The following is a 55416-nucleotide window of genomic DNA, read 5'->3' on the forward strand; positions in this document are numbered from 1 at the left end:
TGGCCGCCGAGATCGGCAGCCGCAACGTGACCGTCAACTGCGTCGCGCCGGGCTTTATCGACACCGACATGACCAAGGCGCTGTCCGAAGAGCAGCATGCTTCGCTCAAGACCCAGATCCCGCTGGGCCGCCTGGGGCAGCCCGAGGATATCGCCAATGCGGTCGCCTTCCTGGCCGGTCCGCAAGCCGCCTACATCACTGGCACCACCCTGCATGTGAACGGCGGGATGTACATGAATTGATGGTTTTCCGGCGGTGTTTTTCGGCAAAGAAGCCGGAAGAAGCTGCCGGAAGTCGTAGTTTTCCGAACCAATCGGGCGCGATTCTTGCAAAGCTTGGCAGGCAGCATTTCTGTTGTCCCAAACCTGCTAAAATGCGCCCACTTTTTGTCGAACTTCCCTGGAGGGTTACATGGACAATATCGAACAACGCGTCAAGAAAATCGTGGCAGAACAGCTTGGCGTGGCCGAGGCAGACATCAAGAACGAATCGTCGTTCGTGAACGATCTCGGTGCGGACTCGCTGGACACGGTTGAACTCGTGATGGCGTTGGAAGATGAATTCGGCATGGAAATTCCTGATGAGGAAGCCGAAAAGATCACGACCGTGCAACAGGCTATCGACTACGCCACCGCGCACGTCAAGGCCTAAGCCCGTCGTCTCTGCATTCCGAGCCACAGAAGGCAGGTGGGCGGGCCGTTGCGGCCGCGCCTCGCTGTTTTCTGTGGCTTTCGTCTGTTCGAAGAAGCAGAATGGAATGAGCTTCGCCGCGCCGCCCGCTGGGCCGGCGGCGGGCAACTCCGCATTCCGTTCCCGTTTCACGCACCCGTAGGAAAACATAGTGAGCCGTCGTCGCGTCGTCGTCACTGGGCTTGGCCTTGTGTCTCCGGTCGGAAACACGGTTGCCGAAGGCTGGGCCAACCTGGTAGCCGGCAAGTCCGGCATCGCCACCATCACCAAATTCGATCACTCCGCGCTGTCCGTGCACTTCGCCGGCGAGGTCAAGGGTTTCAATGCCGAGGACTACATCCCGGCCAAGGAAGCCCGCAATATGGATACGTTTATCCATTACGGCATCGCGGCCGGGACCCAGGCGCTGAAAGACAGCGGCCTGGAAGTGACCGAAGCCAATGCCGAGCGCATCGGCGTGCTGGTCGGCTCGGGCATCGGCGGCCTGCCGATGATCGAAGATACCCATGCCGTGCTGAGCGAGCGCGGTCCGCGCCGGATCTCGCCGTTCTTCGTGCCCGGTTCGATCATCAACATGATCGCTGGCCACCTGTCGATCATTCACGGCATCAAGGGCCCGAACCTGGCCGCCGTGACCGCGTGCACCACCGGCCTGCACAGCATTGGCCTGGCCGCGCGCCTGATCCAGGCCGGCGATGCCGACGCCATGCTGGCGGGCGGTGCCGAATCGACCGTGTCGCCGCTGGGCATCGGCGGTTTCGCCGCCGCGCGCGCGCTGTCGACGCGCAACGACGACCCGGCAGCGGCTTCGCGTCCGTGGGACAAGGACCGTGACGGCTTCGTGCTGGGCGAGGGCGCGGGCGTGATGATGCTGGAAGAGTACGAGTCGGCCAAGGCGCGCGGCGCCCGCATCTATGCCGAGCTGATCGGCTTCGGCATGAGCGGCGACGCCTACCACATGACCGCGCCGAACATGGACGGCCCGCGCCGCTGCATGGTCAATGCGCTCAAGGATGCCGGCATCAACACCGACCAGGTGCACTACCTGAACGCGCACGGCACCTCGACGCCGCTGGGCGACAAGAACGAGTCCGATGCGATCAAGGCTGCATTCGCCGACCAGGCCTACAAGATGGTGGTGAACTCGACCAAGTCGATGACCGGCCATCTGCTGGGTGGCGCCGGCGGCCTGGAATCGGTCTTCACCGTGCTGGCGCTGCACCACCAGGTCTCGCCGCCGACGATCAACCTCGACAACCAGGACCCCGAGTGCGACCTGGACTACGTGGCCAACACGGCGCGCGAGATGAAGATCGAGGTGGCGGTGAAGAACAACTTCGGTTTCGGCGGCACCAACGGCACGCTTGTTTTCCGCCGCGCCTGATCCGTGGTTGAGGCGGGCCCTCACTGGGCTGCGCCATGGCAGGGTCCACCCGCCGGGGTGGGCCCTGTTCGTGTTTTGCGCCGGCGAATTGCTGGCGCTCGCGCTGCTGGCGCGGACGCTGGCCGATGCCATCGCCGGCAGCCAGGCCGGATTCCTGTGGTGGCACCTTGCCGCGGGCGTGGGCCTCGCAGTGGCCGCCGTGGCGACACTGCGCGCGTGGCCGGCATGGTGGCGCGGCTTGCGCTGGGTCTGTACGGCCGTGCAGGACGCCGACGCCGAAGGACCCCTGCGCATCTGGCTGGAAGCGCCCGGCGGTGCGCGGCGCGAGGCCGTCGTGCGGCAGTGCTGGCAGATCGGAGGCGCCACGGTGGTGTGCCTCGCCCCCGGTGACGCCACCATGCCCGGCGTCATTCTTCTCCCCTGGCAGGCGGCCGGCCCCGAGCTGGCGCGGTGGCTGCAACGGTCCGCGCGAGTTGCACTGCGGGTGCAACCTGATGCCCGGAAAGGGAACGATTTTGTTAGCTTGCGGTCACAGGATGCGCGTTGCTTCACCGGGCGGGCTGAGAATCGTAGGTAAAATACAACGTTTGTCGTGACGACCAAACCAAGAGATACACTGCAGGTGAGCCATACGTGAGCGAACGCGAAGCCGATCAGCTCCTAGTTGAACGCGTCCAGCAGGGCGACAAGCGGGCCTTTGAACTTCTGGTGACCAAATACCATCGGAAGATCATTCGCCTGATTTCGCGCCTGGTCAGGGATCCCGCCGAAGTCGAGGATGTGGCGCAGGATGCCTTCATCAAGGCATACCGCGCCTTGCCCCAGTTCCGCGGCGAGTCGGCCTTCTACACGTGGCTGTACCGGATTGCCGTCAACACCGCCAAGAACTACCTGGCCACCCAGGGCCGCCGCCCGGAAGCGTCCAGCGATATCGATGCGGAAGAGGCTGAAACTTTTGCGGACGGTGAACAACTAAGGGATATCAATACGCCGGAGTCGATGCTCCACACGCGGCAAGTCGCCGAGACGGTGAACCGCGCGATGGAAGCACTTCCGGAAGAATTGCGGACCGCCATCACGCTGCGCGAGATCGAGGGCCTCAGCTACGAGGAAATCGCCGAAGCGATGGGATGCCCGATCGGCACGGTGCGCTCGCGGATCTTCCGGGCGCGCGAGGCGATTGCCGAAAGATTGCGCCCGCTGCTGGGAACGGCAGAGGGCAAGCGGTGGTAAGTGGCGGTCCAGGTTGTAGAGAACAATGTCGTGCGGCCAGCGTTGCAGCCTATTCCTGCATCGATAAGCGACAGCAGTAACGGGATTATCGGTGTTCAATGGAATGTCTTGGGGTGGGAAATGGGTCAGGCTCATAAGCAGTCGGTTCATGTAGTGGAAGCAGCGGAGCAGATCTCCGTATTGATGGATGGCGAACTGGCGCCGCACGAAGTCGATGCCGTGCTGGATCTCGCCAAGAGCGAGGCCGGCCTTTCCGACTGGACCACATACCAGTTGATCGGCGACGCATTGCGTTCCGAAGACCTGACGCAGGCGGGTTCCACCGCCGCTTTCCTCTCGCGTTTCTCCGCGCGCCTGGAAGCCGAGCCGCACGTGCTGGTGCCGGCGGTGGCCCAGGCCGGTGCCCGCCATCGCCTGCTGGTCAGGCCGTCGTGGGTGCGCCGCGTGATGCCCGGCACCGCGATCGCCGCCGCCGTGGCCGCGGTCAGCTGGGTGGTGGTGCCGCAGATGCGCGGCCCGGCCACGGTCGGAACGCCTGACGCCGTGGTGGCGCGTGCCGAGCAGCCGGCCGCCGGCCAGGCCGCTGGCGTCGTCACGGTGGCCGCGGACACGCCGCAGATGATCCGCGACCCGCGCCTGGACGAATACCTGCGTGCGCATCGCACTTCAGTGGCAACGGATGCTTTCGTGCCGACCATGCGCACGGTTGCCAACGGTGCAAACTTCACTCAGGAAAATACGCAGGAATAATGCCGGACATGCATAAAGGAGGGTCGCCCGCCCATGTAGCGGGCGCGCAGAGAATTAGGGCCCTGCGTAGGTCCTTTTTTCTGGCCTTGTGTCTGAGCGCTGCAGCGGCCACCGCGCAGCCTTCGGACAATACGCTGAACCGACGCGACGCCACTGCCTGGCTCAACAAGATCCACAAAGCCGCACAGCGCGAGAACTATGTCGGCACGCTGATCTATCAGCGCGGCAGCGTCATGCACGCCTCGCGTATCCAGCATTACAGCGATCTCGTCAACAACGAATATGAACGGCTGGAAACCCTCGACGGCAAGCCGCGCGAAGTGCTGCGGCAGAACGACGTGGTGCACAGCCTGATCCCCGAAGCCAAGCTGGTGGTGGTCGAGAAGCAGGAAGCCAAGGACCGCTTCCCGGCGCTGCTCGCCACCAACAAGAACGATGTGCTGGACCTGTACGACATGCGCAAGATGCCCGCCGAGCGCGTGGCCGGCATGGAGTGCGAAGTCTTTGCGCTCGAGCCGCACGATGCGGCGCGCTACGCGGTGCGCCTGTGGGCGGAGAAAAACTCCGGCCTGCTGATGCGTGCGCAGACCATTGGCGACGGCGGCAAGGTACTGGAGCAGGTGTCGTTCTCCCAGGTGCAGATCGGCGTGCCTTCGGAAAAGCAGCGCATCCTTGGCGCGATCAAGAATGCCGGCAACTGGAATCACTACGAGGTGACCTACCAGCCCACCAACATCGCCGACGAGGGTTGGACGATCGCGGTGCCGCTCAAGGGCTTCCAGAAGATCCGCGAGGTGCGCCGCCCGCTCGGCGAGCTGCGCGCCCCAGCCCCCGGCAATGCCCGCGGGCAGGTGTTCGAAGTGCTGCAGGTGGTCTACAGCGACGGGCTGACCGGCCTGTCGGTCTTCATTGAGCCGGTTTCCGAGCAGCGTGCGCGCCGCGAAGGCGTGGCCGCGCTCGGCGCGACCCAGGTCGTGGTGCGCCGGGTTGCCGATTTCTGGATCACCGTGGTGGGCGAGGTGCCGGCGAGCACCGTGCGCCAGTTTGCGACGGCCGTAGAGTACCGTCCGCCCAAGACGGTACACTGAGCGTGAGCAGGTGCGGCCGGCGCCCGGATTTCCTCCGGGGCCGGTTCCATGAAACCTGCGCAGGGGTCCCCGCCACGGGATCACATCCAGTCGGTTTTTCTTCTTTTCGCTGAATCCCGGGAGTTGTCGATGATGTTCAGATCTCCAGCCCTGGCGCGGGCCGTGGTCATGGCTGCCATGATGCTGCTCGGCCCGACCGTTGCCGAAGTCAGCCACGCGCAGGCCGCTGCCTCCAATTACAACCTGCCCGACTTCACTGACCTGGTGGAGAAGGCCAGCCCGGCCGTGGTCAATATCCGCACCACCGAACTGGTGCGCCAGCGCGGCGTGCCGGGCGGCGACGACGAGATGGCCGAGTTCTTCCGCCGCTTCTTCGGCGTGCCGATGCCCGGCGCCCCGGCGCCCGGCACCCCGCCGCGCCGCGGCCAGCCGCCGCAGCAGGAAGAGCAGAGCCGCGGCGTGGGTTCGGGCTTCATCATCAGCCAGGATGGCTATGTGATGACCAACGCGCACGTGGTGGCCGACGCCGAAACCATCTACGTGACGCTGCCGGACAAGCGCGAATTCAAGGCCAAGCTGATCGGCTCCGACAAGCGCACCGACGTGGCGCTGCTCAAGGTCGAGGCCAGCGGGCTGCCGCGCCTGCCGCTGGGCGATTCCAACAAGGTCCGCGCCGGCGAGTGGGTGCTGGCGATCGGCTCGCCGTTCGGGCTGGACAACAGCGTGACCGCCGGCATCGTCTCGGCCAAGGGCCGCGACACCGGCGACTACCTGCCGTTCATCCAGACCGACGTGGCGGTCAATCCCGGCAACTCCGGCGGGCCGCTGATCAACCTGCGCGGCGAAGTGATCGGCATCAACTCGCAGATCTACAGCCGCAGCGGCGGCTACATGGGGATTTCGTTCGCGATCCCGATCGACGAAGCCATGCGCGTGTCGGAGCAGCTCAAGTCTTCCGGGCGCGTGACGCGCGGCCGCATTGCCGTGGCGATCGGCGACGTCACCAAGGAAGTTGCCGATTCGCTGGGCCTGGGCCGTGCGCGCGGCGCGCTGGTCGGCAGCGTCGAGCCGGGCGGCCCTGCCGAGAAGGCCGGCATCGAGGCGGGCGATATCATCCTGAAGTTCAACGGCCGCGATATCGAGCGGGCCTCGGACCTGCCGCGCATGGTCGGCGAGACCAAGCCCGGCACGCGCGTGCCGCTGCAGCTGTGGCGCAAGGGCGCGACCCGCGAGGTCAGCATCACCGTGACCGAGCTCGAGCCTGACGGCAAGGCCCGCGCCCGCAGCGGGGCGACGCCGAAGGACGACAGCGCGCCGCAGGCTGGCAAGCCCAACGCGCTGGGCCTGGTGGTCAGCGACCTGCCCGAGGCACGCCTGAAAGAGCTCAAGCTCAAGTCCGGCGTCGAGGTCGAAGTGGCCGACGGTCCGGCCTTGCGTGCCGGCATCCGTCCGGGCGACATCATCCTGCGCCTGGGCGACACCGACGTGACCAACGCGCGCCAGTTCAACGAACTGGTGCGCGGCCTGGACAAGAGCCGGATCGCCGCGGTGTTCGTGCGGCGCGGCGATGCCACCCAGGTGCTGACGCTGCGACCCGGCGCCGCTTCGGCGCGCTGACCTGCCATGGCCGCCACGCCCGCGCTGACGCTGTACGGCCGGGCGTACTGCCATCTTTGCGAAGACATGAAAGTCGCGCTGGAGCCGCTCCTGCGCGATTTTTGTTTTACCCTGCATGAGGTCGATGTCGACGCCGACCCCGCGCTGGAGGCGCGCTTTGGCGAGCTGGTGCCAGTGCTGATGCCCGGCACGCCGGCGGACTTGCCGGCAGACGCGTCGGCGCATGCCGCGCCCCTTTGTCACTATTTCCTCGACGCAGCGGCGACGAGGGTATGGCTTGCCGCACATGGCGCGGCGCGCACCGCCCGCTGAACGCCGCCGGCATCCGCGCCACGCCCCCAGATGACGACCCGGAAGTCATTGAAAATCCGGTAAAATTGCGGATTGGCGCAAAAATTGCACCCCCGAACCCGCGGTACGCCCGCGCACGCCCTGCGGCGCGCGGCGCCGGGCCGCTTCACTGCTTGTTGCCGCCCGGGCTTTCAGCCGGCGCTTCCCTGAACACTAGATGGACCATATCCGTAATTTCTCGATCATTGCCCACATCGACCATGGGAAGTCCACCCTGGCCGACCGGATCATTCAGCTTTGTGGAGGGCTGTCGGATCGGGAGATGGAAGCGCAGGTTCTCGATTCGATGGATATCGAAAAAGAGCGCGGCATCACCATCAAGGCGCAGACCGCCGCGCTGAGCTACAAGGCGCGCGACGGCCAGCTCTATAACCTGAACCTGATCGACACCCCCGGACACGTCGACTTCAGCTATGAAGTCAGCCGCTCGCTGTCCGCCTGCGAAGGCGCGCTGCTGGTGGTCGATGCCTCGCAGGGCGTCGAGGCCCAGACCGTGGCCAACTGCTACACCGCGATCGAGCTGGGCGTGGAAGTGGTGCCGGTGCTGAACAAGATCGACCTGCCGCAGGCCGACCCGGACAACGCGATCCAGGAAATCGAGGACGTCATCGGCATCGACGCGCAGGACGCGACGCCGTGCTCGGCCAAGACCGGCCAGGGCGTGCAGGACGTGATCGAGGCGCTGATCGCCAAGGTGCCGCCGCCCAAGGGCGATGCCGATGCACCGCTGCAGGCGCTGATCATCGACTCGTGGTTCGACAACTACGTCGGCGTGGTGATGCTGGTGCGCGTGGTCAACGGCACGCTGCGCACCAAGGACAAGGTCCTGCTGATGGCGACCGGCTCGCAGCACCTGGTCGAGCAGGTGGGCGTGTTTACGCCCAAGTCGATCCAGCGCGACGCGCTGACCGCCGGGCAGGTGGGCTTTGTCATTGCCGGCATCAAGGAACTGAAGGCCGCCAAGGTGGGCGATACCATCACCACCGTGCAGCGCAAGGCCGAGGCGCCGCTGCCGGGCTTCAAGGAAGTCAAGCCGCAGGTGTTCGCCGGCCTGTACCCGGTCGAAGCCAACCAGTACGAGGCGCTGCGCGAGTCGCTGGAAAAGCTGCGGCTCAACGATGCCTCGCTGATGTTCGAGCCCGAGGTGTCGCAGGCGCTGGGTTTCGGCTTCCGCTGCGGCTTCCTGGGGCTGCTGCACATGGAGATCGTGCAGGAGCGGCTGGAGCGCGAGTTCGACATGGACCTGATCACGACCGCACCGACGGTGGTGTACCAGGTCGAGATGCGCGACGGCACCACGGTGACCGTGGAAAATCCGGCGAAGATGCCGGACCCCAGCAAGATCGAGGCGATCCTGGAACCGATCGTCACCGTCAATCTGTATATGCCGCAGGAGTATGTCGGCTCGGTGATCACGCTGTGCACGCAGAAGCGTGGCACGCAGATCAACATGAGCTACCACGGCAAGCAGGTGCAGCTGACCTACGAGATCCCGATGGCGGAAATCGTGATGGACTTCTTCGATCGGCTGAAGTCGGTGTCGCGCGGCTACGCGTCGATGGATTACGAGTTCAAGGAATATCGTCCGTCCGACGTGGTCAAGGTCGATATCCTGATCAACAGCGACAAGGTCGATGCGCTGTCGGTGATCGTGCATCGCTCCAATTCGCAATACCGCGGGCGCGAAGTCGCGGCCAAGATGCGCGAGATCATTCCGCGCCAGATGTACGACGTGGCGATCCAGGCCGCCATCGGCTCGAATATCATCGCCCGTGAAAACGTCAAGGCGCTGCGCAAGAACGTGCTGGCCAAGTGCTACGGCGGCGATATCTCGCGCAAGAAGAAGCTGCTGGAAAAGCAGAAGGCGGGCAAGAAGCGGATGAAGCAGGTCGGTACCGTCGAAATTCCGCAGGAGGCCTTCCTGGCCATCCTGCAAGTCGACGACAAGTAATTGCCGCGGGCAGGGCAGTGGCAGGGCCACGCCCGGCAGCCTTGCCGGCGTGGTGACAGAACAGGCTGTACCAGGATTTCCAAGAACCAGAAGCCGTCATGAATTTTGCACTGATCCTTTTTGTGCTGGTGGTGATTACGGGCGTGGCATGGGTGGCCGACAAGCTCGTGTTCGAGCGGCAACGCCGCTCTTCGGCGCGGCTTGCGCTGGCCGAGTTCGATTCGCAACAGGGCCGCCTGCAGGGCAGCTTCGGCACGGCGGATGCCGACGCCACGCGCAAGCGCCTGGCCGAGGAAAAACTGCGCCAGCCGTGGTGGCTGGAATATTCGGCCAGTTTCTTCCCGGTGATCCTGGCGGTGTTCGTGCTGCGCTCGTTCGTGGTCGAGCCGTTCAAGATCCCGTCCGGCTCGATGATCCCGACGCTGCTGATCGGCGATTTCATCCTCGTCAACAAGTACGAGTACGGCATCCGCTTGCCGGTGGTGAACAAGAAGATCATGGACATGGGCGAGCCGCAGCGCGGCGACGTGATGGTGTTCCGCTACCCCAAGGACCCGTCGCTCGACTACATCAAGCGCGTGATCGGCGTGCCGGGCGATGTGGTGCAATACGCCAACAAGCGCCTGACCATCAACGGCAAGCCCGCGGAATACACCGCGCTGCCTGACTTCCTGGACGAGGAGCGCCTGGCGTATTCCAGGCATTTCCGCGAAAAGCTCCCGGGCGGCGTCGATCATGGCATCCTGAACGACGCCGACCGGCCGGCCTTTATCGCGGGCGCGGATCCGGATTTTCCGTACCGGGACAACTGCACCTACAATCAACAGGGTGTGACGTGCAAGGTACCTGCAGGTCATTATTTCGTCATGGGAGACAACCGCGACAACAGCCTGGATTCCCGCTACTGGGGTTTCGTGCCGGACCAGAACATCGTCGGCAAGGCCTTCGTGATCTGGATGAACCTGGGCAATTTCGGACGCGTGGGATCGTTCAAGTAAGCATCTCCGCGGCGCAAGAACACTCAACAGAACGAGGGCAGGCGCGATGGGTCGATTTGGGAAGGTGGGGGCAGCAAACCATCCGGCATGGCGCCGGGCGGGCGCCGGCGGGTTTTCCGTGTGGACGCTGCTGGTGGTCGTGGTGTTCGTGGTCGGCGTGGCCTTGCCGGCCCTGCGCGCGATCCCGAGCCTGGTGGAATATTTTTCGGTCAAGCGCGCCGCCGGCTATGCCAAGCAGCGCGCGGCCAATAAACGTGAAGTGGTCGAATTCTTCGAGAAGCAGGCCGCCATCGACCGGATTACCGCGGTCAAGGGCGAAGACCTGCTGATCCGGGAAGACGATAACGGCACCATCCAGTCGGTCGATTTCTCGTACCGCACCGAGGTGCCTGTCTACGGACCCCTGAGCCTGTTGATTACCTATTCAGGAACGCAGCACTGATATGAACCTCGACGCCTTGCAGCAACGACTCGGCTACCGATTCAGCAAGCCCGAATTGCTGCAACAGGCGCTGACGCACCGCAGTCACAGCGCCCAGCACAACGAACGCCTGGAATTCCTCGGCGACTCGGTGCTCAATTGCGCCGTGGCCGACATGCTCTATGGCATGTTCGGCAAGCTCGACGAGGGCGACCTGTCGCGGGTGCGGGCCAACCTGGTCAAGCAGCAGGCGCTCTACGAAATCGCCCAGATGCTGCAGTTGTCCGAGACCCTGCGCCTGGGCGAGGGCGAACTGAAGAGCGGCGGCTTTCGGCGCCCCTCGATCCTGGCCGATGCGCTCGAAGCCATCGTCGGCGCGGTGTTTCTCGACGCCGGCTTCGATGCCGCGCGCGCGCTGATCCGCAAGCTCTATATCCCGATCCTGGAGCAGGTCGATCCGCGCACGCTGGGCAAGGACGCCAAGACGCTGCTGCAGGAATACCTGCAGGGCCACAAGATTGCCCTGCCGCAATATAACGTAATCGCCACACACGGCGCCGCGCACAGCCAGCAGTTTGAAGTCGAGTGCACCGTGCCTAAACTGGAAGTCCGGGTGTTCGGCACCGGCGCGTCGCGGCGCGCCGCCGAGCAGGCGGCCGCCAAGCTGGCGCTGGACGAAGTCCAGAAGCTGGTGCCGCAGCTGCTCAAGCGCAGCCGCGCCGAGCGTACCGGCAAGACCCGCAAGCAACCCCAGCCGCAGGACCCGCAGCTGTCTCTCAGGTTGAAGGAATGACCGAATCTAACCATCCGCAGCAAGACGCGGCGGATACCCCGGCCGCGGCATTCCGCTGCGGCACCGTGGCCATCGTCGGCCGTCCCAACGTGGGCAAGTCCACGCTGATGAACGCGCTGGTCGGCCAGAAGATCAGCATCACCTCGCGCAAGGCACAGACCACGCGGCATCGCATCGTCGGCATCCAGACCACGGATGACGCGCAGTATGTGTTCGTCGACACGCCGGGCTTCCAGACCCGCCACGCCAGCGCGCTGAACCGCTCGCTGAACCGCGCGGTGACCTCGACGCTGTCGTCGGTGGACCTGGTGCTGTTCGTGGTCGAGGCCGGCTACTACGGCGCCGACGACGAGAAGGTGCTGTCGCTGCTGCCGAAGAACACGCCGGTGCTGCTGGTGGCCAACAAGCTCGACCGCATCGGCGAGAACCGCTCGGAAGTGATGATGCCCTTCCTGGAAAAGATGGGGCAGCTGTTCCCGTTCCGCGAAGTGGTGCCGATGTCGGCCAAGACCCGCGACCATATCGCGCGGCTGTTCGACATCATCCGCCCCTACCTGCCGGAAGGCGAGCCGATGTACGACGCCGACGCCATGACCGACCGCAGCGAGCGCTTCCTGGCGTCGGAAATCATCCGCGAGAAGGTGTTCCGCTGGACCGGCGACGAGCTGCCGTACACCAGCACCGTGATCATCGACAAGTTCGAGACCGAAGGCCGCCTGCGCCGCGTCTTTGCCACCATCCTGGTCGAGCGCGATGCGCACAAGGCCATGATCATCGGCAACAAGGGCAGCAAGCTCAAGCAGATCTCCACCGAGGCGCGCCTGGACATGGAAAAGCTGTTCGACGGCAAGGTCTATCTGGAAATGTGGATCAAGGTGAAGAGCGGCTGGGCCGACAACGAAGCCGGCCTGCGGGCGTACGGCTACGAGTGAGCCCGGCAACGATCCCCACGCCCCAGCTGACAGCGAGCCCCCAGCGAGCGCCCCGTGAGCAAGACCGCTGACATCGCGCGCGCGCCGGCGCCCAGGGCCCGGCGCGCCGACCCCGTGGTCGACGAGGCCGCCGAACTGCTCGATAGCAAGGCGCTGCCCGGCATGGCCGACGCCGCCGCGCGCGCGATGATGGATCGCGCCATGCGCATCGTGCCGGCGCGGCCGGAGTCGCGCGTGGCCGAGCAGCCGGGTTTCGTGCTGCACGCCTGGCCGTACCGCGAGACCAGCCTGATCCTGGACGTGTTCACGCGCGACTACGGCCGCATCTCGATGGTGGCCAAGGGCGCCAAGCGCCCGCATTCGGCGCTGCGCGCGGTGCTGCAGCACTTCCATCCGGTCTCGGTGTCATGGAGCGGCCGCGGCGAGGTCAAGACCCTGACCAAGGCCGAGTGGGTCGGCGGCATGCCGCCGCTGGCCGGCGATGCGCTGCTGTCGGCGTTCTACCTGAACGAATTGCTGATGCGCTTCTGCCCGCGCGAAGATGCGCATCCGGTGCTGTTCCGCCATTACCTGTCGACGCTGACGCGGCTGGCCCATGGCGAGCAGGCCGGGCTGGTGCTGCGCAGCTTCGAGCGCGTGCTGCTGCAGGAAACCGGTTTCGCGGTGGCGTTCGACCAGTGCCTGAGCACCGGCGAGCGGGTGCTGCCGGGCCTGGATTATGTCTACCAGCCCGAGCGCGGCGTGCGCCGCGCGCAGCCGAGCGATCCGTCGACATGGCCGGTGGTGTCGGGCCAGACCCTGCTCGACATGGCGCAGGATGACTACAGCCGCGCGCAGACCGCCGCGCAAAGCCGCGCGCTGATGCGTTTCCTGCTGCATTATTATTTGCAAGGCGCGCCGCTGAAGACGCGCCAGATACTGATCGACCTGCAGTATCTCTGACCGACAAGAATCTCCGACCTACTCCTGCACCTGCTCGCATGATCTTCCACGCAAATCCGGGCGTCATCGACCTTGGCGTCAACATCGACCACGTCGCCACGCTGCGCAACGCGCGCGGCACCGTGTACCCCGATCCCATTCGCGCCGCGCTGCTGGCGGAACAGGCCGGCGCCGACCTGATCACGCTGCACCTGCGCGAAGACCGCCGCCACATCCGCGATGCCGACGTGCGCGCGCTGCGCCCGCAACTGGCCACGCGCATGAACCTGGAATGCGCGATCACGCAGGAGATGCTCGACATCGCCTGCGAAATCCGCCCGCAGGACGTGTGCCTGGTGCCGGAGCGCCGCGAAGAGGTGACGACCGAGGGCGGGCTCGACGTGGCCGGCCGCTTCGAGCAGGTCAAGGCGGCGTGCGCGCAGCTGGCCGGCGCCGGCATCCGCGTGTCGCTGTTCATCGATCCGGACGTCGACCAGATCGCCGCGGCCGCGGCCTGCGGCGCGCCCGTGATCGAGCTGCATACCGGCCGCTATGCCGACGCGCATACGCCCGACGAGCAGGCGATCGAGTTCCGCCGCATCGCCGACGGTGCCGATGCCGGCCAGAAGCACGGCCTGGTGGTCAATGCCGGCCACGGGCTGCACTACACCAACGTCCAGCCGATCGCGGCGCTGCCTGGCATCAAGGAGCTGAACATCGGCCACGCCATCGTCGCGCATGCGGTATTCGCAGGCTGGGAGAATGCGGTGCGCGAGATGAAGGCCATCATGGTGGCCGCGCGCCTGGGCACGCAATATCCGGCCGGGAGCACCCCGGCGTGATTTACGGCGTCGGCACCGACATCATCCAGATCGCCCGCGTGCAGGGCGTGATGACCCGCACCAACGGCCGTTTTGCCGAAAAGGTGCTGGGTCCCGACGAGCTGGCCAAGTACCACGCGCGCAAGGCGCGTTCGGAAAAGCGCGGCCTGGCGTTCCTGGCGACGCGCTTCGCGGCCAAGGAGGCGTTCTCCAAGGCGATCGGCCTGGGCATGCGCTGGCCGATGACGTGGCGCGCGATGGAACTGATGAACCTGCCGTCCGGCGAGCCCACCGCGGTGTGCCATGGCGAGCTGGCTGCGTGGCTGGCGGAACGCGGGCTGGTCGTGCGGGTCAGTGTCAGTGACGAACATGATTACGCGGTCGCCTTCGCCATTGCCGAGCGCAGCGGCGCGGCGGCGTCTCAACCTACAGCCTTGTGAACCCAACCCCTTCCATGTCCAAGAAGAATTCCGGCAAGCGGCCGGGCCCGGTGGTCCTCGATGTCGTCGGCAAGCAGCTCGACGCGGAAGACGCGCGCCGCATCGCGCATCCGCTCACCGGCGGCGTGATCCTGTTCGCGCGCAATTTCGAGTCGCGCGCGCAGCTGCAGGCGCTGACGCGCGCGATCCGCGCGGTGCGCGACGACGTGCTGATCTGCATCGACCATGAAGGCGGGCGCGTGCAGCGCTGCAAGACCGACGGCTTTACCCACCTGCCGGCGATGCATCGCCTGGGCGAGCTGTGGGAGCGCGACGTGCTGGCCGCGACCAAGGCGGCGGTCGCCTGCGGCTACGTGCTGGCGGCCGAGCTGCGCGCCTGCGATATCGACCTGAGCTTCACCCCGGTGCTGGACCTCGACTACGGCCGCAGCGCCGTGATCGGCGACCGCGCCTTCCATGCCGACCCGCGCGTGGTGTCGATGCTGGCCGGGCACCTGAACCACGGCCTGCTGCTGGCCGGCATGAGCAACTGCGGCAAGCATTTTCCCGGCCACGGCTATGTCGAGGCGGATTCGCACGTGGCGATCCCGGTCGACGAGCGCGCGCTGGACCAGATCCTGGGCCAGGATGCGCGCCCATATGAATGGCTGGGCCTGTCGCTGTCGTCGGTGATGCCGGCGCACGTGATCTATCCCAAGGTCGATCCCAACCCGGCCGGTTTCTCGCGCTACTGGCTGCAGGACGTGCTGCGCGCGCAGCTCGGCTTCGAAGGCGTGATCTTCAGCGATGACCTGAGCATGGAAGGCGCCAGCGTCGCCGGCACCGTCACCGAGGCCGCGCGCGCCGCGCTGACTGCGGGTTGCGACATGGTGCTGATCTGCAACCACCCGGACCGCGCCGACCAGCTGCTGGGCGAACTCGACGTGGACATCGACAAGGCTTCGCAGCGCCGCATCCGCAAGCTGTTCGCGCGCCGCAAGCCGCTGGACTGGAACAAGCTGCAGCAGGAAGGCGAGTACCGCGCCGCGCTGCGCACGCTGAAGGAACACGACCTGATCGCCTGAAGCGCGCGTCGTGCGCAAACAAAAATGGCAGCCGGGGCTGCCATTTTTTATTGACCGCCCCGCGTTGAAGCGGGGCCAGACCAGCGCCTTAGTTGGCGCGGCTGCGGTATTCGCCGGTGCGGGTGTCGATTTCGATCTTGTCGCCGATATTGCAGAACAGCGGCACTTGCAGCTCGAAGCCGGTGTTGATCTTGGCGCCCTTGAGCACCTTGCCCGACGAGGTGTCGCCCTTGACGGCCGGCTCGGTGTAAACGATCTCGCGGACCAGCGTGGTCGGCATTTCGACCGAGATGGCCTTGTCGTTGTAGAACACGACTTCAACGTTCATGCCGTCCTCGAGGTAGTTCAGCGAGTCACCCATGCTGTCCTTCTCGACTTCGTACTGGTTGTAGTCGGCGTCCATGAACACGTACATCGGGTCAGCGAAGTACGAGTAGGTGCATTCGCGGCGCTCGAGCACCACCACTTCGAACTTGTCGTCGGCCTTGAACACCGACTCGCCCGGTGCGTCCGTCAGCAGGTTCTTGTACTTCATCTTGACCACAGCGGCGTTGCGGCCCGACTTGTTGTACTCGGCCTTCTGCACGACCATCGGATCGCCGCCGATCATGAACACGTTACCGACGCGGAGTTCCTGTGCGATTTTCATCTGAACTGATTTCCTGAAAAATTGAGTCTAGGAATTTGGAATGGCGAAGGCGCGCTGCCGGCGTGCCCGCGGTAAGCCCGCGAGAGCCAGGATCCACGCGCTCGCGACCCCGTGCCCAGCTTGCCCAACTTGCTTTAGGCCGTTGCCTCGCGTGGTGGTTCACGCCCGGCAAGACCCTGGTTCTCCGGCCCGGTCGCCATTTGGATCAACCGGTTATTTTACCTGATTTTCGCAAAACGCCACCAGGTTGGCGGCAAGGTCGCCCGGATGCTGCAAGCGCCGCTCCCAGCGCGGCGCGATCGCCGCAAGTGCCGGCAGCTGCGCCCGCAATCGCGCCCAGTCGGGCGCATTGCCAAAGCCGTTCCAGGCGTGCCAGAAATCGGCCAGCGCCGCGGCCGCTTCCGTCGCTACGCCGCTCTTCGTGAAAAGGTCGAGCCAGGCATCGAGCTTGACCCGGTGCGCTTCGTCGTCCTGCGGATAGATGTGCCAGACCAGCGGCCGCGCCGCCCACTGCGCGCGCACGAAGGAGTCCTCGCCGCGCACGAAATTGAGGTCGCAGGCCCACAGCAGTTCGTCATAGTGCTCCTGCCGCACGAAGGGGATGGCCTGCAAGCACAGGCTGCCGCGCGCGACCGGCCGGCCCGGCTCCAGCGGGGCGCCGAGCCACTCCGCCAGCTGGCTTGCCGCCAGGCCGGCCGGCACCAGGCAATGGACCGCCTCGGTACCGTCGCGCCATTGTTCGAGCAGTGCCGGCAGGGCCGGGTTGCGGTAGGCGAACAGGCTCACGCGCAACGCGTCGGTCAGCGGCGTCACGCCGAGCCGGTGCCACAGTGACGCCTGCGCCGCCGCGCCGTCCAGGAACGACTGGCGCTGCGCACCCAGCATCGATTCACGCAGCAGGCCGCCGGTGCCGGGCTCGAAGCCGGGGAAGAAGAAGTGCTTGACCAGCGGCAGGCGCGGATGGGGCGAGGGCATCGCATGGTGTTCGCGCACCCACGGCTCGGCGCTCAGGTACTCCAGGTTGATCCACGCGGGTTTGGGCGCGCGCGCCGCCATGCGCTCGAGGAACGCGGGCGGCAGGTGGCAGGCGAAGGCTTCGATCACGGCATCATGTGGGACGGCGCCAGCGGTGCCGTCGGCTTCTGCGGCCGCTGCGCCCGGACGCCAGGGCCGGATTTCGACGCCGGCAAGGTGCTGGACGGCAGCCGCGGTGTCGAGTTCCGGCGCCAGCCGGACGAAGCTGGCCAGGTCGTCGACCCACAGCCGCACCGCATGTCCGTGCTCCTGCGCCAGTTGGCGGGCCAGCCGCCAGCAGACGCCGATGTCGCCGAAGTTGTCGATCACGGTGCAGAAGATGTCCCAGGAGCGGATAGGCATGAGAGGGTTGGATGTCGGCGGGGCGGCCGGTTGAATTGCTCTAAACTTGCGATTTTAGAGGCCGCGCGGCGCTGATGCGCGCGAGCCCCGCAGTGGTCACCGTCCCCCACATGTCAGACCAGCAACCCGATTCCCCGAATCCTGCCGACGAAGTACCGGCCGAGGCGCACGCCGAGATGCCGCCAACGTCGACCGAAACTCGGGCTGAAACCTCGGCCAACATGGCCGAAGCCGACGTTCCCGCCGAGCCCTTCGATGCGCGCCCGGTCATCTCGCGCCTGCCCGGCCTGCCGGGCGTCTACCGCTACTTCGACGCGAACGGCAACGTGCTGTACGTGGGCAAGGCGCGCGACCTGAAGAAACGGGTGGCGAGCTACTTCAACAAGACCCAGCTGTCGCCGCGCATCGCGATGATGGTGTCGCGCATCGCGCGCATCGAGACCACCGTAGTGCGCACCGAGGCCGAGGCGCTGCTGCTCGAAAACAATCTGATCAAGGCGCTCGCGCCGCGCTACAACATCCTGTTCCGCGACGACAAGTCGTACCCCTTCCTGAAGCTGACCGGGCACCGCTTCCCGCGCATGGCGTACTACCGCGGCGCCACCGACCGCAAGCACCAGTACTTCGGCCCGTTCCCGAGTGCCTACGCGGTGCGCGAGAGCATGCAGATCCTGCAGAAGGTGTTCCAGCTGCGCACCTGCGAGGACACCGTCTTCAACAACCGCACGCGGCCGTGCCTGCTGCACCAGATCCACCGCTGCACCGGGCCGTGCGTCAACGCCATCAGCGAAGACGATTACGCGCGCGATGTCGCCAACGCGGCGCGGTTCCTGCAAGGGCGCCAGAGCGAGGTGCTGGAAGGCCTGCAGGGCAAGATGGAGCAGCACGCCGAGCGGCTGGAATTCGAGCAGGCGGCGGCGGTGCGCGACCAGATCGCGGCGCTGTCGACGGTGCTCAAGCGCCAGGCGGTGGAAGAGCTGGGCGGGCAGGCACGCGACATCGACGTGCTCGCCGTTGCGGTCGAGGGCGGCCGCGCCTGCGTCAACCTGGCGATGGTGCGCGGCGGCCGCCACCTCGGCGACAAGGCCTACTTCCCCGCCCATGCGGACGAGGCGGCGATGATCGTCGAGGATGCCGACGAGCGCGCCGAGGATGGCAACGACGACGGCGCCCCCAGCACCGACGCCGCGCTGCCGCTGACCGTCGACCGCATCGCCACGCGCGTGCTGTCGGCCTTCATGGTGCAGCACTACCTGGAGCAGCCGGCACCGCCTATCGTGGTGGTCAGCCACGTGCCGGACGATGGCGCGGTGCTCGAGGCGCTGGCGCTGCACGCCGGGCGCAAGGTCACGCTGGTGCGCCAGCCGCAGGGCCAGCGCAAGATCTGGCTGGAGATGGCGCAGCAGGGCGCGGCGCTGGCGCTGTCGCGCCGCCTGGCCGAGCAGGGCAGCCAGGAAGCGCGCACGCGCGCACTGGCGGAAACCATCGGGCTCGACCTGGAAGACCTGGCGCTGCTGCGCGTCGAGTGCTTCGACATCAGCCATACCGCCGGCGAGGCCACGCAGGCGTCGTGCGTGGTCTACCACCACCACGACATGCAGAACGGCGAATATCGCCGCTATAACATCCAGGACATCATCCCCGGAGACGACTACGCGGCGATGCGGCAAGTGCTGACGCGGCGCTACCAGAAGCTGGTCGAGCAGATCCAGGAAGACGGTGGCGCGGAAGGCGGCAGCGAGGCCGCGGCGCTGGTGCCGCAGATTGTGCTGATCGATGGCGGCAAGGGCCAGGTCGAGGTGGCGCGGCAGGTGTTCGAGGAACTGGGGCTGGATATCGGCCTGCTGGTGGGCGTGGCCAAGGGCGAGGGCCGCAAGGTCGGGCTGGAAACGCTGGTGTTCGCCGATGGGCGGCCCGCGCTGGAACTGGGCCAGGGCAGTGCCGCGCTGATGCTGGTGGCGCAAATCCGCGACGAGGCGCACCGCTTCGCCATCACCGGCATGCGCGCGCGCCGCGCCAAGACCCGCACCACCTCGCGGCTGGAAGAGATCGAGGGCATCGGCGCGCGCCGGCGCCAGAAGCTGCTGACCCGCTTCGGCGGCCTGCGCGGCGTGATGGCCGCCAGCGTCGACGAACTGGCCAGCGTCGAAGGCATTTCGCGTGGGCTTGCCGAGGAAATCTATCGTCAGCTGCACTGACCATGGCAGGCTTTAAAGGCAGCGGGCCGGCACGATAATCGCCAGGAATGCTCGATTGACGCCGAAATCGGCGACAATCGCAGGATTGGTTACCGTCCCCCCGCCGTCCGAGTTCCATGCCCTTCAATATCCCGATCCTGCTGACCTGGCTTCGCGTTGCCATGATTCCACTGGTGGTAGGGGTCTTCTACCTGCCCGACGCCTGGCTGCCGATGCACACCAAGAACCTGACCGCGGCGGCATTCTTCATCATCGCCGCGGTGACCGACTGGCTGGACGGCTTCCTCGCGCGGCGCTGGAACCAGACTTCGTCGTTCGGTGCATTCCTGGATCCGGTCGCGGACAAGCTGATGGTGACCGCGGCGCTGCTGTCGCTGCTGGCGCTGGACCGGGTCACCGACCTGATCGCGCTGGTCATCATCGGCCGGGAAATCACCATCTCGGCGCTGCGCGAGTGGATGGCGCAGATCGGCGCCTCCAAGAGCGTCGCGGTGAATTTCCTCGGCAAGCTCAAGACCACGGTGCAGATGGTTGCGATTCCGCTGCTGCTGTTCAGCGACCGCCTGTTCGGTTTTGACGCCCATCTGCTCGGCACCTGGATGATCTACGTGGCGGCAGTGCTGACGCTGTGGTCGATGATCTACTACATGAAGCTGGCGTGGCCGCAGATCCGCGAACGCAGCAGCGTGGTGGCGCGCGCCGGGGCGCCGAAGTGAAAAGAAAATTCGAAAAAGAGGTTGACGGCGAGGGCAGTTCTTTGCATAATCTCATTCTCGTTGCTGACGACACAAACGAAAGCAGCAAGATAAGGTGGGTTTAGCGCAAGATGTTGTGAGATATCAGCGTTTTGCAGCATAAAACACCTTGATTTGATTTCAGTAGTGCCCTGCGGGAGTAGCTCAGTTGGTAGAGCGCAACCTTGCCAAGGTTGAGGTCGCGAGTTCGAGACTCGTCTCCCGCTCCAGGTCAAAACAGGCCCGGCAGCGTGATCACCGCGGTGCGGGGCTGGCAGTCAAAGTTGTATGCGGGAGTAGCTCAGTTGGTAGAGCGCAACCTTGCCAAGGTTGAGGTCGCGAGTTCGAGACTCGTCTCCCGCTCCAATCCCCAAAGGGAAGCCACGCTTCCCTTTTTGTTTGGGTTGAATCGCCGTACAGCGGCATGCCGCATCGATGCGCTGCGGCAGCCTCGGCTGAATGCGGATACAATCCAGCAGCACGTCACCTGGCGGGGTGGCAGAGTGGTTATGCAGCGGCCTGCAAAGCCGTGTACGCCGGTTCGATTCCGACCTCCGCCTCCAGTTGCAAGCAGAACGGCACCCTCGGGTGCCGTTTTTGTTTTCCGCGGCCGGCTGCGCCGCCGCGACGTGGCGGGCATGTTACATTACTCCTGTCGTACGCTTTTCGGGGGGCTCCGCGGCTGGTCTGGCGGGGCAGCATGTCAATCGCCATCCCCGATCCGTGACGCGCCGCCGGCGTGTCCGGGGCCGCTGCGGCACTTCCCGTTCTTCCCCGTTCCGATGCTGCTGCCGATGGTCGCGGCGACTGTCCCGCGCTGACCGCTGGTGCGCGCCGGATGCGCTGTGCCAGTTGCCAGGGCAAGGGAACGGGTGAGCCGTTCAGCCCCTGACACGAGGAACTCCGCACGCATGCATCACGCCACCCCGCTTATCAGTACCATCGTCGGCGGTATCGTCCTGGCCTTTATCCTTGGCGCGGTCGCCAGCCGGCTGCGCCTGCCGCCGTTGATCGGCTACCTGTGCGCGGGCATCGTGGTGGGGCCGCATACGCCCGGCTACACCGCCGACCAGGCGCTGGCACCGGAACTGGCCGAGCTGGGCGTGATCCTGCTGATGTTCGGCGTGGGCCTGCATTTCTCGATCAAGGACCTGATGGCGGTCAAGCGCATCGCCATTCCCGGCGCGGTGGTGCAGATCGGCATCGCCACGCTGATGGGCATGCTGGTGTCGTGGGGCTTTGGCTGGTCGTGGGGGCAGGGGCTGGTGTACGGGCTGGCGCTGTCGGTGGCCAGCACCGTGGTGCTGCTCAAGGCCCTGCAGGAGCGCAACCTGGTGGAATCGCCGCAAGGACGCATCGCCGTCGGCTGGCTGATCGTCGAAGATCTGGCAATGGTGCTGGCGCTGGTGCTGCTGCCGGCGATGGCTAGCCTGCTCGCCGGCGCGGGCGAGACTGCCGATGCCGGCCCGGGCACGGGCGAAGTGGTGCTGGCGATCTTCGCCACGCTTGGCAAGGTGGCGGCGTTCGTCGCGGTGATGCTGGTGATCGGCCGCCGCTTTATCCCCTGGATGCTCGAACGCATCGTCTGGACCGGCAACCGCGAGATGTTCCGGCTGGGCGTGCTGGCGACGGCGCTGGGCGTGGCCTATGGCGCTTATGCGCTGTTCGGCGTGTCGTTCGCGCTGGGCGCGTTCTTTGCGGGCATGGTGCTGGCGGAATCCGAGTTCAGCCATCGCGCGGCGGAGGAATCGCTGCCGCTGCGCGACGCCTTCGCCGTGCTGTTCTTCGTTTCGGTGGGCATGCTGTTCGATCCCATGGTGCTGGTGAATGACCCGTGGGGCGTGCTGGCGACGGTGTTTATCATCGTGGTCGGCAAGTCGCTGGCGGCGCTGGGCATCGTGCGCGCCTTCGGGCATGCGGGGCAGACCGGCATGACCATCGCCGTCAGCCTGGCGCAGATCGGCGAGTTCTCGTTCATCCTCGCCAGCCTGGGCGTCTATCTGAAGATCCTGCCCGAGCGCGGCCAGGCGCTGATCCTGGCCGGTGCGCTGCTGTCGATCATGCTCAATCCCGTGCTGTTCCACATGCTCGACCTGTACACCGCGCGCCGCAGCCGCGGCGCGGACCCGCAGCCGGCCTGAGTGGCTTCCTTCAGGCGCCGATGCGCGGCGCCATCGTGCGCAGGTATTCGGTGAACGCCAGCAGCCCCTGGGTCGGGAACTTGTCCTGGTGCACGACCAGCTGCAGCGGGCGCACGATGCGCGGCAGGCCCTCGCGGATCGCCACCAGCGTGCCGCGCTCCAGTTCGTCGCGCACCACGTGCAGCGACAGGCAGCTGACGCCAAAGCCGCTCATCACCGCGCGCTTGATCGCCTCGGCATTGCCCAGTTCGAGCGCGAAGCGCAATTCGCCCAGCAGCGGCACCAGCCGCTCCTCGATGACCTCGCGCGTGCCCGAGCCGGGCTCGCGCACGATCCACTCGGCATCGCGCAGCGCCACCAGGTCATGGGGGGCGGCGGCAAGCGGGTGGGACGGGCCGACGATCACGACCATCTCGTCGTCGCACCAGCGCACGCTGCGCAGGTCGCGTTCATGGCTGGCGCCTTCGACCAGGCCGATATCGGCTTCGAACTGAAGCAGCGACTGCAGCACCTCGCGGGTATTGCCGATACGCAGGTCCAGCGTGCATGGGCCGCTGCGCGAGTGGCGGAAGCCGGCCAGCAGCGGCGGCAGCATATAGCTGCCGATGGTGTTGCTGGCGGCGATGCGCAGCTGGACGCCGGTCTGGCCGGCAAACCGCTCCAGTTCCTGCGCCTGGTCCAGCAGCGACAGCGCGCGCGGAAAGAACTGCCGACCGGTCTCGTTGATGCTGAGTCGGCGCGCGATGCGGTCGAACAGCGGACTGTCCAGCGCGCGCTCGAGCTCGGCCAGCGAGGCACTGACCGCGGACTGCGACATCGCCAGCGCCTGTGCCGCCGCCATCGTGCTGCCATGCTGGGCGACCGCGACGAAGACCGACAGCTGGCGCAGCGTCAGGCGCAGCGGGCGCTGTTCCGGCCGTGGTGCCGCCGTAGGAGTGGGGTGCAGGTCCATATCGAAAATATCAATAACGCATAACGATATTACCCGTTTTACGGGTTAGGTGGGCGCCATTACGCTTGAGTCACTAAAGCACCCAACCCGAGCCTGCCATGTCTTCCGTCTCCAGCCCCCGCACCGCTCCGGCCGCCGCGCCGGCCTTGCCACCGCCCTGGTCGCAGCGATTGCTGACCTTGCTCCCGCTTGGGGGCATTGCCTGGCTGGCGATTGCGCTGGCCGAGCATCCGGCGGTGGCCCGCTACGGCCTGAGCGCGCTGACGCTGGCCATGTGCGCCGGCATGGTCGCGGCCAATACGCTGCCGCGCCATTGGCTGGCGCCGCTGGCGCCTGGCATGCAGGTGGCGCGGCACTACCTGCTGCGGCTCGGCGTGGCGCTGTACGGGCTGCGCCTGACCTTCGCCTCGATCGTTGCGCTGGGTTTGCCGGGCATCGCCGTGCCGCTGACCATGCTGGTCGCCACGCTGCTGTTCGGCACCTGGGTGGGCACTGCCTTCTTCGGCCTGAGCCGCCGCGAGGCCATCCTGGTCAGTTCCGGCAGCGCCATCTGCGGCGCGGCCGCGGCCATCGCGGTGTCGTCGGTGGTGCGCACCGACGACAAGCAGACCGCCGTGGCGGTGGCGACGGTGGTGCTGTTCGGCACCGTCGGCATGCTGCTCTATCCCTACCTGTATGAACTGGCCACCGGCCACTGGCACTGGGCCGTCAGCGAGCGCATGTTCGGCATCTTCACCGGGGCAACGCTGCACGAGGTGGCGCAGGTGATCGCCGCCGGCAAGATGATCAGCGAGCCGACCGCCGACGCCGCCGTGGTGGCCAAGATGGTGCGCGTGCTGGCGCTGGGCCCGCTGCTGCTGGTGATGGCGCTGTGGCCGCAAGGCGGATCGCAGTCGGCACAGGGCGGCCCCGGTGCCGGCCGCCTGCGCGGCATCATGAAGTCGGTGCCGTGGTTCGCGGTCGGCTTTGTCGCGGTGATGGCGGTCAACTCGGCTGGCGCCGTGCCCGCCGCCTGGAAGGCGCCGCTGATCGCGCTCGACAACTGGCTGCTGGCCTGCGCGATGCTGGCGATCGGCCTGCACACGCGCATCGGCGACCTGGTGCGCGCCGGCCGCAAGCCGCTGGCGCTGGCCGGGGTGTTGTTTGTGTTCCTGATGGGGGTGGGAGCGCTGATGTGCTACGCGATGGCGTGACGGGCGCGGACCTGACGTTATCGGAAGAGGGGGCGATGGCTCCCTCTTTTGCTTGAGGCAGCAACTGCCCGGCAACTGGCCGGGCAACTCTTCCTGGTGCGGCCGACGGGACTCGAACCCGTAAGCCTGGAAAGGCGGCAGATTTTAAGTCTGCTGAGTCTACCAATTTCTCCACGGCCGCACGGCAAGCCCGGTATTGTGGTGGCTTGGCATCCCGGACGCAAGTGCGCGGGCGGGCGGACCCGCAAACAAGTCGTCGGCCTGCCGCCTCAGGCCGAAAAGTGACGACACTGTTACGGCTGGTAACAATGTCGTGTGCGCCGTTGCACCTGGAAATTTCCGAACCCCTACAATACCAGTTACGAGACATCCCACTTTGAGAGGCGGATATGAAACGTTGGTGGCTTGCAGCATTCGGTATTGCCGCCGGGTTGGCGTCTGGCGCAGCCATGGCCCATGTGAGTGTCGGCGTATCCGTCGGCGTTCCGGGCGTGGTGATTGGTGCGCCGGCGTATTATCCGCCCGCTCCGGCTTACTATGGCCCGCCGCCGGTCGTGGTGGCGCCGGCGCCGGTGTATTACGGCCCGCCGCCGGTGGTGGTTCGCCCGCGCCCGGTCTACTACGGTCCTGGCTATTACGGTCCGCCGCGCTATTACGGCGGCCACCGCGGCTACTATGGCCCGCCGGGTTATCACCGTGGGCGCGGCCATGGCCATGGCCATGGTCACGGCAGGTGGCGCGACTGAGCGCGATCCTCCCGCCAGCTTTCCCTGGAAGGGCCCCGTTGCGGGGCCCTTTCGTTTTGGCGCTGCGGTGCGACATAACGGCGCCGGGCTGGTTCCCGCTCAGCGTGGCGCAATTTGATCGAGGTCAAAATATTTGAACAGACTGCTCAAAGCGTCACCTGCATCAACATAAGGGTTTTCCCTAAACTACTTATGTGACATCGCGATGACGCCGGCTTATCCGGCGTGCGATGCCGTGACCAACCAAGAAGCAAGGGGAATCTCATGAAGATCAAACAAGCCGTGATTGCCGCCGCCGCGCTGGCGTTCCTGGGCACTGCGTCCACCGCCTCTTTCGCCGCTGTCGGCAAGGTCGACCCGTATCTCGACGGCGCCAAGACCGGCGCGGTCGACCCGTACACCGATGGCGCCAGGGTCGGCAAGCCGGATCCGTTTACCGACGGCGCACGTGTCGGCAAGACCGACCCCTACACCGATGGCGCGAAGCTGGGCAAGCCCGACCCGTTCACCGACGGCGCCTGACCGCACCGCTGCAGTCCTCGCATGACCAATGGCCCGCTCGCGGGCCATTTTGCCGTGGTGCGCACGGTAGCCGAGGCATGGCGGCGCCCCTGCCATGACGGTGGCGCAGGTGCGGCGCTATACTTCGGCCTCTATCCAAATCAATGACCAGGAGAGTGGCATGCAGCAAAAGACGGTTCTGACGGCAGACGACGTGAAGAAGATCATGGCCGCAGCGGAAACCGAGGCAAAGAACCATCACTGGGCCGTGTCGATCGTCGTGGTCGACGACGGCGGCCATATGCTGGCCATGCAGCGCCTGGACGGCGCCGCGCCGATCTCGGCCTATATCGCCGGCGAGAAGGCGCGTACCTCGGCGCTGGGTCGCCGTGAGTCGAAGATCTACGAAGACATGATCAACAACGGCCGCTACTCGTTCATGACGGCGCCGGTGCTGCAGGGCATGCTGGAGGGCGGCGTGCCCATCGTCTGCAACGAGCAGGTGGTGGGTGCCGTCGGCGTGTCGGGCGTGAAGTCGACCGAGGACGCGCAGGTCGCGCGTGCCGGCATCGCCGCGCTGGGCCTGTAAGGCACCCGCCGGCGCTGGCGCCGGTGCATGAAAAAGCCCCGCAGGCACGGCCTGCGGGGCGGCATAAAAGAGGGCATGGCTGGGTACGGCCGGCCTGGCGTGGGGTCTGACTCCCGCCTGCGGCGCGCATACCTGGCTACTGCCCAACACCTCGTTCCGAGGTGGTCCCCACAAAAGTCTGTGCTGCCACGGTCGTGGCGTCCGCGCCTGGCGCGGTTTCATATCGCTTTCGCTTTACCCCGGCTGCCTCCCTTTCGGAATTGCCGCGGAGCCACGTTCATTTCGTCAGGATCAGCTTGCCGTAGCGCGTCACGCGCAGCGTGTAGACCTCGCCGTTGTGCAGGATCGGCAGCGTGTTGGCACCGCGCATGATGGCTTCCAGCGCCACCGGTTCGCCGGCGGGCGCCGAGCTCAGGCTGTCGCGTACCAGCGCTTCCAGGCGCGCGGGCAGGGCGGCCACGGCGGACTTGACCGAGGCGATCGCCGACGGCGCGGCCTTGACGCCGGCGTCCCGGCGCGGCTGCGCGGCCACGTCGACGCGGCGCAGCGACAGGCGGCGGCGGGTGACTTCACGGGGTTGCGACAGCGGCAGGGAAAGTGTGCTCATCATCTGGCTCCGTTCTGCGATAGGAGAGTAAGGGGGAGTGCGATCCGGGGCGGCGGTGCCGCGCCTGGCGCAGTCAATGGAAGGATATTAAATGAGAATTGTTATCATTACAATGGTCTCTCGCTAAGATTCGGACAACGACTACCGCCGCCGCCGTGGCGCGAACGGGCAGCTGTGGGCGCACTGGCGACACCATGCAAAAAGGGCACCCGAAGGTGCCCTTTGTCGTTCGAGGGCGCCCGCAGGCGCCGGCTTACTGCTTGGGTTCGGTGATGAAACCGATCTTGCCCAGGCCGCCATGCTGCGCGGCGGCCATGACCTCGGCCACGCGCTCGTAGCGCACCTCGCGGTCGGCGCGCAGGTGCAGCTCAGGCTGCGGCTGCTGCTGCGCGGCCAGCGCGATATTGCTTTCCAGCGTGGCCTGGTCCACTTCCACCTGGTTCCAGAAGACCTTGCCGCTTGCATCGATGGACACGTTGATGTTCTGCGGCTTGGGGTCGTTCGGCGTGTTGGTGGCGCGCGGCAGGTCGATCTTTACCGCGTGGTTGATCACGGGGATGGTGATGATGAAGATGATCAGCAGCACCAGCATGACGTCGACCAGCGGCGTCATGTTGATTTCGCTCATCACCTCGTCGTCGTCCCCTTCGAGAGTGCCGAATGCCATGATGACTTCCTTGCTAGCGGTTTAGCGCTGTGCCGCGGCCAGGCGCACGGTGCCGTCCTCGGCGCGGGCGCCGGTGGGGCGCACGCGCGCGCCGGTGACGAAGTAGGCGTGCAGGTCGTGGGCAAAGCGGTTGAGCTTCGAGATCACCGACTTGTTGCCGCGGGTGAGGGCGTTATAGCCCAGCACGGCCGGGATTGCCACGGCCAGGCCGAAGGCGGTCATGATCAGCGCCTCGCCCACCGGGCCGGCAACCTTGTCGATGGTCGGCACGCCCGAGGCGCCGATGCCGATCAGCGCGTGGTAGATGCCCCACACGGTGCCGAACAGGCCGACGAACGGCGCGGTCGAGCCCACCGATGCCAGCACCGCCAGGCCCGACTGCATGCGTGCCACCGACTCATCGATGGAGCTCTTCAGCGAACGGGTCAGCCAGTCGGAGATATCCATCACGTCGTGCAGCTGCGGCTGGCTGGCGCGATGGTGCTGGGCGGCTTCCTTGCCGGCGATGGCCAGCGTGCGGAACGGGTTGGCATCGCCGGCGCCCAGGGTTTCCAGGGCGTGGTCGAAATCGTCCGAGTGCCAGAAGCGCTTTTCCGCGCCTTGCGCCATCTTCTTCAGGCGCACCAGATCCCACGCCTTGGTCAGGATCACGATCCATGAGGCGAGCGACATGATCAGCAGAATGATGGCGGTCGCACGCATGACGAAGTCGCCTTGCGACCAGAGGTGGGTGAGTCCGAGGTCCTGCATGTGTTGGTTTCCTGGTGAGTTCGCTTGGTTTAGGTCAGATCAGAGATCGGAAATCGGGGGCGGTCAGTTCAGCTCGAAGCCGATCGGCTGCTGCGCCGTCACGGCGACGGCGCGGCCGTTGTCCATATAGGGCTTGCAGCGCATCGCCTGCACGGCATCCACCGCGGCCTGGTCAAGGCGCGACGAGCCGCTCGACGACACCACGGAGGTCTTGACGACCTTGCCGCTTTCATCGGTGGTCAGCCGCACCACGGTCTTGCCGGTCTCGCCCATGCGGCGCGACTGGGAAGGATACTTCGGTTGCGGCGGCGTGCACTGGATTTCGCCGATGCCGACGGCGCGCGGCGCGGCCGACACCGGTGCCGGCGCGGGCTCGGGCGGTGCCGGGGGCGCCGGCGGGGCGGGCGGCGCTTCCGGCGCCGAAGGCGTCGGCGGCAGGTCGGCGACCGGCTGCGGCGCCGGCTTGGGCTGCGGCGGCGTCGGCTTGGGCGTGGTCACCTTGACCTGCTTGGGCGGGGTTTCCTGCTTCGGCTTGGGCTTGGGCGGCTCCGGCGGAGCCTCCTGCTTGGGCGGTTCGAGCGGAATGATGCGCGCGATGATTTCCGGCGCGATCACGGCCTCGGTGAGCTTGCGGGCCAGCCCGCTCTGGATCAGGTAAAGCAGGCCGGCGTGGAACAGCAGGACGGCGAGCGTAATCTTTAAGAAGCGTTGGTCGAACATGTGTCAACAACAAAAGTCTGCCGGCGGCGCCACCTCGGCGGCCGTGCGCCGTCACTTGCGGTAGAACAGGATCAGCGAGATGCCGCAACCGACCAGCAGGCTAAGCAGCAATTCCATGATAAACGCTCCTTCAACTGGGTTGCCGTGGGAGCGCCACTCTGGGGCAGCGTGTCAGCGGGTGAGTATAAACGATAATGATTCTTATTTGTTGTGATTTGTGCGCCGCAGCTGGAATTTTCCGCCTGCGCGCGTTATACCGGCAAGTCCCGGCAGCAAATCGGGAAGGGGCAACACGGTTGAGTCATGCGTGCTGGCACGTCATCGCATCGCGCCGTGCATCGGTGCCCCAGGGCACCATGGCCAGCGCCGGCGGCGCACGGGTGCGCCCGCGGGGCGGGAAAGCGCGCTAGCATAGAAAGACACTGCAGACGTGGCGGTGCGCCTGTCGCGGCCCGCCATTGCGCATCGCGCGCTCGGGGACCCGTCCATGGACTTCACACGTTTTGCTGAAGATGACCGATCGACGCTGCTGCGCTCCATGCCCGGGGCATCGTCCAGCTCGGCGCTGGACTGGATGTGCGCGCAGTTCGCCTTGCGCGTGGTCTGCGCGCTGGGGCCGCGCTTCAACCTGCGCAGCAATATCAACGATGTCCTGACCGTCAGCGCCCAGGAGATGGTGTGGCCCTATGGGGTGGTGCTGCGCGTGCAGCGCTTCCTGGCCGCGCGCTGCGCCGACATGCCGGCCTGGAAGGGCGCGGCGCGGCTCACGCCGGAGGAATTCCTCGACCGCCACGGCCAGTGGAACAGCGCCTTCGACGAAAGCGCGCTGTTCTATTACCTCGACGAGTACGTCAAGCACCACGCCAAGGACATGTTCGCCGTGTTCGACGCGTCGGCGGCGGCCATTGCCCAGCGGCTCGAGGGCGAGCGCGTGCTGCTGGTGCGCAATATCGACATGCTCAGCCACGTGCTGGACCTGCCCGACCACGAGCGCAAGCTGCTGCTGTATGCGGCGCTGGCCAAGTACAAGCGCGACCTGCGCGCGGTGATGGTCGACTGCAAGGTGGCGCACAGCCAGGAGGCGTTCCAGATCCTGGCGGGCCTGACCGGCGCCGGCGCGGCCGACGTGGCGGCATCGCTGCGGCCCGGCTCGCGGCTGGAAACGCTGAACCTGATCGAGCAGCCGCTGCCGGAAAACAGCGTGACCGACCTGGGCGACCTGATGCGGCTGTCGGACCGGCTGCTGCACGTGCTGCTCGGCAACTATGCCAACGAGGCCGAGATGATGGCGGTCTTCACCCGCCCGGCCGCGCCGCCCACGCTGACCACCGCCGACTATCCGCATGTCGAGACCGACGCGCGCTACCTGCGCGCGCTGCTGGCCAATGCCACGCGCCAGCACGCCAGCGGCGTCAATGTGCTGATCTATGGGCCGCCCGGCACCGGCAAGACCGAGTTCGCCCGGCTGCTGGCGCGCGAGGCCGGCTGCGAGCTGTATGAGGTCGATTGCCTGGATCGCGACGGCAACAGCCTGTCGGGCAAGGACCGCTACCGCTCGCTGCAGGTGTCGCAGGCGTTCCTGCGCGGGCGCGCCCATACCGCGCTGCTGTTCGACGAAGTCGAAGACGTGTTTCCCGGCACCGGGCGCGAACTGATGAGTCTGTTCGGCCAGGAAGACACGCGCGCGTCGGTCAATGGCAAGGCCTGGGTCAACCAGACGCTCGAGCAGAATCCGGTGCCGGTGATCTGGATTTCCAATTCGATCCGGCAGATCGACCCGGCGTACCTGCGCCGCTTCCAGTTCCACCTCGAGCTGAAGATCCCGCCGCCGCTGGTGCGCGAGAACATCATCCGCAAGCACCTGGGCGGGCTCGATGTCAGCGATGCCTTTATCACCGGGCTGGCCGGGCGCAAGACACTGACGCCGGCGCAGGTGCAATCGGCGGCGCGCTTTGTCGAACTGGCGCGGCCGAACGTAGAGGAGCCCGTTGAAGCGCTGATCCTGCGCCAGCTCGAGCATGCCGACCGCGCCATGGGGCTGCGCCCCGAGGCCGAGGCGCGCCCGGTGGTCACGCACTACCGGCTCGAGAACCTGCACCTGGAGACCCGCTACGACGTGGTCAAGATCGTCGACGCGCTGCGCGTGCGCGAGCGCGGCACGCTGTGCTTCTATGGTCCGCCCGGCACCGGCAAGACCGCGCTGGCCGAGCATATCGCGGCCGAGCTGGACCTGCCGCTGATGATCCGGCGCGCCTCGGACCTGATGAGCAAGTACGTGGGCGAGACCGAGCAGCAGATCGCCGCGATGTTCGCGCGCGCGGAAGAGGATGGCGCGGTGCTGCTGCTGGACGAGGCCGACAGCTTCATGCAGAGCCGCCAGCAGGCGGTGCGCAACTATGAGATCTCCGAAGTCAACGAGATGCTGCAGGGCATGGAGCGCTTCAACGGCATCTTCATCTGCACCACCAACCTGTTCGACCGCATCGACGAGGCCGCGCTGCGCCGCTTCTCGTTCAAGATCCGCTTCCTCGCGCTCAAGCCCGCGCAACGCGTGGCGATGTTCGTCGACGAGGCGCTCGACGGCGACGCCGCCGGCCTGACCGACGCCATGCGCGCGGACCTCGACGCGATGGATTGCCTGACGCCCGGCGACTTCGCCACGGTCAAGCGCCAGTGCGTGCTGCTGGGCGAGGCGCTGACGCCCGATGAATTCCTGGCGCAACTGCGCCAGGAGCATGCGATCAAGCCCGAGGTGCGCGAGCACCGGCCGCTGGGTTTCCTTCGCTAGCGGCAGGCGCCGGTCAGAACGCCGGCGCCGGTTCGATCACCACCGTCTCCGCCTGCGCTTGCACCTGCAGCAGCGCGGCCACCATCGCGCGCAGGTGCGCGGCGTCCTTGGTGGAGACGAAGCGGTCTCGCCCGGCGGCATCGGGCGGCGCGGCCAGCCCGTGCTCGGCGAGCTTGCGCGCCAGCTGGCGCGCGACCGCGCTGCCGGTATCGACCAGTGCCAGCCGATCGCCGGCGATGGCGCGGATCGCGCCTGCCAGGAAGGGGTAGTGGGTGCAGCCCAGCACCAGGGTATCGGCGCCGGCATCCAGCATCGGCGTGAGATAGGCTTCCAGGCGCTCGCGCACGGCGGGCCCGTCGGTGTGGCCTTGCTCGATCAGCGTCACCAGCCCCAGCCCGGCTTCGCACAGGAAGCGGCTTTCGCCGTCCAGCGATGCCAGCAGCCGCGCGAACTTCGCGCTCTTGAGCGTATTGGCGGTCGCCAGCACGCCGACCACTTTGCTGCGGCTGGCCGCGGCGGCGGGCTTCAGGCCGGGCTCGACGCCGATGATCGGCACCGGCAGCCGCTCGCGCAGCAACGTCACGGCATGGCCGGTGGCGGTGTTGCAGGCGACCACCAGCGCCTTGCAGCCCTGGCCGATCATCCACTCGCAGGCCTGCAGCGTGCGCGCTTCGACGAAATGCGCGGGCTTTTCGCCGTAGGGCGCGTATTTCGAGTCGGCGAGGTACAGCAGCGACTCGTGCGGCAGCAGCGCGCGGATCTCGCGCAGCACCGACAGGCCGCCGAGGCCGGAATCGAAGACGCCAATGGGTGCGGGGTTCACGGAACGGGATGAGGGGATTGTTTTCTCCCCTCTCCCATTCATGGGAGAGGGGCGGGGGAGAGGGCAAGAGTTTCCACGAAGCGAGGCGTTGCGGTGCTTGCCACGCGCCTGCCCTCTCCCCCAACCCCTCTCCCGCAAGTGGGAGAGGGGAGTACTGCTTGCAGTCGGTTAAAGCGGCGAATTACAGCGCGGCGACCGGAATCTTGCCGATCTTGGCCTGCCACTCCGCCGGGCCGGTCTTGTGCACCGAGGTGCCTTCGCTGTCCACGGCCACCGTCACCGGCATGTCCTTGACCTCGAACTCGTAGATCGCTTCCATGCCCAGGTCTTCGAAGCCGACCACCCTGGCTTCCTTGATGGCCTTGGCCACGAGGTAAGCGGCGCCGCCCACGGCCATCAGGTAGGCCGACTTGTGCTTCTTGATCGCCTCGATCGCGACCGGGCCGCGCTCGGCCTTGCCGATCATCGAGATCAGGCCGGTCTCGGCCAGCATCATCTCGGTGAACTTGTCCATGCGCGTGGCGGTGGTGGGGCCGGCCGGGCCGACGGCTTCGTCGCGCACCGGATCGACCGGGCCGACGTAGTAGATCACGCGGTTCTTGAAGTCCACCGGCAGCTTCTCGCCCTTGGCCAGCATGTCGGCGATGCGCTTGTGCGCGGCATCGCGGCCGGTCAGCATCTTGCCGTTGAGCAGCAGGGTCTGGCCCGGCTTCCACGAGGCAACTTCTTCCGGCGTCAGCGTGTTCAGGTCGACGCGCTTCGAGGTCTCGGTGTTCGGCGCCCACTCGACCTTCGGCCATTGCGACAGGTCAGGCGCTTCCAGCTTGGCCGGACCGCTGCCGTCGAGCGTGAAGTGCACGTGGCGGGTGGCGGCGCAGTTCGGGATCATCGCCACCGGCTTGGACGCGGCGTGCGTCGGGCAGGCCATGATCTTGACGTCGAGCACGGTCGCCAGGCCGCCCAGGCCCTGCGCGCCGATGCCCAGCGCGTTGACCTTCTCGTACAGCTCGACCCGCAGTTCCTCGATCCAGTCCTTCGGGCCGCGCGCGATGATGTCCTGGATGTCGATGGATTCCATCAGCGATTCCTTGGCCATCACCATCGCCTTCTCGGCGGTGCCGCCGATGCCGATGCCCAGCATGCCGGGCGGGCACCAGCCGGCGCCCATGGTCGGCACGGTCTTCAGCACCCAGTCGACGATCGAGTCCGACGGGTTCAGCATCACGAACTTGGACTTGTTCTCCGAGCCGCCGCCCTTGGCCGCAACCTGGATGTCGACGGTGTTGCCCGGCACCACTTCATAGTGGATCACGGCCGGGGTGTTGTCCTTGGTGTTCTTGCGGCCGCCTTCGGGCGGGCTGACGATCGAGGCGCGCAGCACGTTGTCGGGGTGCGTATAGCCGCGGCGCACGCCCTCGTTGATCATGTCGGTCAGGCCCATGGTGGCACCATCCCAGCGCACGTCCATGCCCACCTTGACGAAGACCGTGACGATGCCGGTGTCCTGGCAGATCGGGCGCTTGCCTTCCGCGCACATGCGGCTGTTGGTCAGGATCTGCGCGATCGCATCCTTGGCCGCCGGGCTCTGTTCCAGCTCGTAGGCGCGGCCCAGGCTGGTGATGTAGTCCATCGGATGGTAGTAGCTGATGTACTGCAGGGAGTCGGCGACGCTCTGGATGAGGTCTTCTTGCTTGATGACTGTCATTTTGTGGGGTGGGCAGCGGTGAAACACAGCCCGAAATCATACACTGAGCGGCGGCGCTCTGCCCGGCTGCATACATCCGTCCACAGCCGGTAATGTGCGGCAAGCGCCGCTGCCGGCGACCGGGCCGGCCCAAAAGCAAAAACCGCGGCACATGGCCGCGGTCCGTAGCGAGCGAGCAGGCCGGCCCAGCCGGCCGCCATCAATGCTTGGCGTGCGCGCCGGCGGGGTGGCTCACCATGCGGTCGACCCACGCCATCGCCACCGCCGACAGCAGGAATGCCAGGTGGATCGCCACCTGCCACATGATGGTATGGGTGGTGCGCTGCTCGGCATCGATAAAGGTCTTGAGCAGGTGGATCGACGAAATCCCGATCAGCGCCATCGACAGCTTGACCTTCAGCACGCCCGCATTGACGTGGTCGAGCCATTCGGGCTCGTCGGGATGGTTGTCGATGCCAAGCCGCGAGACGAAGGTCTCGTAGCCGCCGACGATCACCATGATCAGCAGGTTGGAGATCATCACCACGTCGATCAGCCCCAGCACCACCAGCATGATCTTGTTCTCGTCGAACTCGGTCACATGGGCCAGCAGATGCCAGACTTCGATCAGGAAATGGTAGACGTAGACGCCCTGGGCCACGATCAGGCCCAGATACAGCGGCAATTGCAGCCAGCGCGACGCGAAGATGATGCTCGGGATCGGCCGCAGGGTCTGGGGCTGCGGCTTGGGAATCGGGTTGGAAGCCATGGCGGGGCGGGGTCGGCGAGTTGAAAATCGGCGTGGATTGTACCAAGCGACCACGTCAGCGCTGTGTTACCAGCGGTAACCGCTGCCTCGCCGCAGCGCTCAGGCGCGCGCGCCGGGATCGGCGCCCGCCGCCTTGCCGCGCCACGCGCCGCGCGTGATCCGCCCCGGCCAGCTGGCCAGCACGATCCCCGCCAGCACGCACGCCAGCGCCACGCCGTGCGGCCAGCCCGGCTGCTCGCCCAGGAAGACGATGCCGTAAGTGGCCGCGGCCACCGGCAGCACCGAGGTGAAGACCCCGGCCAGCTGCGCCGGCACATGGCGGATGCCCTTCATCCACAGCCAGAACGAAAACACGCTGGCCGACAGCGCGTACCACAGCACCATCAGCCAGGTCTGCGCGGGCACCGCGGCGGCGTCGAAGCTCAGCAACGGGAGCAATCCCAGCGGCAGCATCAGCAGGCCGCCGATCAGGTGCGTATAGGCGCAGATCTCGATCGCGGCCAGCGTCTGGGTCAGCCGGCGCGACAGGATCACGTAGATCGATTCGCACACCACCGCCCCCATGATCATCAGGTTGCCCAGCCACGCCTGGCTGCCTGCGCCGGCGCCGTGGGCATCGCCGCGCGCGATGTTGAGCACGGCGATGCCGGCCACCGCCAGCAGCACCGACACCACCGTGCGCCGCGACAGCCTTTCGCGCAGCAGCAGCCAGGACAGCAACGCCACGGTGGCGGGGATGGTGCTGGTGATCACGCCGGCGGCCATGGCGCTGGTTAGCCTCACGCCGTTGAGCATCAGCAGCGTAAACAGGAAGGTGCCGAAGAACGCCTGCAGGAACAGGTTCAGCCATTCCTGGCGCGAGACCCGGCGCATGCGCGCGGGCCGGTACCAGGGCGCCAGGCAGACGATGGCAATGACAAAGCGCAGCAGCGCGAACAGCAGCACCGGCACATGCGCGATGATCGACTTGCCGAGTCCGACGTTGCTGCCGACCAGCGCCATCGAGGCCACCAGGAACAGCACGTAGACGGGAGCGAAGACGGGAGCGTTGGCGGGCACGGGTACTTGCCTTGGGGAGTTTCCGGTCGGACAGCCCGGTGAGGTGCACGGGCAAGTGTCCGCGCTGGTCGGTGCGGCGCCGCGCGGCAAGGGCCGGCGTCGCATTCAGGTATCAGGCTCGCGGCATTATAGCTGTGCTAGCCTAATGGAGAAGGCTGCACTTTCGCGGCGCGCCCCCGATTCTTCCCGCTGCATTGCAACAAGTTGCAGTGTCTGGTCCTGCCGGCCGCGAGGATTTATCGTCAGGTTTAAGTAAGCCCTCGGGCGTAACGTGGCAGCCAAAGCCAGTCCAAAATCAGGAGACCAGTCCATGTCCGCCATCGAATCGGTGATGCAGGAGCATCGCGTGTTCAACCCGCCCGAGGCGTTTGCCAGCCAGGCAGCCATCCCCAGCATGGATGCCTATCGAGCCCTGTGCGACGAAGCCGAACGCGACTACGAGGGCTTCTGGGCCCGCCACGCGCGCGAGCTGCTGCACTGGCAAAAGCCCTTCGCCAAGGTGCTGGACGAGAGCAACGCGCCGTTCTATAAGTGGTTCGAAGACGGCCAGCTCAACGCCTCGTACAACTGCCTGGACCGCAACCTGCAGAACGGCAATGCCGACAGGGTGGCGATCGTGTTCGAGGCCGACGACGGCACGGTGACGCGCATCACCTACCGCGAGCTGCACGCCAGGGTGTGCCGCCTGGCCAACGGCCTGAAGACGCTCGGCATCAAGAAGGGCGACCGGGTGGTGATCTACATGCCGATGTCGGTGGAGGGCGTGGCCGCGATGCAGGCCTGCGCGCGCCTGGGCGCCACGCATTCGGTGGTGTTCGGCGGCTTCTCGGCCAAGTCGCTGCAGGAGCGGCTGGTGGACGTGGGCGCGGTGGCGCTGATCACCGCCGACGAGCAGATGCGCGGCGGCAAGGCGCTGCCGCTGAAGGCCATCGCCGACGACGCGCTGGCGCTGGGCGGCTGCGAAGCCGTGAAGAACGTCATCGTGTACCGCCGCACCGGCGGCAACGTGGCGTGGACCGAGGGCCGCGACCGCTGGCTCGACGATGTCTGCGCCAACCAGCCGGACACCTGCGAGGCCGAGCCGGTCGGGGCCGAGCACCCGCTGTTCGTGCTCTACACCTCGGGCTCCACCGGCAAGCCCAAGGGCGTGCAGCACAGCACCGGCGGCTACCTGCTGTGGGCGCTGATGACGATGAAATGGACCTTCGACATCAAGCCCGACGACCTGTTCTGGTGTACCGCCGACATCGGCTGGGTCACCGGCCACACCTACATCGCCTACGGTCCGCTGGCCGCCGGCGCCACCCAGGTGGTGTTCGAGGGCGTGCCCACCTACCCGAACGCCGGCCGCTTCTGGGACATGATCGCGCGCCACAAGGTCAGCATCTTCTACACCGCGCCGACCGCGATCCGCTCGCTGATCAAGGCCGCCGAGGCCGACGAGAAAATCCACCCGAAGCAGTACGACCTGTCCAGCCTGCGCCTGCTCGGCACGGTCGGCGAGCCGATCAACCCCGAAGCCTGGATGTGGTACTACAAGAACGTCGGCAATGAGCGCTGCCCGATCGTCGATACCTTCTGGCAGACCGAGACCGGCGGCCACATGATCACGCCGCTGCCGGGCGCGACGCCGCTGGTGCCGGGCTCATGCACGCTGCCGCTGCCGGGCATCATGGCCGCCATCGTCGACGAGACCGGCCATGACGTGCCCAATGGCAGCGGCGGCATCCTGGTGGTCAAGCGCCCCTGGCCGGCGATGATCCGCACCATCTGGGGCGATCCGGAGCGCTTCAAGAAGAGCTACTTCCCCGAGGAACTCGGCGGCAAGCTCTACCTGGCCGGAGATGGCTCGATCCGCGACAAGGACACCGGCTACTTCACCATCATGGGCCGCATCGACGATGTGCTGAACGTGTCGGGCCACCGCATGGGCACGATGGAGATCGAGTCGGCGCTGGTGGCCAACCCGCTGGTGGCCGAAGCCGCGGTGGTGGGCCGGCCCGACGACATGACCGGCGAAGCGATCTGCGCCTTTGTCGTGCTCAAGCGCTCGCGCCCGAGCGGCGACGAGGCCGTGCAGATCGCCACCGAGCTGCGCAACTGGGTCGGCAAGGAGATCGGCCCGATCGCCAAGCCCAAGGACATCCGCTTCGGCGACAACCTGCCCAAGACCCGCTCGGGCAAGATCATGCGGCGCTTGCTGCGGTCGCTGGCCAAGGGCGAGGAGATTACGCAGGACACCTCCACGCTGGAGAACCCGGCCATCCTCGAGCAGCTCAAGCAGGCGCAGTAATCCGCCGGGCATCCGGCAAGCCAAGCCGCAACCTGAACCCGCCGCCGCGCACCCGCGCGCCGGCGGGTTTGTTACGATAGCTTCCCACCGATCACGGACTGTCCCTCATGCCCGAAGCCCAGTCGCGCTTTCGCCGACGGTTGCTGCTCTACTACGGCCTGTTCACGCTGGGGCTGTTCGGTTTCGTGGGCATGATGGGATTGCTGGAACGCTCCAACGCCGATGCGCTGTGGCTGGGCTACGTCTTCCTGTTCATCACCATCGCGATCTATGCCTGCATCGGGCTGATCTGCCGCACCTCGGACCTCAACGAGTACTACGTCGCGTCGCGGCGCGTGCCGGCGATGTTCAACGGCATGGCGATTGCCGCCGACTGGATGAGCGCGGCGTCGTTCATCGGCCTGGCCGGCATCCTGTTTGCTTCCGGCTACGAAGGGCTGGCCTATGTAATGGGATGGACCGGCGGCTATTGCCTGGTGGCTTTCCTGCTGGCGCCATACCTGCGCAAGTACGGCGGCTACACCATCCCCGACTTCCTCGCCGCGCGCTACGGCAACGGCAAGCCCGGCGGCAACCTGCCGGTGCGCGCGATCGCGGTGCTGGCCGCCTCGCTTTGCTCCTTCGTCTACCTGGTGGCGCAGATCCAGGGCGTGGGGCTGGTGGTGACGCGCTTTATCGGCGTCGAGTTTGCCGTCGGCATCTTCTTCGGGCTGGCGGGGATCCTGGTCTGCTCCTTCCTTGGCGGCATGCGCGCGGTCACGTGGACGCAGGTGGCGCAGTACATCATGATGATCGTGGCGTTCCTGGTCACGGTGTCGATGATCGCGTGGAAACACCACCAGGAGCCGCTGCCGCAACTGAGCTATGGCACGCTGCTGACGCAGCTGGATGCGCGCGAACGGCAGCTCGAGCGCGAGCCGGCCGAGCAGGCGGTGCGTGACTACTACCGGCAGCAGGCCATCCTGCTGCAGGAACGCATCGCCCGGCTGCCCGAGTCGTTCGCGCAGGAGCGCGACGCGCTGGATGCGCGCCTGCAGGACCTGCGCGCCCGCAATGCGCCACTGCGCGAGATCAAGGCGCTGGAGCGAGAGCGGCTGGAATTCCCGCGCGACGCCGCCGCCGCGCAGCAGCAGTGGCACCAGCAACGCGAAGACGCGCTGGCCCGCAGCCGCCACTCGATGTCGTCCACCGAACCCTATCCCGCGGCATCCGAGCAGGAGCGCAAGACCAAGCGGCTCAATTTCGTCCTGCTGGTGTTCTGCCTGATGGTGGGCACCGCCAGCCTGCCGCATATCCTGACGCGGCTCTACACCACGCCTTCGGTCCGGGAAACACGCAACTCCGTGGCCTGGGCGGTGTTCTGCATCGCCTTGCTCTATGTGTCGGCGCCCACGCTCGCGGCGCTGGTGAAATACGAGTTCTTCGAGCACCTGGTCGGCACCTCGTACGCCGACCTGCCGCAGTGGGTGGTGCAATGGCGCAAGGTCGATCCACCAGTGTTTGGCATCCGCGACGTCAACGGCGACGGCATCGTGCAATGGGCCGAGATCCTGCTGCAGCCCGACATGATCGTGCTGGCCGCCCCGGAAATCGCCGGCCTGCCGTACGTGATCTCAGGGCTGATCGCCGCCGGGGCACTGGCAGCGGCGCTGTCTACCGCCGATGGCCTGCTGCTGACCATCGCCAACGCGCTCTCGCACGACGTCTTCTATCACATGGTCGACCGCCAGGCGAGCCACCAGCGGCGCGTCACCACCGCCAAGATCGTGCTGCTGGCCGTGGCACTTTTCGCCTCGTACGTCACATCGCTGCGCCCCGGCAATATCCTCTTCCTGGTCGGTGCCGCCTTCTCGCTGGCGGCTTCCAGCTTCTTCCCGGTGCTGATCCTCGGCATCTTCTGGCGCCGCACCACCGCCGCCGGCGCCGTCGCCGGCATGGTCGCCGGGCTCGGCGTGGCGGTGTACTACATCTTCGTCAACTATCCCTTTTTCACCCGCATGACCGGCATCTTCGGCAACCGCTGGTTCGGCGTCGACCCGATCGCCTCCGGCGCCTTCGGCGTACCGGCCGGCTTCGCCGTCGCGATCGTGGTCAGCCTGCTGACGCCGCGCAACGCGCCGGTGATCGACCGGCTGGTGACCTACCTGCGCAAAGGGTAGGGCGGCGCAGCCGCAGGTGGCACGAATCCGGCGACGAGACACTGGATTCGCCTTGCAACTCTGCTATACTCTCGGACTTCCCGGAGAGATGGATGAGTGGTTTAAGTCGCACGCCTGGAAAGCGTGTATGGGTTAATAGCCCATCGGGGGTTCGAATCCCCCTCTCTCCGCCAGAACACTGTGCAAGGCCATGCGAAGCCGCCCGTTTTCCCGGGCGGCTTTTTCGTTTCCGAGCGCTCAACAGGCTTCGGCAGGGTACGCAAGGGCAGATTCATATCCGTCCGGGTTATGCTCTCGTCCCATGACCAAACTCCCTGGCAATTTCCAAATCCGTCCCGCCTTGCCCTCGGACGCGCAGGCCGTGGAAGCCATCCTCACCGACACCTACCTGGGCACCTGGAAGCCGCAACTGACGCCGGCCGCCGCAGCCGCCTTCGAACAACAAGGCAAGACCCGCAGCTACGTCGAAGCACGCTTGCAGGCATTCCGTGTCGCCTGCGTGGACGGTGTGCCGGCCGCGATGGTGGATTGGGAAAACAACTTCATCTGGGCGCTGCATGTCGGGCGGGCATGGCAGCGGATGGGATTGGGCGGGGCGCTGCTGGCGCATGCGGAAGCCGAAATCGCCCGCGCCGGGCATCGCGAGGCGAGGCTGGAGACGGATACGTTCAACCAGCAGAGCCGCGCCTTCTACCGGCGCCATGGCTATGCCGAGATCGATTTCTATCCCGATGAAAGCTGGGACAGCGGCTTTACCACGGTATTGCTGTCGAAAGCGCTGGCGCCGGTCTGAATCCGCGCGACGTTTGCTGACGCATGGGGCGCTTCCTTTCCCATGCGTAGATTGCATGACCTTGCCGGACTGCCCGTGAAAGAATCAGGCATCTCTTTCGACCTGCCAACAAGCCACCCATGTCCGACCCCATCGTCCACCTCAACGGCACCCTCGTTCCGCTCTCCGAAGCCCGCATCCCTGTGCTGGACCGCGGCTTTATCTTCGGCGACGGCATCTATGAGGTGATCCCGTACTACCACGGCAAGCCGTTCCGCGGTGCGCAGCACCTGGCCCGCCTGCACCGGAGCCTGGAGGGCATCGGCATTCCCGATCCGTACAGCGCGGCGCAATGGCTGGAGCGGGTCGATGAGGTGGTCAAGGCCAACGGCCTGTCGGATCAGCTGGTCTATATCCAGGTGACCCGGGGCGTGGCCAGGCGCACGCATGCGTTCCCGAAGGAGGTGGTGCCGACGGTGCTGATCATGACCAATCCGATGGCGCTGCCGTCGGCGCAGATGGTCGAGCAGGGGGTGGCGTGCGTGACCATGGAGGACCGGCGCTGGCTGAATTGCCAGATCAAGTCGACCTCGCTGCTCGGCAACGTGCTGGCGGCGCAGCATGCGGTGGAGCAGGGCGTGACCGAGGCGATCCAGTTCCGCGACGGCTGGCTGACCGAGGCCTCGGCGTCCAACGTGTGGGTGGTGCGCGATGGCCGCGTGTCGGCGCCGCCCAAGGACAACCTGATCCTGGAGGGCATCCGCTACGGCTTCATGGAGGAGATCTGCGAGGCGATGGGGATTGCGCTGGAGTCGCGCCGGATCGCCAGGGACGAGGTGTTTGCCGCCGACGAGGTGCTGCTGTCGTCGGCCAGCAAGGAATTGCTGCCGGTAGTCAGCATCGACGGCCGTGCGATCGGCAAGGGCGTGCCGGGACCGGTGTTCGCGCGCTTGTATGCGGCTTACCAGGCGGCCAAGGCGGCGTTGTAAGCGCCTGCAACGCGCTCACGACGCGTGCTAGGATGCATCGGGATTCAGCCAGGAGTCAGTCATGGCCAAGCGTGAGCGCGGCCGGCGTGCCTTGCAGGACGAGGTCAGCCGGCGTATCCAGCAGATCGACGAAATCGGCGAAGACGGTGCCAGGATCCGTGTGCCGTCACCGCAGCCCCACCCGCGCGACGCGCGCGGCCGCAACTGGGACATGGCCTTCGGCAATCTGCACGGCTATGCGGCCAGTGTGCGCGCGGCGGTCGACAAGGTGCGCGACGAGTTCGACCTGAACGAGGCGCTGGAAAACCGCGCGCCCAATCCCTTCGGCGACTGAGCGGGCGCTACTCTACCGAAACGATGATGGCGACGCGCCGGTTCTCGGCGCGTCCCGCGGCCGTGCGGTTGTCCGCCACCGGGCGGGACTTGCCCAGCCCGCGTACTTCGATGTTGTCCCGCGCAAAGCCGGCATCGGCCAGCAGCCGGGCCACGGCCTCGGCGCGCCGCACCGACAGCGACTGGTTGTATTCCGCCGGGCCGGCATCGTCGGTATGGCCGTCCACGCGCAGGCGCTCGATCCCCACCCCGCTCAGCGCCCGCCCGATGCGGCGCACGTTGGCGGCGCGTTCGCCTTCGATCAGGTCTTCGTTGAAGCCGAACAGCACCTTGTCGGTGAGACCGAGTTCCCAGCCTTCGCCGGTCAGCGTGAAGCCCTCCTGCTGCAGGACCGCCAGTTGCGCCGGCGACAGCCGGCCGTCGGGCGGCGCGGTCTGGCAGCCGGCCAGCGCCAGGCTGGCCAGCAGGATGGCCGCCAGCCAGGGCTTCCAGCGGGATCTGCGATCGGTCAGAGGACGACTCTCAAACATTCGGGTTCTCACTGCGTGACGTCCAGGCGCGGCTCGGCGCTTTGCCAGATGCCGCCGGAGCGCCGCTTGGCGCCGTACATGGCGGCGTCGGCGGCGTGCAGCAGGGCCTGGCTGCCTTGCGCGTGGACAGGGAAGACGGCCAGGCCGATGCTGAGCGAGGCCTGCACCGAGCTGCCGTCGGGCAGGTCGATGGGGCAGGCCATCGCGTGCAGGATGTGCTCGGCGATCTGGATCGCATCGCCCGGCGCGCGCAGCGCGGTGGCCAGCACGGCGAATTCGTCGCCGCCGATGCGTGCCACGGTGTCGCGGCTGCGCAGGCTGGCGCGGATGCGCTGGGCTACCGCGACCAGCACCGCGTCGCCGGCGGCATGGCCGTGGCGGTCGTTGACGTGCTTGAAATCGTCGCTGTCCAGATACAGCACCGCGGCATATTCGTCGTTGGCGGCCGCGTGGCGCACGGCGTGCTCCAGCGCCTCGACAAAGGCGGCGCGGTTCAGCAGCCCGGTCAGGGCATCGTGGTTGGCGCGGTGGGCAAGCGAGCGGTTTTCGTGCTGCATCTGGTTTTGCCAGGTCTGCAGCTCGTCGAGCAGGCCGTTGAAGTCCTCGCTGAGCGCATTGAGTTCGGCGATGCTGGCCGGCGGCGTGCGCTGCGCGAAATCGCGCTGCGAACGGACCGCGTGCGCCACCCGCATCAGGTTGCGCAAGGGCTCGATGATCTGCACCAGCAGCCGGCTGGCGAGGTAGTGTGCGCCGACAGCGGTCAGCAACAGGCACGCCAGCAGGCCCAGCGCGCCGCGCAGCAGGAAATGCAGCAGGTTGCGCGGGTCGCCGCTGACGCGCAGCATGCCGACCTGTTGCCCCTGGTGCAGGATGGGCTGCCCGACGGCATCGGTGCCCAGCCATTCGACCAGCGCGTGGCGCAGGCCGGTCAGCGGCGCCTCGCCGGGGCGCTGCCATACCGCCAGCACGTGGTGGTCGCGGTCATAGACGGTGGCGCGGGCGATGTCTTCCGAGGCCGCGATCGCGGCCAGCGTCTCCGCGGTGGCCGCCTGGTCGCGGAACACCACCGGCGCTTCCAGCGTGTAGGCGATGGAGCGCGCCACCAGCCGCACGTTGTGGTCGGCGTAGACGCGCAGCGCGGTGACGCCGATCGCGGTCAGCGCCAGGCCGGCGGTGCATACCGCGATCAGCGCCACGCCCAGGTGAATGCGGCGCAGCACGCTGTAGAGGGTGGGGCGCGCACCATGCCCGCGCACCGGCTGCGGCTGGCTCATGACGGCGCTCCCTTGCGGCGGCCGAGTTGCAGCACGCCGGGGTGCATGTGCACGCCGCTGCGGGCAAGGGTATCGAGGTTGACGCGGAACGAGACCTGGTTGTCGCGGATGTTGAGGCAGAACATGCTGCCCACCTCGCACTCGAAATCTTCTTCGGCGATGACCAGCACCGGGCGGCCGGTCAGCTCGGCCGCCAGGCGTTTGCGGCGCGGTTCGTTCATGGTGCCCACGTACAGCGCATCGCACGCCGGATGCAGCATGTCGGCCAGCACGTCGACCTGGCGGGTCTGCACGGCGCGGCCGTTGGCGAGCGTGCCGCCTTCCTTCAGCCGGGCCGCATAGCGGCTGGCGTGATCGACGCACAGCCGCACGGGGTCGCGCTCCACCGGCCAGCGCGCGTAGCCGAGCAGGCTGATGACCACGCGCGCGACCAGGTCGGCCCGCTGCGGGGCAGGCTGCGCGGTCACCGCCGGCGGCAGCATGGCCGGCAGCACCGCCAGCGTCACGGCGAGCAGCAGCGCGGCCAGGCCACGGTGCAGCAGCGGTCGGGCTCGGGCAGCGGGCGCGGTCGGAGGAGGGCTGGCTGGGGCGGGCGCCATGGTCTGGAATGAAGGGGGCGGAGCGGCTGGTTGCGTGGTTGTGGTTTGGCCGCGGGTATTGTCTGGGCCTGGGTTCCGGGCGGTCAAGCGTCCGGCCCTGCGCTGGCTCGGGCGAAACCGGCGTCATGAACGGGATTCCGCGGAGACCGGCTCGTGGCGCGGCGTGATACGAAATGTTTATCGGCCCGGTGTTGCTTTTCTGAAGCGCGCTGTGCCGGCTGCGGCGTGCTGCCAGGGTTTGGTGGTGGCGGGCGCAACACTTAGAATGTGGCCATCGCCCCGACGCCTCCCAACTCGCGCGCTGCCGCCATGATCACCGACCCGCTTCTCCGCTTGCTGCACCTGACCGGCGTTGCCGTCTGGGTCGGCGGCATGTTCTTCGCCTACCTGTGCCTGCGGCCGGTCGCCGGCAGCCTGCTGGAGCCGCCGCCGCGCCTGCGCCTGTGGCGCGGCGTGTTTGCCCGCTTCTTCCCATGGGTGTGGGCGTCGGTGCTCGCGATCCTGTTGAGCGGCGGCGCGATGATGGCGGCAACGGGCATGGCGGGCGCACCGCGCAACTGGCACCTGATGCTGGGCATCGGGGTGGTCATGGCGGGCATCTTCTGCTACGTGTGGTTCGGCCCCTACCGGGCGCTGGGCCGGGCCGTGGATGCGCAGGACTGGCCCGCCGCCGGTGCCGCGCTGAACCGCATCCGGCAGGCGGTAGGGACCAACCTCGTGCTCGGGCTGGTCAATATCGCCGTGGCGACGCTGGGCCGCTGGCTCGCCTGACCGCACCGCTCCACACAGGGGCCGAGTCGTCTTGTCACAACCACGCAAACGGAGAGCTGCCATGCGCGTTCTCGCAGTTGTTGCCGTCGTCGGCCTGGCCGTGGCGGCCATCCCCGCCGGCGCCGCGGACAATGGCGGCCTGAGCGCCGACTATGCGCGCTGCATGGGCAAGGCCGTGTCGACTGCCGACATGCTCAACTGTGCTGCCCTGGAGTCGCGGGTCCAGGACATTGCGCTGAACGGCGCTTACCAGTCGCTGCTGCGGCGGCTGGAGGCGCCGCGCACCGGCCAATTGCGGGTGGCGCAACGGGCCTGGCTCGAGTACCGCAAGGCCAATTGCGCTTATGTGTCCGATCCCGCCGGTGGCAGCGCGGCGCGCGTGGCCGGCGCGACCTGCATGCTGGAGATGACCGCCGCGCGCGTGCGCGAGTTGCGCGCCTTCGCCACCGGGGCCGCCGGCCGGTGAGCTTGCAGGCCTTGTGCTAGAGTTGCCTGACCCCTGTGCTGCGGCACGTCTCAAGCGGAGATGGATCATGGCAACTGAATCGCGTCACAACCTGAAGGCTTTCGTGCAGACCGCACCCCAGTCGGGGCGCTACGTGTGGGTCATCGCGCTGGTGGATTTCAGCGCGCAGCAGGTCCGGCGCGCCATCGTGTCGGACGATACCTTCACCACCGCCGATGCCGCGCGCGTTGCCGGCGAGGCCCAGCTCAAGGCAATGGCCGAGGATCACTAGCGCCGCATTTGTGCAAGCGGCGCTTGCACCGGCGTGTTGCGCGCCGGCATCCACGGCCGGCCGTTATCGATTCTTGCCTTGCCGGAAGTGCGCCGGGCATTAGACTATGGGCATGTTCCTCCACAAGCAAGGACTGCCATGACGGATTGCGCGCTTCGCCCGGCCAGGGTGCTGTTGCTGGCCGCGCTGCTTGGTTCGGGCCTGACCCTCAGTACGGCGTCGCTGGCCCAGGTGTCGGTCAACATCGCCATCGGCGTGCCGCCGCCCGCGCCGATCTACGAGGCCGTGCCCGCGCCGCGCGCCGGCTACGTCTGGGTGCCGGGTTACTGGGACTGGGACGATCATTACCGCAAGCACGCCTGGAAGAAGGGCCGCTGGGAGCGCGAGCGCCCCGGCTATGTCTATGAGTCGCCGCGCTGGATCCAGTCGCGCGACGGCTGGGTGCTGGTGCCGGGCCGCTGGGACCAGGGCGGGTACAAGGACAAGGGCAAGGACAAAGGCAACAAAGGCAACAAAGGCCACCAGGACCATGGCGGCAAGGGCAACCATTGCCCACCCGGCCAGGCGAAAAAGGGCGAGTGCTGACCAGCGCGCCGCCCGGCGCCGCACGGTGACGCCGGGCGCCCGTGCCATGCTACGATCCCCGCCATGGCAACCGCGCCCGCGCGGCGCATCGGCAGCGGATTCCGGAGGTAGCGATGGCAAGGCACGTCTTCACGCGCGCGCAGTATCTCGACATCCTCAACGACAGCCTGCGCAAGCATCCCGGCTGGCAGCCGGGCATGGCCTTTGTGTTCCTGCCGCCTGGCGCCGATGCCAGCCAGGCCACGGCCGTAGGCTGCACCGGCCCGATGGACGCGATACCGGTCTATGCGGAAATCCAGCGGGTGGCGGCCGAGCTGATCGAAGTCAGCGACGCATAAGCAGCGACGAATAGCCAGCGACAAATAAGCAGCGACGAATAAGCAGCGACGATAAACCGCGACGGACCACGCCATCCGGCGCCCGCGCCGCAGGTTGCCGCGGCTGCGTACAATACCGCCCTCTACAGACTTTCGGATATTGCCGTGAAGAAAACGGACCTGGAAAAAAACAAGGGCCTGAAGATCGCCAACAGCCTGAAGCAGGCGGCGGCGGGGCGGGGCGGCATTCCCGGGACCGCACCGCGTCCGGACCGGCGCGAACAGCGCCGGCTGGACCAGGAGCAGGGCCTGGTGCCGTTCGCGTGCAAGCTCGACGGCACGCTGGTGAAGCGCCTGCAGGCGCTCGCCGCCGATCACCCGGGCGGCATGACCGGGCTGCTCAATGAAGTGCTGGCCGGCGCGCTGCCGCCGGAGCAGGGCCACGCCTGAGCGCCGCGCGGCGGCCGCGCCGCCGCCGGCGCGGGCGTTGTCTCAGTCCTCTTCCTCGTCGTCGAGGAATTCGCGGCGCAGCATCCAGTTGGCGATGGCTTCGTCGCAGATGCGCTTGAATTTCTGCTTGTCCGGCATCTTGTCGAACAGCTGGAAATTGACCAGCGCCATGCCGGCATCGGTGATGTAGAACATGCGGCTCGGGTCGTCATCGTGGACGATGCGGCCGTCGATGGCGTCTTCTTCGCTTTCCGCCGGCATGTCCTCCAACTCGACCACGCGGCAGGTGAAGCGCGGGCTGCGGGTGTGGGTCAGGTACTCGAATTCGTCGTGCATGACCTCGCCGCCCTTGCCTGCGATCACGGCGAAGCCCCAGATAAAGCGGGGCATCGGCAGATCGGACAGATCTTCAATCTCGTCCATGGTGTTCTCCCTGATTCAATCCCCGCATTATCGCCCGGAACGGCGCGGCTTCAAACGATAGCGCGGCGCGACCGTGCCGCCGCCCTGCCCCGACCTTGCAGCTTATGGCCCGGCGTGGCAGTTGGCCAGCGCGGGCGCGGCGGTTTCCGGCTGCATCAGGTCGCGCAGCGTACCTGACTCGCCCTTGGTCCACCATTCGTAGCGGCCGCCGACATAGCGCGCGCCGGACGCCGACACCGTGCTCACCGCCAGCACCGGCTTGCCGTCGATGCGGAACACCGCGGCCTGGTTGTCCGGGCTGTTGAAATAGCGCACCGCCAGCGTCTTGCCGCCGTCGCACTGGTAGCGCGTGGTGCGCACCTCGGGAAAGCGCACGCCGTCGATGCCCGGCGCGCGCGCGGCCTGGGCCGTGGCGCTGGCACAGAGGGCGGCCAGCAGGACAGCGATGCGGGTGCGGGACAGGATCAGGCGATCGGACATGGCGTGGTCGGGTCGAAAGTGGGTGTTCGGGTTGAAGGAGCCGGATCGAGGCAGCGCCGCTGCGCCCAGCGATCAGCCGAGCATGTAGCCGGTGGCGAGCGCGCGGAAGCTTTCCACCTCGCGTGCCTGCCAGGCTTCATCCTCGGCGAGTTCTTCGGCCAGTATCGCCGCCACCGCCGGTGCCGCATCGACGGCCGCGCGGGCGTCCAGGAACAGCGCGCGGTTGCGCCGTGCCAGCACGTCCTCGACCCGGCGCGCCAGCTCATGCCGGGCGGCAAAACGCACATGGGCCTCGGTCAGGCCGGACGCGCCGGCGAGCATGCGGTCGTGTCCGGGCAGCGCGCGCAGCAGGCCCAGCTCATTGCCGTAGTAGCGGTCCGGTGAGCCCGAATCCGGCGGCGGCAGGTCGGCCGGCAACCCGGCGGCGCCATGCAGCGGCAGCTCAGCGGTCACGCATGGCGCCGCGCGCACCATCTGGCGCTGGATCGCGGTCTCGATCACGTCTTCGGCCATCTTGCGGTAGGTGGTCCATTTGCCGCCGGTGACGGTGATCAGCCCGGCCCTGGACACCACGATGGTATGTTCGCGCGACAGCGAAGCGGTGGAGGCTTCGCCGGTGGCCCGCACCAGCGGCCGCAGTCCGGCCCAGACGCTGGTGACGTCGGCGCGGGTGGGGTCCTTGGCCAGGTAGCGCGACGCGGTTTCCAGGATGAAGTCGACATCGTCGGCGCCGGCATCGGGCTCCAGCGGCAGGTCGCGGCGCGGCGTGTCGGTGGTGCCGACGATGGTGTGCCCGTTCCAGGGCACCACGAACAGCACCCGGCCGTCATCGGTCTTCGGAATCAGGATGGCACGGTCGCCCGGCAGGAAGCTGCGTGGCAGCGTCAGGTGCACGCCCTGGCTGGGCGCGACCATGGTGCGGGCATGCCCGTCTTCCATCTGGCGGATGGCATCGACCCACACGCCGGTGGCGTTGATCACGCAGTCGGCCCGCAGCCGATAGCTGCCGCCGCCGAGCACGTCCTGCACCGTCACGCCGCTGATCACGCCGCCTTGCTGGCTCAAGCCGGTCGCGCGCATGTAGTTGAGCGCGGTGCCGCCGACGTCGAACAGGGTCCGCATCAGCGCCACCGCCAGCCGCGCATCGTCGAACTGGCCGTCGAAGTACAGGTTGCCGCCGCGCAGCGGACGTCCGCCGACGTGTTCGGCCAGGTTGGGCGCGGCGTCCAGCACCTCGCGGTGGTTCAGCCAGCGGCTGCCGGACAGGTTGAGGTTGCCGGCCAGCATGTCATAGAGCTTGAGGCCGATGCCGTAGAAGGGCTGGTCGAACATCTGGTAGGCCGGCACCACGAAGCCCAGCGGCCACACCAGGTGCGGCGCGTTGCGCGCCAGCAGGCCGCGCTCGTGCAGCGCCTCGCGCACCAGGCTGATATTGCCCTGGGCCAGGTAGCGCACGCCGCCGTGCACCAGCTTGGTGGCCTTGCTCGAAGTGCCCTTGGCAAAGTCAGCGGCTTCGACCAGCAGCGTGCGGTAGCCGCGCGAGGCGGCGTCGACCGCGGTGCCGAGGCCGGTGGCGCCGCCGCCGATGACGATCACGTCCCAGCGCGGCTCGCGCTCCAGGGTGGCGAGCAGGGCGGCGCGGCCGGGCGGCTGGATCGGGGTGGGAAGGCTGTGCATGACGCGGTTGTCTGGTGTGGGCTGGCTAAGGTGTTCGGGTTGACCGCGCGGGGCGCGGGACGGGTTTGACGGACCGGTGTCAGCCGTGGCCGCCGCCGGCGTCGTCCTCGCGTGCCCAGTCGCGCGCGCGCTCGACGGCACGGTGCCAGCGCGCAAGCCGGTGGCCGCGCTGGTCGGCCGACAGGTTGGGCTCGAAGCGCCGCTCCACCTGCCATTGCTGCGCTATCTGCACCGGGTCGCTCCAGTAGCCGGTGGCCAGGCCGGCCAGGTAGGCGGCGCCCAGCGCGGTGGTCTCGGTCACGCGCGGGCGTACCACCGGGGTGCCGAGCAGGTCGGCCTGCATCTGCATCAGCAGGTCGCTGCGCGAAGCGCCGCCATCCACGCGCAGCTCGGCCAGCGCGATGCCGGCGTCCTTCTGCATGGCCTCGAGCACGTCGACGCTTTGCAGCGCGATCGATTCCAGCGCCGCGCGCGCGATCTGCGGCCGGCCGGTGCCGCGCGTCATGCCGACCAGCGTGCCGCGCGCAAAGGCGTCCCAGTGCGGCGCGCCCAGCCCGGCAAAGGCCGGCACCAGCACCACGCCGCCGCTGTCGTCGCACTGGCGCGCCAGCGCCTCGGCCTCGGGCGCGCTCTGGATGATCTTGAGGCCGTCGCGCAGCCACTGGATGGTGGCGCCGCCCATGAACACGCCGCCTTCCAGGCAATACTGGGTCTGGCCGCGGTATTGCCAGCCGATGGTGGTCAGCAGCCGGTTGCGCGAGGCGACCGGCTGCGCCCCGGTATTCATCAGCAGGAAGCAGCCGGTGCCGTAGGTGTTCTTGGCCATGCCCGGCACCAGGCAGGCCTGGCCGAAGGTGGCGGCCTGCTGGTCGCCGGCGATGCCGGCAATCGGGATCGGCATGCCGAACAGCCGCGCCGCGGTGCGCGCGACCTCGCCGCTGGAGGGCACCACCTCGGGCAGCAGCGCGTGCGGGATGTCGAGCAGCGCCAGCAGCGCGTCGTCCCACTCGAAGCTGTGGATGTTGAACAGCATCGTGCGCGAGGCGTTGGAGACGTCGGTGACATGGCGCGCGCCGTCGGTCAGTTGCCAGATCAGCCAGCTGTCGACGGTGCCGAAGGCGAGCTCGCCGCGCTGCGCCCGCTCCCGCGCGCCTTCGATGTTGTCCAGCATCCAGCGCAGCTTGGTGCCGGAAAAATAGGCATCGATGACCAGGCCGGTCTTCTCGCGGAACAGCTCGCCGTGGCCTGCGGCCTGCAGCGCCTCGCACATCGGCGCGGTGCGGCGGTCTTGCCAGACCAGCGCGCGGCCGACCGGCTCGCCGGTCTTGCGGTCCCACAGCACGGTGGTCTCGCGCTGGTTGGTGATGCCGATCGCGCGCACCTGCGCGGCGCTGATGCCGGCGTCGGCCAGCACCGTGTGCGCCACCGCCAGCTGCGTCTGCCAGATCTCGTAGGGATCGTGCTCGACATGGCCGGGATGTGGGTAATATTGGCGGAACTCGCGCTGCGCCAGGCGCACCACGTTGCCCGCATGGTCGAACAGGATGGCGCGCGAGCTGCTGGTGCCCTGGTCGAGCGCCAGCACGTATTGCGGCTTGGCGGGAAGCTGGGACTGGGCAGGGCGCTGGTCCTGCGCGGCTGGCTGGTTCATGCGATCGATCCTGACAATGACAATGCGCGCCGGCGCGGCCGGTGCATGGAATGCTGATGGCTGAAATGTTTTCTTTGCCGGCCGCCGAGGTCACGGCACGGATCGCCGCCTCGCTGGCGGCCCGCAGCGGCTTCGATGCCGCCGCCAAGCTGCGCCTGATGGCCGGTGGCCGGCAGGTCGGCTGGCTGCCGCGCGCGCATGCCGGCATCCTGCGCGGCCTCGGCGCCGTGCTGGGCCCGGAGCAGGCGCTCGCCGACGGCTCCGCGGCCGTGGCGCTGCTGCCTGGCTGCGACGATTTCGACGCGCGCAGCGCCGCGCTGCAGGCGCTGTCCCGCCAGCTGGCCGACGCCGGCCATGTGCGCGGCTGGCGCGATGAGTTGTTCGCGGTCACCCCCGCGCTGGACGCGCCCGCGGTCGCGGTGGTCGAGCGCGCCGCCGCCCGCTTCCTGGGGCTGCTGACCTTTGCCTCGCACATGAACGGCATCGTCGACGGCGGGGCGGGCAACCCGCCGGCGCTGTGGATCTCGCGCCGCAGCCCGGCCAAGGCCGTCGACCCCGGCATGTGGGACAACCTGGTCGCCGGCGGCATGCCCCATGGCAGCGATCCGCTGGCGACGCTGGTGCGCGAGTGCGAGGAAGAGTCCGGCATCCCGCCCGAACTGGCGCGGGGCGTGCAGGCGCACGGCATGATCGAGGTGCTGCGCGACCTGCCCGAAGGCGTGCAGTGGGAGCAGGTCTACGTCTACGACCTGCTGCTGCCGCCGGACTTCATTCCGCACAACCGGGACGGCGAAGTCAGCGAGCACCGGCGCGTTGAGGTGGCGCCATTGCTTGCTATCATGTCGGCCGGCGCCATGACGGTCGATGCGACACTGGTGACGCTGGATGCGCTTGGGCGGCGCGGCTGGTTCAACCCCGGCCGCCACGAATGAGCCGCCGCGGCGACCCTCGCGGCTTGCCGCGGCAGTGTCCGCCCCATTGCCCGCCCCATTGCCCGCCCCATTGCCTGTGTTACTGACCGAGCCCCCCTGGCTTTCCCGGCCCTGCGCCGCGCCACCCCGACAGAACCACACACCATGAGCAACACCGGATTCATCCTGACTCTCTCGTGCCCTGACCAGCCGGGCATCGTCCACGCCGTCTCGGGCCTGCTGTTCCAGCACGGCTGCAATATCGTCGATTCCGACCAGTACGGTGACGAGTACGCCGGCCGCTTCTTCATGCGAGTGCATTTCACCCCGGCCGCCGGTGGTCCCGACCTCGCCACGCTGAAGGCTGCGTTCGCGCCGGTGGGCGACCAGTTCGGCATGCAATGGGAGCTGAACGATGCCGCGGTGAAGCCGCGCGTGATGATCATGGTGTCGAAGATCGGCCACTGCCTGAACGACCTGCTGTTCCGGGCCAAGGCGGGCGGGCTGCCGGTCGAGATCGCGGCCATCGTCTCCAACCACCGCGACTTCTACCAGCTGGCGGCTTCGTACGACGTGCCGTTCTTCCACCTGCCGCTGATGAACGCGTCGGCGGAGCAGAAGGCCGCGCAGGAAGCGCGCGTGTTCGACGTGGTGCAGGAGCAGAAGATCGACCTGGTAGTGCTGGCGCGCTACATGCAGGTGCTGTCCGACGACCTGTCCCGCAAGCTGGCCGGCCGCGCGATCAATATCCACCATTCGTTCCTGCCCAGCTTCAAGGGCGCCAAGCCGTACTACCAGGCGCATGACCGCGGCGTGAAGCTGATCGGCGCCACCGCGCACTACGTTACCGCCGACCTCGACGAAGGCCCGATCATCGAGCAGGAGATCGAGCGCGTGGACCACAGCATGGACCCCGACCAGCTCACCGCCGTCGGCCGCGACGTCGAATGCGTGGCGCTGGCGCGCGCGGTCAAGTGGCATGCCGAACACCGCATCCTGCTGAACGGCCACAAGACCGTGGTGTTCAAGTAAGCCGTCGAATTCCCGAAGTTTGGCTCCCCTCGCCCGCTTGCGGGAGAGGGGCCGGGGGAGAGGGCAGGCCTGTCGCGTAGCCGACGCGGCATGCCACGCCCCGCCAACCGCCATCAACACCAGCCCAGCTCCCGCCAGTGCAGAAGCAGCGGCCGCACGGCCGGCGCATTCACTCCCGCTCCGCCACCACACACTTCACCCCACTGTCGGCCAGGATCTGGTCGAACGGCGCCGCCAGCGGCTCATCCGTAAACAGCCGGTCGACCTGCGATACATGCGCCAGCTCCACCATGGCCTGGCGGTTGAACTTGCTGGTGTCCGCCGCCAGCCAGACCTCGCGTGAATGCTCGATGATGGTCCGCGCCACCTTGACCTCGCGGAAGTCGTAGTCGCGCAGCGTGCCGTCGGCCTCGATGCCCGAGATGCCGATCAGCCCGATATCGACCTTGAACTGGCGGATGAACTCGACCGTGGCCTCGCCGACGATGCCGCGGTCGCGCGAGCGCAGCACGCCGCCGGCGACGATGACTTCGCAGTCGGGGTTGTCGGCGAGGATATTGGCGACGTTCAGGTTGTTGGTGATCACGCGCAGGCCGCGATGGTGCACCAGCGCGCGCGCGATCTCTTCCACCGTGGTGCCGATATTCAGGATCAGCGAGCAGCCTTCCGGAACTGCCGCCGCCACCGCGCGCGCGATGCGTGCCTTGCCCTCGGCGTTGAGCACCTGCCGCTGCCGGTAGGCAATGTTCTCGGTGGTGGAGTCTTCCACCCGCACCCCGCCATGAAAGCGCGCCAGCATGCCGTTCTCGGCCAGCAGGTTGACATCGCGGCGCACCGTCTGGAGCGTGACGCCGAACTTGCGCGCAAGTTCGTCGATGGAGGCAAAGCCCTGGGTGCGGACTTCTTCGAGCAGGGCCGTCTGGCGGGGATTCAGGGTCATGCGGGGATTCTAGTTCAAACACAAACGAAAACAAATGATGCGGTGCACTATTGTTTTCTGTTCGTTTTGTTGCTAAAACGAGCGTTAAGCCA

58 protein-coding genes and 5 tRNA genes (1 of these 63 only partly in view) are annotated in these 55416 nt (G+C 67.1%); 43 read left to right on the forward strand and 20 right to left on the reverse strand.

The genetic code is table 11. The features are described 5' to 3' along the window. The 18 genes from fabG to nagZ all read left to right on the forward strand — a co-directional run. Positions 1-242, forward strand: partial view of a 3-oxoacyl-ACP reductase FabG gene (fabG, locus tag LIN44_RS06990; protein ID WP_092309615.1) — the 3' portion only. It extends 508 nt beyond the left edge of the window; only the last 242 of its 750 coding nucleotides appear in the window; its start codon lies beyond the left edge, outside the window; its stop codon occupies positions 240-242. A gap of 169 nt (positions 243-411) precedes the next feature. Beyond that, positions 412-651, forward strand: coding sequence for an acyl carrier protein (gene acpP / locus LIN44_RS06995; protein WP_008644813.1), 240 nt, complete (start codon positions 412-414; stop codon positions 649-651). 190 nt (positions 652-841) lie between these two features. Beyond that, complete coding sequence (gene fabF, locus LIN44_RS07000) at positions 842-2074, forward strand: beta-ketoacyl-ACP synthase II (protein ID WP_227314099.1); 1233 nt, start codon at positions 842-844, stop codon at positions 2072-2074. Then, positions 2055-2651 (forward strand): hypothetical protein, encoded by a 597-nt coding sequence (locus LIN44_RS07005; RefSeq protein WP_227314100.1) that lies wholly within the window; start codon positions 2055-2057, stop codon positions 2649-2651. The genes fabF and LIN44_RS07005 overlap by 20 nt, the downstream gene beginning before the upstream one ends. Positions 2652-2707: 56 nt before the next feature. Next, on the forward strand, positions 2708-3307 hold the full coding sequence (gene rpoE / locus LIN44_RS07010) for an RNA polymerase sigma factor RpoE (protein WP_012353313.1): 600 nt from the start codon (positions 2708-2710) through the stop codon (positions 3305-3307). 120 nt (positions 3308-3427) lie between these two features. After that, a complete protein-coding gene (locus LIN44_RS07015; RefSeq protein ID WP_227314354.1) occupies positions 3428-4057 on the forward strand; it encodes a sigma-E factor negative regulatory protein in 630 nt (209 codons plus the stop codon). Positions 4058-4065: 8 nt separating this feature from the next. Then, complete coding sequence (locus LIN44_RS07020) at positions 4066-5145, forward strand: MucB/RseB C-terminal domain-containing protein (protein ID WP_227314101.1); 1080 nt, start codon at positions 4066-4068, stop codon at positions 5143-5145. A gap of 129 nt (positions 5146-5274) precedes the next feature. Continuing rightward, positions 5275-6762, forward strand: a complete 1488-nt coding sequence (locus tag LIN44_RS07025) for a DegQ family serine endoprotease (protein ID WP_062800864.1) — start codon at positions 5275-5277, stop codon at positions 6760-6762. A gap of 6 nt (positions 6763-6768) precedes the next feature. Continuing rightward, positions 6769-7074 (forward strand): glutaredoxin family protein, encoded by a 306-nt coding sequence (locus LIN44_RS07030; RefSeq protein ID WP_227314102.1) that lies wholly within the window; start codon positions 6769-6771, stop codon positions 7072-7074. A gap of 196 nt (positions 7075-7270) precedes the next feature. After that, positions 7271-9064: a translation elongation factor 4 gene (lepA, locus tag LIN44_RS07035; protein WP_227314103.1), complete on the forward strand. Its 1794-nt coding sequence runs from the start codon at positions 7271-7273 to the stop codon at positions 9062-9064. Positions 9065-9162: 98 nt separating this feature from the next. After that, entirely contained in the window at positions 9163-10062 is a 900-nt protein-coding gene (lepB, locus tag LIN44_RS07040) for a signal peptidase I (RefSeq protein ID WP_111517561.1), read from the forward strand. 46 nt (positions 10063-10108) lie between these two features. After that, a complete protein-coding gene (locus LIN44_RS07045) occupies positions 10109-10504 on the forward strand; it encodes a DUF4845 domain-containing protein (protein ID WP_227314104.1) in 396 nt (131 codons plus the stop codon). 1 nt (position 10505) lies between these two features. After that, positions 10506-11276 (forward strand): ribonuclease III, encoded by a 771-nt coding sequence (gene rnc, locus LIN44_RS07050; RefSeq protein WP_115661688.1) that lies wholly within the window; start codon positions 10506-10508, stop codon positions 11274-11276. Beyond that, positions 11273-12208: a GTPase Era gene (gene era, locus LIN44_RS07055; RefSeq protein ID WP_227314105.1), complete on the forward strand. Its 936-nt coding sequence runs from the start codon at positions 11273-11275 to the stop codon at positions 12206-12208. The genes rnc and era overlap by 4 nt, the downstream gene beginning before the upstream one ends. 54 nt (positions 12209-12262) lie before the next feature. Next, positions 12263-13150 (forward strand): DNA repair protein RecO, encoded by an 888-nt coding sequence (gene recO / locus LIN44_RS07060; RefSeq protein ID WP_227314106.1) that lies wholly within the window; start codon positions 12263-12265, stop codon positions 13148-13150. 38 nt (positions 13151-13188) lie between these two features. Next, complete coding sequence (gene pdxJ, locus LIN44_RS07065; protein ID WP_227314107.1) at positions 13189-13971, forward strand: pyridoxine 5'-phosphate synthase; 783 nt, start codon at positions 13189-13191, stop codon at positions 13969-13971. Then, a complete protein-coding gene (gene acpS, locus LIN44_RS07070; RefSeq protein WP_092309582.1) occupies positions 13968-14390 on the forward strand; it encodes a holo-ACP synthase in 423 nt (140 codons plus the stop codon). Before pdxJ ends, acpS begins: the two co-directional genes overlap by 4 nt. Positions 14391-14404: 14 nt before the next feature. After that, on the forward strand, positions 14405-15454 hold the full coding sequence (gene nagZ, locus LIN44_RS07075; RefSeq protein ID WP_227314108.1) for a beta-N-acetylhexosaminidase: 1050 nt from the start codon (positions 14405-14407) through the stop codon (positions 15452-15454). 88 nt (positions 15455-15542) lie between these two features. On the opposite strand, the gene efp is transcribed toward nagZ, so the two are convergent. Together efp and earP are read right to left on the reverse strand one after the other, a co-directional pair. Next, entirely contained in the window at positions 15543-16103 is a 561-nt protein-coding gene (gene efp, locus LIN44_RS07080) for an elongation factor P (protein ID WP_010814696.1), read from the reverse strand. 213 nt (positions 16104-16316) lie between these two features. Next, on the reverse strand, positions 16317-17480 hold the full coding sequence (gene earP / locus LIN44_RS07085) for an elongation factor P maturation arginine rhamnosyltransferase EarP (protein WP_227314109.1): 1164 nt from the start codon (positions 17478-17480) through the stop codon (positions 16317-16319). Positions 17481-17701: 221 nt separating this feature from the next. Here earP and uvrC point away from each other — a divergent pair, with 221 nt between their 5' ends. From uvrC to LIN44_RS07115, 6 genes are all read left to right on the forward strand, one after another. Beyond that, the gene (gene uvrC, locus LIN44_RS07090) at positions 17702-19678 is read left to right on the forward strand and encodes an excinuclease ABC subunit UvrC (protein WP_227314355.1); all 1977 of its coding nucleotides are present in this window, start codon (positions 17702-17704) and stop codon (positions 19676-19678) included. 116 nt (positions 19679-19794) lie between these two features. Beyond that, positions 19795-20394, forward strand: coding sequence for a CDP-diacylglycerol--glycerol-3-phosphate 3-phosphatidyltransferase (gene pgsA / locus LIN44_RS07095; protein WP_227314110.1), 600 nt, complete (start codon positions 19795-19797; stop codon positions 20392-20394). A gap of 172 nt (positions 20395-20566) precedes the next feature. Continuing rightward, positions 20567-20642, forward strand: a tRNA-Gly gene (locus tag LIN44_RS07100). A gap of 60 nt (positions 20643-20702) precedes the next feature. After that, a tRNA-Gly gene (locus LIN44_RS07105) sits at positions 20703-20778 on the forward strand. Between the two features lie 123 nt (positions 20779-20901). Then, positions 20902-20975 (forward strand) — tRNA-Cys (locus LIN44_RS07110). 348 nt (positions 20976-21323) lie between these two features. Next, positions 21324-22553, forward strand: coding sequence for a cation:proton antiporter (locus tag LIN44_RS07115; protein WP_227314111.1), 1230 nt, complete (start codon positions 21324-21326; stop codon positions 22551-22553). Positions 22554-22563: 10 nt separating this feature from the next. Here the strand turns inward: LIN44_RS07115 and LIN44_RS07120 are convergent, their stop codons facing one another. Next, complete coding sequence (locus tag LIN44_RS07120; RefSeq protein WP_227314112.1) at positions 22564-23505, reverse strand: LysR family transcriptional regulator; 942 nt, start codon at positions 23503-23505, stop codon at positions 22564-22566. Between the two features lie 98 nt (positions 23506-23603). Here LIN44_RS07120 and LIN44_RS07125 point away from each other — a divergent pair, with 98 nt between their 5' ends. After that, on the forward strand, positions 23604-24698 hold the full coding sequence (locus tag LIN44_RS07125) for a YeiH family protein (protein ID WP_227314113.1): 1095 nt from the start codon (positions 23604-23606) through the stop codon (positions 24696-24698). Between the two features lie 94 nt (positions 24699-24792). Here LIN44_RS07125 and LIN44_RS07130 read toward each other — a convergent pair. After that, positions 24793-24879, reverse strand: a tRNA-Leu gene (locus LIN44_RS07130). Positions 24880-25087: 208 nt separating this feature from the next. Here LIN44_RS07130 and LIN44_RS07135 point away from each other — a divergent pair. The 3 genes from LIN44_RS07135 (at position 25088) to LIN44_RS07145 (ending at position 26534) form a co-directional block, all read left to right on the forward strand. Continuing rightward, positions 25088-25444, forward strand: a complete 357-nt coding sequence (locus LIN44_RS07135; protein ID WP_227314114.1) for a hypothetical protein — start codon at positions 25088-25090, stop codon at positions 25442-25444. 264 nt (positions 25445-25708) lie between these two features. Beyond that, complete coding sequence (locus LIN44_RS07140; protein ID WP_227314115.1) at positions 25709-25966, forward strand: hypothetical protein; 258 nt, start codon at positions 25709-25711, stop codon at positions 25964-25966. A 160-nt stretch (positions 25967-26126) separates the two neighbouring features. Further along, positions 26127-26534, forward strand: coding sequence for a heme-binding protein (locus LIN44_RS07145; protein WP_012353291.1), 408 nt, complete (start codon positions 26127-26129; stop codon positions 26532-26534). Between the two features lie 277 nt (positions 26535-26811). On the opposite strand, the gene LIN44_RS07150 is transcribed toward LIN44_RS07145, so the two are convergent. From LIN44_RS07150 to LIN44_RS07165, 4 genes are all read right to left on the reverse strand, one after another. Continuing rightward, positions 26812-27141: a hemin uptake protein HemP gene (locus LIN44_RS07150; protein ID WP_227314116.1), complete on the reverse strand. Its 330-nt coding sequence runs from the start codon at positions 27139-27141 to the stop codon at positions 26812-26814. A gap of 253 nt (positions 27142-27394) precedes the next feature. Further along, positions 27395-27808 carry a biopolymer transporter ExbD gene (locus LIN44_RS07155; RefSeq protein WP_012353289.1) on the reverse strand — a complete coding sequence of 138 codons (414 nt, stop codon included), beginning with the start codon at positions 27806-27808 and terminating at the stop codon, positions 27395-27397. Positions 27809-27829: 21 nt separating this feature from the next. Then, positions 27830-28558 (reverse strand): MotA/TolQ/ExbB proton channel family protein, encoded by a 729-nt coding sequence (locus LIN44_RS07160; protein ID WP_062800821.1) that lies wholly within the window; start codon positions 28556-28558, stop codon positions 27830-27832. A 63-nt stretch (positions 28559-28621) separates the two neighbouring features. Continuing rightward, positions 28622-29278, reverse strand: a complete 657-nt coding sequence (locus LIN44_RS07165) for an energy transducer TonB (RefSeq protein WP_227314117.1) — start codon at positions 29276-29278, stop codon at positions 28622-28624. A 487-nt stretch (positions 29279-29765) separates the two neighbouring features. Between LIN44_RS07165 and LIN44_RS07170 the strand changes: the two genes are divergently transcribed. Next, positions 29766-32066: an AAA family ATPase gene (locus LIN44_RS07170; protein ID WP_227314118.1), complete on the forward strand. Its 2301-nt coding sequence runs from the start codon at positions 29766-29768 to the stop codon at positions 32064-32066. A 13-nt stretch (positions 32067-32079) separates the two neighbouring features. Here the strand turns inward: LIN44_RS07170 and murI are convergent, their stop codons facing one another. From murI to LIN44_RS07190, 4 genes are all read right to left on the reverse strand, one after another. Then, the gene (gene murI / locus LIN44_RS07175; RefSeq protein WP_227314119.1) at positions 32080-32889 is read right to left on the reverse strand and encodes a glutamate racemase; all 810 of its coding nucleotides are present in this window, start codon (positions 32887-32889) and stop codon (positions 32080-32082) included. Between the two features lie 181 nt (positions 32890-33070). Next, on the reverse strand, positions 33071-34594 hold the full coding sequence (locus LIN44_RS07180; protein ID WP_227314120.1) for a fumarate hydratase: 1524 nt from the start codon (positions 34592-34594) through the stop codon (positions 33071-33073). Positions 34595-34793: 199 nt separating this feature from the next. Beyond that, positions 34794-35342 carry a TIGR00645 family protein gene (locus tag LIN44_RS07185; protein ID WP_227314121.1) on the reverse strand — a complete coding sequence of 183 codons (549 nt, stop codon included), beginning with the start codon at positions 35340-35342 and terminating at the stop codon, positions 34794-34796. 99 nt (positions 35343-35441) lie between these two features. Then, complete coding sequence (locus tag LIN44_RS07190; RefSeq protein ID WP_227314122.1) at positions 35442-36401, reverse strand: DMT family transporter; 960 nt, start codon at positions 36399-36401, stop codon at positions 35442-35444. A gap of 310 nt (positions 36402-36711) precedes the next feature. Between LIN44_RS07190 and acs the strand changes: the two genes are divergently transcribed. From acs to LIN44_RS07220, 6 genes are all read left to right on the forward strand, one after another. Beyond that, positions 36712-38694 (forward strand): acetate--CoA ligase, encoded by a 1983-nt coding sequence (acs, locus tag LIN44_RS07195; protein WP_227314123.1) that lies wholly within the window; start codon positions 36712-36714, stop codon positions 38692-38694. Positions 38695-38801: 107 nt separating this feature from the next. Beyond that, the gene (locus LIN44_RS07200; protein ID WP_227314124.1) at positions 38802-40853 is read left to right on the forward strand and encodes a VC_2705 family sodium/solute symporter; all 2052 of its coding nucleotides are present in this window, start codon (positions 38802-38804) and stop codon (positions 40851-40853) included. An 82-nt stretch (positions 40854-40935) separates the two neighbouring features. Next, a tRNA-Ser gene (locus tag LIN44_RS07205) sits at positions 40936-41026 on the forward strand. Positions 41027-41154: 128 nt separating this feature from the next. Continuing rightward, entirely contained in the window at positions 41155-41646 is a 492-nt protein-coding gene (locus tag LIN44_RS07210; RefSeq protein ID WP_227314125.1) for a GNAT family N-acetyltransferase, read from the forward strand. Between the two features lie 119 nt (positions 41647-41765). Next, positions 41766-42614, forward strand: a complete 849-nt coding sequence (locus LIN44_RS07215) for a D-amino acid aminotransferase (RefSeq protein ID WP_227314126.1) — start codon at positions 41766-41768, stop codon at positions 42612-42614. 61 nt (positions 42615-42675) lie between these two features. Then, entirely contained in the window at positions 42676-42948 is a 273-nt protein-coding gene (locus tag LIN44_RS07220) for a hypothetical protein (RefSeq protein ID WP_227314127.1), read from the forward strand. A 7-nt stretch (positions 42949-42955) separates the two neighbouring features. Here LIN44_RS07220 and LIN44_RS07225 read toward each other — a convergent pair whose 3' ends face one another. Genes LIN44_RS07225 through LIN44_RS07235 form a run of 3 tightly spaced genes read right to left on the reverse strand, consistent with a single transcriptional unit; the run spans position 42956 to position 45350 of the window. Continuing rightward, positions 42956-43477 (reverse strand): OmpA family protein, encoded by a 522-nt coding sequence (locus tag LIN44_RS07225; protein WP_227314128.1) that lies wholly within the window; start codon positions 43475-43477, stop codon positions 42956-42958. Positions 43478-43485: 8 nt separating this feature from the next. Next, on the reverse strand, positions 43486-44751 hold the full coding sequence (locus tag LIN44_RS07230; RefSeq protein WP_227314129.1) for a diguanylate cyclase domain-containing protein: 1266 nt from the start codon (positions 44749-44751) through the stop codon (positions 43486-43488). After that, complete coding sequence (locus LIN44_RS07235; RefSeq protein WP_227314130.1) at positions 44748-45350, reverse strand: YfiR family protein; 603 nt, start codon at positions 45348-45350, stop codon at positions 44748-44750. Before LIN44_RS07235 ends, LIN44_RS07230 begins: the two co-directional genes overlap by 4 nt. A gap of 309 nt (positions 45351-45659) precedes the next feature. Between LIN44_RS07235 and LIN44_RS07240 the strand changes: the two genes are divergently transcribed. The 6 genes from LIN44_RS07240 to LIN44_RS07265 all read left to right on the forward strand — a co-directional run bounded on the left by LIN44_RS07240 (position 45660) and on the right by LIN44_RS07265 (position 48210). Beyond that, positions 45660-46121 carry a CopD family protein gene (locus LIN44_RS07240; RefSeq protein ID WP_227314131.1) on the forward strand — a complete coding sequence of 154 codons (462 nt, stop codon included), beginning with the start codon at positions 45660-45662 and terminating at the stop codon, positions 46119-46121. A 61-nt stretch (positions 46122-46182) separates the two neighbouring features. Then, positions 46183-46587, forward strand: coding sequence for a lysozyme inhibitor LprI family protein (locus tag LIN44_RS07245; RefSeq protein WP_227314132.1), 405 nt, complete (start codon positions 46183-46185; stop codon positions 46585-46587). Positions 46588-46654: 67 nt separating this feature from the next. Further along, complete coding sequence (locus LIN44_RS07250) at positions 46655-46858, forward strand: hypothetical protein (protein WP_115661717.1); 204 nt, start codon at positions 46655-46657, stop codon at positions 46856-46858. 138 nt (positions 46859-46996) lie between these two features. Further along, positions 46997-47443 carry a hypothetical protein gene (locus LIN44_RS07255; protein WP_227314133.1) on the forward strand — a complete coding sequence of 149 codons (447 nt, stop codon included), beginning with the start codon at positions 46997-46999 and terminating at the stop codon, positions 47441-47443. Positions 47444-47556: 113 nt separating this feature from the next. Further along, positions 47557-47781 carry a hypothetical protein gene (locus LIN44_RS07260; RefSeq protein WP_062800783.1) on the forward strand — a complete coding sequence of 75 codons (225 nt, stop codon included), beginning with the start codon at positions 47557-47559 and terminating at the stop codon, positions 47779-47781. 144 nt (positions 47782-47925) lie between these two features. After that, the gene (locus tag LIN44_RS07265) at positions 47926-48210 is read left to right on the forward strand and encodes a hypothetical protein (RefSeq protein ID WP_227314134.1); all 285 of its coding nucleotides are present in this window, start codon (positions 47926-47928) and stop codon (positions 48208-48210) included. 42 nt (positions 48211-48252) lie between these two features. On the opposite strand, the gene LIN44_RS07270 is transcribed toward LIN44_RS07265, so the two are convergent. From LIN44_RS07270 to glpK, 4 genes are all read right to left on the reverse strand, one after another. Then, positions 48253-48633 (reverse strand): hypothetical protein, encoded by a 381-nt coding sequence (locus tag LIN44_RS07270; protein WP_012353264.1) that lies wholly within the window; start codon positions 48631-48633, stop codon positions 48253-48255. Between the two features lie 102 nt (positions 48634-48735). Beyond that, on the reverse strand, positions 48736-49113 hold the full coding sequence (locus LIN44_RS07275; protein WP_227314135.1) for an MliC family protein: 378 nt from the start codon (positions 49111-49113) through the stop codon (positions 48736-48738). Positions 49114-49185: 72 nt separating this feature from the next. After that, a complete protein-coding gene (locus LIN44_RS07280) occupies positions 49186-50790 on the reverse strand; it encodes a glycerol-3-phosphate dehydrogenase/oxidase (protein WP_227314136.1) in 1605 nt (534 codons plus the stop codon). A gap of 79 nt (positions 50791-50869) precedes the next feature. Beyond that, entirely contained in the window at positions 50870-52441 is a 1572-nt protein-coding gene (gene glpK / locus LIN44_RS07285) for a glycerol kinase GlpK (RefSeq protein WP_227314137.1), read from the reverse strand. 56 nt (positions 52442-52497) lie between these two features. On the opposite strand from glpK, the gene LIN44_RS07290 reads away from it, so the two are divergent. Continuing rightward, on the forward strand, positions 52498-53373 hold the full coding sequence (locus LIN44_RS07290; protein ID WP_227314138.1) for an NUDIX hydrolase family protein: 876 nt from the start codon (positions 52498-52500) through the stop codon (positions 53371-53373). A gap of 144 nt (positions 53374-53517) precedes the next feature. After that, positions 53518-54384, forward strand: a complete 867-nt coding sequence (purU, locus tag LIN44_RS07295; protein ID WP_227314139.1) for a formyltetrahydrofolate deformylase — start codon at positions 53518-53520, stop codon at positions 54382-54384. Positions 54385-54553: 169 nt separating this feature from the next. On the opposite strand, the gene LIN44_RS07300 is transcribed toward purU, so the two are convergent. After that, a complete protein-coding gene (locus LIN44_RS07300) occupies positions 54554-55324 on the reverse strand; it encodes a DeoR/GlpR family DNA-binding transcription regulator (RefSeq protein WP_227314140.1) in 771 nt (256 codons plus the stop codon). Positions 55325-55416 lie beyond the last annotated feature (92 nt).

This window comes from Cupriavidus sp. MP-37 (genome assembly GCF_020618415.1).
Taxonomy (GTDB): Bacteria; Pseudomonadota; Gammaproteobacteria; order Burkholderiales; family Burkholderiaceae; genus Cupriavidus.

Bases quoted from the DNA above. Each gene is read 5' to 3' on its own strand.
- rnc (WP_115661688.1), top strand. From the start codon at position 10,506: ATGAACCTCGACGCCTTGCAGCAACGACTCGGCTACCGATTCAGCAAG.
- LIN44_RS07245 (WP_227314132.1), top strand. From the start codon at position 46,183: ATGCGCGTTCTCGCAGTTGTTGCCGTCGTCGGCCTGGCCGTGGCGGCC.
- LIN44_RS07020 (WP_227314101.1), top strand. From the start codon at position 4,066: ATGCATAAAGGAGGGTCGCCCGCCCATGTAGCGGGCGCGCAGAGAATT.
- LIN44_RS07250 (WP_115661717.1), top strand. From the start codon at position 46,655: ATGGCAACTGAATCGCGTCACAACCTGAAGGCTTTCGTGCAGACCGCA.
- LIN44_RS07290 (WP_227314138.1), top strand. From the start codon at position 52,498: ATGGCTGAAATGTTTTCTTTGCCGGCCGCCGAGGTCACGGCACGGATC.
- LIN44_RS07030 (WP_227314102.1), top strand. From the start codon at position 6,769: ATGGCCGCCACGCCCGCGCTGACGCTGTACGGCCGGGCGTACTGCCAT.
- LIN44_RS07125 (WP_227314113.1), top strand. From the start codon at position 23,604: ATGTCTTCCGTCTCCAGCCCCCGCACCGCTCCGGCCGCCGCGCCGGCC.
- LIN44_RS07240 (WP_227314131.1), top strand. From the start codon at position 45,660: ATGATCACCGACCCGCTTCTCCGCTTGCTGCACCTGACCGGCGTTGCC.
- LIN44_RS07115 (WP_227314111.1), top strand. From the start codon at position 21,324: ATGCATCACGCCACCCCGCTTATCAGTACCATCGTCGGCGGTATCGTC.
- LIN44_RS07300 (WP_227314140.1), bottom strand. From the start codon at position 55,324: ATGACCCTGAATCCCCGCCAGACGGCCCTGCTCGAAGAAGTCCGCACC.
- LIN44_RS07185 (WP_227314121.1), bottom strand. From the start codon at position 35,342: ATGGCTTCCAACCCGATTCCCAAGCCGCAGCCCCAGACCCTGCGGCCG.
- lepB (WP_111517561.1), top strand. From the start codon at position 9,163: ATGAATTTTGCACTGATCCTTTTTGTGCTGGTGGTGATTACGGGCGTG.
- LIN44_RS07230 (WP_227314129.1), bottom strand. From the start codon at position 44,751: ATGAGCCAGCCGCAGCCGGTGCGCGGGCATGGTGCGCGCCCCACCCTC.
- LIN44_RS07015 (WP_227314354.1), top strand. From the start codon at position 3,428: ATGGGTCAGGCTCATAAGCAGTCGGTTCATGTAGTGGAAGCAGCGGAG.
- LIN44_RS07145 (WP_012353291.1), top strand. From the start codon at position 26,127: ATGCAGCAAAAGACGGTTCTGACGGCAGACGACGTGAAGAAGATCATG.
- acs (WP_227314123.1), top strand. From the start codon at position 36,712: ATGTCCGCCATCGAATCGGTGATGCAGGAGCATCGCGTGTTCAACCCG.
- nagZ (WP_227314108.1), top strand. From the start codon at position 14,405: ATGTCCAAGAAGAATTCCGGCAAGCGGCCGGGCCCGGTGGTCCTCGAT.
- LIN44_RS07270 (WP_012353264.1), bottom strand. From the start codon at position 48,633: ATGGACGAGATTGAAGATCTGTCCGATCTGCCGATGCCCCGCTTTATC.
- LIN44_RS07200 (WP_227314124.1), top strand. From the start codon at position 38,802: ATGCCCGAAGCCCAGTCGCGCTTTCGCCGACGGTTGCTGCTCTACTAC.
- LIN44_RS07275 (WP_227314135.1), bottom strand. From the start codon at position 49,113: ATGTCCGATCGCCTGATCCTGTCCCGCACCCGCATCGCTGTCCTGCTG.
- pdxJ (WP_227314107.1), top strand. From the start codon at position 13,189: ATGATCTTCCACGCAAATCCGGGCGTCATCGACCTTGGCGTCAACATC.
- LIN44_RS07045 (WP_227314104.1), top strand. From the start codon at position 10,109: ATGGGTCGATTTGGGAAGGTGGGGGCAGCAAACCATCCGGCATGGCGC.
- LIN44_RS07170 (WP_227314118.1), top strand. From the start codon at position 29,766: ATGGACTTCACACGTTTTGCTGAAGATGACCGATCGACGCTGCTGCGC.
- acpP (WP_008644813.1), top strand. From the start codon at position 412: ATGGACAATATCGAACAACGCGTCAAGAAAATCGTGGCAGAACAGCTT.
- LIN44_RS07225 (WP_227314128.1), bottom strand. From the start codon at position 43,477: ATGTTTGAGAGTCGTCCTCTGACCGATCGCAGATCCCGCTGGAAGCCC.
- LIN44_RS07210 (WP_227314125.1), top strand. From the start codon at position 41,155: ATGACCAAACTCCCTGGCAATTTCCAAATCCGTCCCGCCTTGCCCTCG.
- purU (WP_227314139.1), top strand. From the start codon at position 53,518: ATGAGCAACACCGGATTCATCCTGACTCTCTCGTGCCCTGACCAGCCG.
- LIN44_RS07120 (WP_227314112.1), bottom strand. From the start codon at position 23,505: ATGGACCTGCACCCCACTCCTACGGCGGCACCACGGCCGGAACAGCGC.
- LIN44_RS07280 (WP_227314136.1), bottom strand. From the start codon at position 50,790: ATGCACAGCCTTCCCACCCCGATCCAGCCGCCCGGCCGCGCCGCCCTG.
- LIN44_RS07180 (WP_227314120.1), bottom strand. From the start codon at position 34,594: ATGACAGTCATCAAGCAAGAAGACCTCATCCAGAGCGTCGCCGACTCC.
- LIN44_RS07135 (WP_227314114.1), top strand. From the start codon at position 25,088: ATGAAACGTTGGTGGCTTGCAGCATTCGGTATTGCCGCCGGGTTGGCG.
- efp (WP_010814696.1), bottom strand. From the start codon at position 16,103: ATGAAAATCGCACAGGAACTCCGCGTCGGTAACGTGTTCATGATCGGC.
- LIN44_RS07025 (WP_062800864.1), top strand. From the start codon at position 5,275: ATGATGTTCAGATCTCCAGCCCTGGCGCGGGCCGTGGTCATGGCTGCC.
- era (WP_227314105.1), top strand. From the start codon at position 11,273: ATGACCGAATCTAACCATCCGCAGCAAGACGCGGCGGATACCCCGGCC.
- LIN44_RS07140 (WP_227314115.1), top strand. From the start codon at position 25,709: ATGAAGATCAAACAAGCCGTGATTGCCGCCGCCGCGCTGGCGTTCCTG.
- glpK (WP_227314137.1), bottom strand. From the start codon at position 52,441: ATGAACCAGCCAGCCGCGCAGGACCAGCGCCCTGCCCAGTCCCAGCTT.
- earP (WP_227314109.1), bottom strand. From the start codon at position 17,480: ATGCCTATCCGCTCCTGGGACATCTTCTGCACCGTGATCGACAACTTC.
- uvrC (WP_227314355.1), top strand. From the start codon at position 17,702: ATGGCCGAAGCCGACGTTCCCGCCGAGCCCTTCGATGCGCGCCCGGTC.
- LIN44_RS07260 (WP_062800783.1), top strand. From the start codon at position 47,557: ATGGCAAGGCACGTCTTCACGCGCGCGCAGTATCTCGACATCCTCAAC.
- LIN44_RS07150 (WP_227314116.1), bottom strand. From the start codon at position 27,141: ATGAGCACACTTTCCCTGCCGCTGTCGCAACCCCGTGAAGTCACCCGC.
- lepA (WP_227314103.1), top strand. From the start codon at position 7,271: ATGGACCATATCCGTAATTTCTCGATCATTGCCCACATCGACCATGGG.
- LIN44_RS07255 (WP_227314133.1), top strand. From the start codon at position 46,997: ATGACGGATTGCGCGCTTCGCCCGGCCAGGGTGCTGTTGCTGGCCGCG.
- LIN44_RS07160 (WP_062800821.1), bottom strand. From the start codon at position 28,558: ATGCAGGACCTCGGACTCACCCACCTCTGGTCGCAAGGCGACTTCGTC.
- LIN44_RS07215 (WP_227314126.1), top strand. From the start codon at position 41,766: ATGTCCGACCCCATCGTCCACCTCAACGGCACCCTCGTTCCGCTCTCC.
- LIN44_RS07155 (WP_012353289.1), bottom strand. From the start codon at position 27,808: ATGGCATTCGGCACTCTCGAAGGGGACGACGACGAGGTGATGAGCGAA.
- LIN44_RS07235 (WP_227314130.1), bottom strand. From the start codon at position 45,350: ATGGCGCCCGCCCCAGCCAGCCCTCCTCCGACCGCGCCCGCTGCCCGA.
- pgsA (WP_227314110.1), top strand. From the start codon at position 19,795: ATGCCCTTCAATATCCCGATCCTGCTGACCTGGCTTCGCGTTGCCATG.
- LIN44_RS07220 (WP_227314127.1), top strand. From the start codon at position 42,676: ATGGCCAAGCGTGAGCGCGGCCGGCGTGCCTTGCAGGACGAGGTCAGC.
- LIN44_RS07165 (WP_227314117.1), bottom strand. From the start codon at position 29,278: ATGTTCGACCAACGCTTCTTAAAGATTACGCTCGCCGTCCTGCTGTTC.